Source organism: Bacillus sp. AFS041924, from assembly GCF_002577195.1.
Taxonomy (GTDB): Bacteria; Bacillota; Bacilli; order Bacillales; family Bacillaceae_G; genus Gottfriedia.
This window is the reverse complement of record NZ_NULG01000032.1, coordinates 1-57,671: the sequence shown is the minus strand read 5'-3', so window position 1 is coordinate 57,671 and position 57,671 is coordinate 1. Positions and strand designations below refer to the sequence as shown.

46 protein-coding genes and 2 pseudogenes are annotated in these 57,671 nt (G+C 34.0%); 7 read left to right on the top strand and 41 right to left on the bottom strand.

All coding sequences use genetic code 11. From position 1 onward, the window contains the following. Nucleotides 1–97 precede the first annotated feature (97 nt). Nucleotides 98–733 (top strand): FusB/FusC family EF-G-binding protein, encoded by a 636-nt coding sequence (locus tag COC46_RS11375; RefSeq protein WP_098809830.1) that lies wholly within the window; start codon nucleotides 98–100, stop codon nucleotides 731–733. Nucleotides 734–804: 71 nt separating this feature from the next. Here COC46_RS11375 and COC46_RS11370 read toward each other — a convergent pair whose 3' ends face one another. Then, nucleotides 805–1,551 carry a TerC family protein gene (locus COC46_RS11370; protein ID WP_098809829.1) on the bottom strand — a complete coding sequence of 249 codons (747 nt, stop codon included), beginning with the start codon at nucleotides 1,549–1,551 and terminating at the stop codon, nucleotides 805–807. 197 nt (nucleotides 1,552–1,748) lie between these two features. Between COC46_RS11370 and COC46_RS11365 the strand changes: the two genes are divergently transcribed. Beyond that, nucleotides 1,749–2,669 carry a bifunctional helix-turn-helix transcriptional regulator/GNAT family N-acetyltransferase gene (locus COC46_RS11365; RefSeq protein WP_098809828.1) on the top strand — a complete coding sequence of 307 codons (921 nt, stop codon included), beginning with the start codon at nucleotides 1,749–1,751 and terminating at the stop codon, nucleotides 2,667–2,669. A 162-nt stretch (nucleotides 2,670–2,831) separates the two neighbouring features. Here COC46_RS11365 and COC46_RS11360 read toward each other — a convergent pair. Then, nucleotides 2,832–3,578, bottom strand: a pseudogene (locus COC46_RS11360) (class I SAM-dependent methyltransferase). 35 nt (nucleotides 3,579–3,613) lie between these two features. Continuing rightward, nucleotides 3,614–5,326, bottom strand: coding sequence for an ABC transporter ATP-binding protein (locus COC46_RS11355; protein ID WP_098809827.1), 1,713 nt, complete (start codon nucleotides 5,324–5,326; stop codon nucleotides 3,614–3,616). A 353-nt stretch (nucleotides 5,327–5,679) separates the two neighbouring features. Here COC46_RS11355 and COC46_RS11350 point away from each other — a divergent pair, with 353 nt between their 5' ends. Further along, on the top strand, nucleotides 5,680–8,706 hold the full coding sequence (locus tag COC46_RS11350) for an efflux RND transporter permease subunit (protein WP_098809826.1): 3,027 nt from the start codon (nucleotides 5,680–5,682) through the stop codon (nucleotides 8,704–8,706). Nucleotides 8,707–8,783: 77 nt separating this feature from the next. Here the strand turns inward: COC46_RS11350 and COC46_RS11345 are convergent, their stop codons facing one another. The 12 genes from COC46_RS11345 to COC46_RS11290 form a co-directional block, all read right to left on the bottom strand. Beyond that, nucleotides 8,784–10,058: a helix-turn-helix transcriptional regulator gene (locus COC46_RS11345; RefSeq protein ID WP_098809825.1), complete on the bottom strand. Its 1,275-nt coding sequence runs from the start codon at nucleotides 10,056–10,058 to the stop codon at nucleotides 8,784–8,786. 189 nt (nucleotides 10,059–10,247) lie between these two features. Further along, entirely contained in the window at nucleotides 10,248–10,955 is a 708-nt protein-coding gene (gene chbG / locus COC46_RS11340; RefSeq protein ID WP_098809824.1) for a chitin disaccharide deacetylase, read from the bottom strand. Further along, nucleotides 10,952–12,283: a 6-phospho-beta-glucosidase gene (locus COC46_RS11335; protein WP_098809823.1), complete on the bottom strand. Its 1,332-nt coding sequence runs from the start codon at nucleotides 12,281–12,283 to the stop codon at nucleotides 10,952–10,954. Before COC46_RS11335 ends, chbG begins: the two co-directional genes overlap by 4 nt. A gap of 17 nt (nucleotides 12,284–12,300) precedes the next feature. Further along, on the bottom strand, nucleotides 12,301–12,621 hold the full coding sequence (locus tag COC46_RS11330) for a PTS sugar transporter subunit IIA (RefSeq protein WP_098809822.1): 321 nt from the start codon (nucleotides 12,619–12,621) through the stop codon (nucleotides 12,301–12,303). 159 nt (nucleotides 12,622–12,780) lie between these two features. Further along, complete coding sequence (celB, locus tag COC46_RS11325; protein WP_369700047.1) at nucleotides 12,781–14,097, bottom strand: PTS cellobiose transporter subunit IIC; 1,317 nt, start codon at nucleotides 14,095–14,097, stop codon at nucleotides 12,781–12,783. Nucleotides 14,098–14,118: 21 nt separating this feature from the next. Then, nucleotides 14,119–14,424 carry a PTS sugar transporter subunit IIB gene (locus COC46_RS11320; protein ID WP_069035316.1) on the bottom strand — a complete coding sequence of 102 codons (306 nt, stop codon included), beginning with the start codon at nucleotides 14,422–14,424 and terminating at the stop codon, nucleotides 14,119–14,121. Between the two features lie 676 nt (nucleotides 14,425–15,100). Continuing rightward, the gene (ypeB, locus tag COC46_RS11315) at nucleotides 15,101–16,441 is read right to left on the bottom strand and encodes a germination protein YpeB (protein ID WP_098809821.1); all 1,341 of its coding nucleotides are present in this window, start codon (nucleotides 16,439–16,441) and stop codon (nucleotides 15,101–15,103) included. 15 nt (nucleotides 16,442–16,456) lie between these two features. Then, nucleotides 16,457–17,173 (bottom strand): spore cortex-lytic enzyme, encoded by a 717-nt coding sequence (gene sleB / locus COC46_RS11310; protein WP_098809820.1) that lies wholly within the window; start codon nucleotides 17,171–17,173, stop codon nucleotides 16,457–16,459. Between the two features lie 227 nt (nucleotides 17,174–17,400). Next, nucleotides 17,401–19,008: an LTA synthase family protein gene (locus COC46_RS11305; RefSeq protein ID WP_176545130.1), complete on the bottom strand. Its 1,608-nt coding sequence runs from the start codon at nucleotides 19,006–19,008 to the stop codon at nucleotides 17,401–17,403. 440 nt (nucleotides 19,009–19,448) lie between these two features. After that, nucleotides 19,449–20,378 (bottom strand): DMT family transporter, encoded by a 930-nt coding sequence (locus tag COC46_RS11300; RefSeq protein ID WP_369700046.1) that lies wholly within the window; start codon nucleotides 20,376–20,378, stop codon nucleotides 19,449–19,451. A 237-nt stretch (nucleotides 20,379–20,615) separates the two neighbouring features. Further along, a complete protein-coding gene (locus COC46_RS11295; RefSeq protein ID WP_098809817.1) occupies nucleotides 20,616–22,082 on the bottom strand; it encodes a protein adenylyltransferase SelO in 1,467 nt (488 codons plus the stop codon). A 212-nt stretch (nucleotides 22,083–22,294) separates the two neighbouring features. After that, complete coding sequence (locus COC46_RS11290) at nucleotides 22,295–24,820, bottom strand: vitamin B12-dependent ribonucleotide reductase (RefSeq protein ID WP_098809816.1); 2,526 nt, start codon at nucleotides 24,818–24,820, stop codon at nucleotides 22,295–22,297. A gap of 365 nt (nucleotides 24,821–25,185) precedes the next feature. On the opposite strand from COC46_RS11290, the gene COC46_RS11285 reads away from it, so the two are divergent. Then, on the top strand, nucleotides 25,186–25,680 hold the full coding sequence (locus tag COC46_RS11285) for an acyl-CoA thioesterase (protein WP_098809815.1): 495 nt from the start codon (nucleotides 25,186–25,188) through the stop codon (nucleotides 25,678–25,680). 93 nt (nucleotides 25,681–25,773) lie between these two features. Here COC46_RS11285 and COC46_RS11280 read toward each other — a convergent pair whose 3' ends face one another. The 4 genes from COC46_RS11280 to COC46_RS11265 all read right to left on the bottom strand — a co-directional run bounded on the left by COC46_RS11280 (nucleotide 25,774) and on the right by COC46_RS11265 (nucleotide 30,475). Further along, nucleotides 25,774–26,481, bottom strand: coding sequence for a M48 family metallopeptidase (locus tag COC46_RS11280; RefSeq protein WP_098809814.1), 708 nt, complete (start codon nucleotides 26,479–26,481; stop codon nucleotides 25,774–25,776). A 248-nt stretch (nucleotides 26,482–26,729) separates the two neighbouring features. Further along, a complete protein-coding gene (locus tag COC46_RS11275) occupies nucleotides 26,730–27,545 on the bottom strand; it encodes a DUF5995 family protein (RefSeq protein WP_098809813.1) in 816 nt (271 codons plus the stop codon). 628 nt (nucleotides 27,546–28,173) lie between these two features. Then, the gene (locus tag COC46_RS11270) at nucleotides 28,174–29,901 is read right to left on the bottom strand and encodes an AAA family ATPase (RefSeq protein WP_098809812.1); all 1,728 of its coding nucleotides are present in this window, start codon (nucleotides 29,899–29,901) and stop codon (nucleotides 28,174–28,176) included. Between the two features lie 277 nt (nucleotides 29,902–30,178). Then, nucleotides 30,179–30,475 carry a hypothetical protein gene (locus COC46_RS11265; RefSeq protein ID WP_098809811.1) on the bottom strand — a complete coding sequence of 99 codons (297 nt, stop codon included), beginning with the start codon at nucleotides 30,473–30,475 and terminating at the stop codon, nucleotides 30,179–30,181. Between the two features lie 366 nt (nucleotides 30,476–30,841). Between COC46_RS11265 and COC46_RS11260 the strand changes: the two genes are divergently transcribed. Next, the gene (locus COC46_RS11260; protein ID WP_098809810.1) at nucleotides 30,842–31,579 is read left to right on the top strand and encodes a hypothetical protein; all 738 of its coding nucleotides are present in this window, start codon (nucleotides 30,842–30,844) and stop codon (nucleotides 31,577–31,579) included. A 93-nt stretch (nucleotides 31,580–31,672) separates the two neighbouring features. On the opposite strand, the gene COC46_RS11255 is transcribed toward COC46_RS11260, so the two are convergent. The 16 genes from COC46_RS11255 to COC46_RS11175 all read right to left on the bottom strand — a co-directional run bounded on the left by COC46_RS11255 (nucleotide 31,673) and on the right by COC46_RS11175 (nucleotide 51,386). Continuing rightward, entirely contained in the window at nucleotides 31,673–32,344 is a 672-nt protein-coding gene (locus COC46_RS11255) for a GNAT family acetyltransferase (protein WP_098809809.1), read from the bottom strand. 15 nt (nucleotides 32,345–32,359) lie between these two features. Further along, a complete protein-coding gene (locus tag COC46_RS11250) occupies nucleotides 32,360–33,031 on the bottom strand; it encodes a GNAT family N-acetyltransferase (protein ID WP_098809808.1) in 672 nt (223 codons plus the stop codon). A gap of 42 nt (nucleotides 33,032–33,073) precedes the next feature. After that, a complete protein-coding gene (locus tag COC46_RS11245) occupies nucleotides 33,074–33,928 on the bottom strand; it encodes a carbon-nitrogen hydrolase family protein (protein ID WP_098809807.1) in 855 nt (284 codons plus the stop codon). A gap of 114 nt (nucleotides 33,929–34,042) precedes the next feature. Beyond that, the gene (gene rpiA / locus COC46_RS11240) at nucleotides 34,043–34,711 is read right to left on the bottom strand and encodes a ribose-5-phosphate isomerase RpiA (protein WP_098809806.1); all 669 of its coding nucleotides are present in this window, start codon (nucleotides 34,709–34,711) and stop codon (nucleotides 34,043–34,045) included. Nucleotides 34,712–35,138: 427 nt separating this feature from the next. Next, nucleotides 35,139–36,488: an FAD-binding oxidoreductase gene (locus COC46_RS11230; protein ID WP_098809804.1), complete on the bottom strand. Its 1,350-nt coding sequence runs from the start codon at nucleotides 36,486–36,488 to the stop codon at nucleotides 35,139–35,141. A 110-nt stretch (nucleotides 36,489–36,598) separates the two neighbouring features. Beyond that, nucleotides 36,599–37,930 (bottom strand): cytochrome P450, encoded by a 1,332-nt coding sequence (locus COC46_RS11225; RefSeq protein ID WP_098809803.1) that lies wholly within the window; start codon nucleotides 37,928–37,930, stop codon nucleotides 36,599–36,601. Between the two features lie 195 nt (nucleotides 37,931–38,125). Then, entirely contained in the window at nucleotides 38,126–38,650 is a 525-nt protein-coding gene (locus COC46_RS11220) for a hypothetical protein (protein ID WP_098809802.1), read from the bottom strand. A 139-nt stretch (nucleotides 38,651–38,789) separates the two neighbouring features. Beyond that, nucleotides 38,790–39,962 carry a sugar ABC transporter permease gene (locus COC46_RS11215; RefSeq protein ID WP_098809801.1) on the bottom strand — a complete coding sequence of 391 codons (1,173 nt, stop codon included), beginning with the start codon at nucleotides 39,960–39,962 and terminating at the stop codon, nucleotides 38,790–38,792. Nucleotides 39,963–39,977: 15 nt separating this feature from the next. Further along, nucleotides 39,978–41,492, bottom strand: a complete 1,515-nt coding sequence (locus COC46_RS11210; protein WP_098809800.1) for an ATP-binding cassette domain-containing protein — start codon at nucleotides 41,490–41,492, stop codon at nucleotides 39,978–39,980. Between the two features lie 113 nt (nucleotides 41,493–41,605). After that, nucleotides 41,606–42,754 (bottom strand): sugar ABC transporter substrate-binding protein, encoded by a 1,149-nt coding sequence (locus COC46_RS11205; protein ID WP_255294875.1) that lies wholly within the window; start codon nucleotides 42,752–42,754, stop codon nucleotides 41,606–41,608. 396 nt (nucleotides 42,755–43,150) lie between these two features. Further along, complete coding sequence (locus tag COC46_RS11200) at nucleotides 43,151–44,683, bottom strand: response regulator (RefSeq protein ID WP_098809799.1); 1,533 nt, start codon at nucleotides 44,681–44,683, stop codon at nucleotides 43,151–43,153. Nucleotides 44,684–44,706: 23 nt separating this feature from the next. Continuing rightward, on the bottom strand, nucleotides 44,707–46,122 hold the full coding sequence (locus COC46_RS11195; RefSeq protein ID WP_098809798.1) for a sensor histidine kinase: 1,416 nt from the start codon (nucleotides 46,120–46,122) through the stop codon (nucleotides 44,707–44,709). Further along, nucleotides 46,112–47,104 carry a sugar-binding protein gene (locus tag COC46_RS11190; RefSeq protein ID WP_098809797.1) on the bottom strand — a complete coding sequence of 331 codons (993 nt, stop codon included), beginning with the start codon at nucleotides 47,102–47,104 and terminating at the stop codon, nucleotides 46,112–46,114. Before COC46_RS11190 ends, COC46_RS11195 begins: the two co-directional genes overlap by 11 nt. A 632-nt stretch (nucleotides 47,105–47,736) precedes the next feature. Continuing rightward, complete coding sequence (locus tag COC46_RS11185) at nucleotides 47,737–48,855, bottom strand: Ger(x)C family spore germination protein (protein ID WP_098809796.1); 1,119 nt, start codon at nucleotides 48,853–48,855, stop codon at nucleotides 47,737–47,739. Beyond that, on the bottom strand, nucleotides 48,852–49,949 hold the full coding sequence (locus COC46_RS11180) for a GerAB/ArcD/ProY family transporter (protein WP_098809795.1): 1,098 nt from the start codon (nucleotides 49,947–49,949) through the stop codon (nucleotides 48,852–48,854). Before COC46_RS11180 ends, COC46_RS11185 begins: the two co-directional genes overlap by 4 nt. 6 nt (nucleotides 49,950–49,955) lie before the next feature. Further along, entirely contained in the window at nucleotides 49,956–51,386 is a 1,431-nt protein-coding gene (locus tag COC46_RS11175) for a spore germination protein (RefSeq protein WP_098809794.1), read from the bottom strand. A gap of 263 nt (nucleotides 51,387–51,649) precedes the next feature. On the opposite strand from COC46_RS11175, the gene COC46_RS11170 reads away from it, so the two are divergent. Next, complete coding sequence (locus COC46_RS11170) at nucleotides 51,650–52,090, top strand: hypothetical protein (protein ID WP_098809793.1); 441 nt, start codon at nucleotides 51,650–51,652, stop codon at nucleotides 52,088–52,090. Nucleotides 52,091–52,236: 146 nt separating this feature from the next. Here the strand turns inward: COC46_RS11170 and COC46_RS11165 are convergent, their stop codons facing one another. Next, nucleotides 52,237–52,848, bottom strand: a complete 612-nt coding sequence (locus COC46_RS11165; RefSeq protein ID WP_098809792.1) for a flavin reductase family protein — start codon at nucleotides 52,846–52,848, stop codon at nucleotides 52,237–52,239. Nucleotides 52,849–52,943: 95 nt separating this feature from the next. On the opposite strand from COC46_RS11165, the gene COC46_RS11160 reads away from it, so the two are divergent. Next, nucleotides 52,944–53,630: an ArsR/SmtB family transcription factor gene (locus tag COC46_RS11160; RefSeq protein ID WP_098809791.1), complete on the top strand. Its 687-nt coding sequence runs from the start codon at nucleotides 52,944–52,946 to the stop codon at nucleotides 53,628–53,630. A gap of 104 nt (nucleotides 53,631–53,734) precedes the next feature. Here the strand turns inward: COC46_RS11160 and COC46_RS11155 are convergent, their stop codons facing one another. The 5 genes and pseudogenes from COC46_RS11155 to COC46_RS22185 all read right to left on the bottom strand — a co-directional run. Continuing rightward, nucleotides 53,735–54,469 carry a YwaF family protein gene (locus COC46_RS11155; protein ID WP_098809790.1) on the bottom strand — a complete coding sequence of 245 codons (735 nt, stop codon included), beginning with the start codon at nucleotides 54,467–54,469 and terminating at the stop codon, nucleotides 53,735–53,737. 404 nt (nucleotides 54,470–54,873) lie between these two features. Then, entirely contained in the window at nucleotides 54,874–55,347 is a 474-nt protein-coding gene (locus COC46_RS11145; RefSeq protein WP_255294876.1) for an ABC transporter permease, read from the bottom strand. A 179-nt stretch (nucleotides 55,348–55,526) separates the two neighbouring features. After that, nucleotides 55,527–56,414 (bottom strand): phosphate ABC transporter permease PstA, encoded by an 888-nt coding sequence (gene pstA, locus COC46_RS11140; RefSeq protein ID WP_098809787.1) that lies wholly within the window; start codon nucleotides 56,412–56,414, stop codon nucleotides 55,527–55,529. After that, the gene (gene pstC / locus COC46_RS11135; protein ID WP_098809786.1) at nucleotides 56,411–57,307 is read right to left on the bottom strand and encodes a phosphate ABC transporter permease subunit PstC; all 897 of its coding nucleotides are present in this window, start codon (nucleotides 57,305–57,307) and stop codon (nucleotides 56,411–56,413) included. The genes pstA and pstC overlap by 4 nt, the downstream gene beginning before the upstream one ends. A 115-nt stretch (nucleotides 57,308–57,422) precedes the next feature. Further along, nucleotides 57,423–57,671, bottom strand: a pseudogene (locus COC46_RS22185) (phosphate-binding protein); the annotation flags it as partial.

Sequence of the window (57,671 nt, the reverse complement as noted above, 5' to 3'; positions counted from 1 at the left end):
CTTAACTAAACTCAACATATATAAAACCATTTTTTTGACGTAAGCTAGAGATGTTAAGTATTATTCGAACTTTCCTGTCAAATTAGGAGTGATATAAATGAAACCTTTTATTAGAACGGAACAATATAACTTTATTAAGCACCAGCTTCATGTCTTAACGAATGGTCATGCTACAGTAAACGATAAAACTGTTTTAAATGCTTTGCATTCACTAGTAAACGATAAAATATTAGGCTTATTTCCTGACATCATAGAAGAACAACAGCTGCTCTTCAATCAAATCAGTACAATTAAAAATTCAGAACAAGCAGACTTTTTTCTGAGCCAACTAAAACCATATATAATTCCATTTAAAGAAGTCTCAGAGCAAACCATCAAAAAGCTATTTCCTAAAGCTAAAAAACTAAAGCTTCCATTATTAAAAAATATTGATTTATTTGAGACAACATATATAGGTTGGGATGATTTAGGATCTAATTCGAAGTTAATTGTCACTTATTTAAATGAAAAATTAGTTGGTCTACAAGGTACTTTTAATCCTATAAATAAAAAAGGGAATTGTACTTTATGTAATAAATTTGGTGAATTAGGGTTATTTATGACAAAAACAAAAGGAAAAATTGAAGGTACTTTTACACAAAGAGGAAATTATATTTGTAAGAATAGTCAAGAATGCAATCAAAATATCATGTCGTTGGATAAACTACATGATTTTATTACACTCATTAAGTAGAGTAGAAAGATGTCTTTTTACTCAATAAAAATCGCTTGGAAATTTAGCTTCTCCAAGCGATTTTTTTATATTTACTCTGCATTAACATCCGTAGCTTTCTTTTTTGAAAGAAACCAACCGCCTAATGCAATTAAAATCATTCCTGACCAGAAGATTGTATTCCAGATTGGTCCTTCCACGAAATGATGTGAAATAATGTGTAGTGAAGGATGTGCTAGCGTGTGCATTAATAGTTTAACCCCTACCCAACCAACTAATAGCATAGCTGCTGTTTCTAAACTTGGACGTGTTGTCAGCAACTTAACAAAGATACCTGCCGCAAATCGAATGACGATTAAACCAGCTATTGCACCAATAATGATGACAATAAATTTTGCGCCATCCATGCCACCTATATTACCCATTTTAGTATTAGGTAGATCAATTACTAACGCTACTGCTGCTAAAATAGAATCAATCGCAAATGCAATGTCTGCTAATGATATTTGAGCAACCGTCATACCAAAGCTTTTTCCTTTTTTCCCTTTATCATCACCGTGCTTTTTAAATAAATGCTTTAATGCAATGAAAATTAAATAAGCAGCACCAATCGCTTGTACCTGCCACACGTTAAATAGAAATGAAATAATAAATATGGCACCGATTCGAAATATAAACGCTAAAAGTAAACCAATATTTATTGCTTTCTTTTGCTGTTCCTCTGGTAGATGCTTTGCCATTACAGCTAGAACTAGTGCATTATCAGCGGATAATAACCCCTCTAATAAAATTAGAATAACTAATACCCATCCATACTCTAATAATAAGGATAGCTCCATGTTTTCCCCCTAATATTAATTTACTTATAACCTCTTCTTAATTATATTCTCATTTACACAACTTCCTTATCCATGTTTTTGAATATTCTAGTACAATTATCGTTTTTTTATGACACCAATTTAATAGTTGACTCAGTCAACTATATTGATTATATTATTAGTAGTCTAAAATTTCAGAATATTAAAGGTGATAGTATATGAATTATGTTGAAAAAATACGCAAATTTAACAGACATTATGCAAATGTATTAGGAAAAATTGATCAAGAAATCTATAATCATCCTTTTCCATTAACCGAAGCTAGAATCATGACAGAAATCAATGAAAATAATGGATGTACAGCCACCTATATTATCGAAAAGCTCGGTATTGATCGTGGTTATTTAAGTCGAATTATTCAACGATTCGATGAAGAAAGCATAATCGTAAAAGTCCAATCACCTGAAGATAAACGTCAATATTCACTTCATTTAACGAATAAAGGAAAGGAAATTTACAATAAATTGGTTAATGACGCGAACATCGGTGTAGAAAAAATGATTAAAAACCTCTCTAACACTGAAGTACAAGTGTTAGTAAAGTCAATGCAGTCAATTGAATCAATTTTCTCATTAAATCAGACACCTAATGTTGACGTTTCAATCCGACCATTTATCCCTGGCGATGTAGGGTATGTCGCATATATTCATGGAAAGATTTATAGTACAACATACCAATTTGGTCGCATATTTGAATTCTATGTAATGAAAGGTTTAAGCGAATTTTTAATGAATCCTGAAGGTGGAGAACTTTGGGTCGCAGAAGTAAACGGAGAAATCGTTGGATCAATTGCTATTACGAAGGCAAATGAATCAGTGGCACAGTTACGATGGTTTGTGTTAGATGAAAAATATCAGGGATTAGGAATCGGTAAAAAACTAATTGAAACGGCACTTAACTTCTGCAGAGAAAACCATTACAATTATGTATTTTTATGGACTGTAAGCACATTAGAGACCGCACGCTATCTTTATAAAAAATATAATTTTACTTTGACTGAAGAGAAGCCTAATTTTGAATGGACTGGATCAAAGTTGATTGAGGAAAGATGGGATTTAGTTCTTACAAAGAATGAATAGTACGATCAAAAAAATGAATGGATCACCAATAAAAATATACAAGTGAATTATATGAAGTCCACTAAAGACGTATAAAATGGATAAACAAGTTGATGGGACAAAAATTATATATAATGGGGAGTAAACCTCCCAAAAAAGAGCATCGAAATCGATGCTCTTTTTTTAAACATAACCTAAATAACTCTTAGTAATATAAGGATAAACGATTTTACTATTTAAACTATATTTCTGAAATAAATTGGGAGTGCAGTTCGATATGCCTCATATTCTTTTTCCCCGCGTAATGGAGAAAAGGAAGATGACAAGTTTCTACCTAAAAATCCTTCTAAATCCATTTCAAAATCATTGCTAAAAATCTTTATATCATATTTACCCTCTTTATAAAATCGATCATAAACATCTGGAGTATCCTCTATTCCTCCACTAAAACCTTTAAACTTAGGACAGGTCTCTTTGCAAATCTCATGTAATTCACTGATTAATGGGCTTAATAAATCTTTACTATTCCAAACTAGAGATACTTTCGAATTCTCTTTTAAGATACGCTTGCACTCTAATCGAAAACGTTCCTTATCAAACCAGTGAAATGCTTGTGCTACTGTTATTAAATCAACACTATTATTTTTTAATGAAGTATTTTCAGCTGTTTCTTTAATTGATTTATATTGATCATATACCTTCAGTGTCATCTTTGCGACCCCGCGCATATCATCATTCGGTTCAATTGCGATAACATTTAACTTTTTCTCTAGTAAAAGTTTAGTTAATAGGCCCGTACCTGAGCCGATATCACAAATAGTACTCCCCTCACTTACATAATTTAGAGAGTAAATAATTGATATATTCATTCGGATAACTTGGTCGATACTTTGAGTATAAATCTGCTTTACCAGTAAAATTTTCAATCAATACAAAACACCTTCTTATAAAAAATGTTTTTTGTGTTAAATTTGATGAGCATGCAGCTTAGCAAAAATTCCATCTTCCTGTGATAGTAATTCCTTGTGAGTACCATCTTCAGCAATACCTTCTTCAGTGATTACTAATATTCGATCTGCTTTTTTAATTGTGCCTAATCGATGAGCGATTACTAGTGTAGTTCGATCTTTTGATAAATCATTTAATGCTTCTTGAATAATTGCTTCTGTTTGGGTATCTAATGCCGAAGTTGCCTCATCTAAGATTAGGATTGGTGGATTTTTCAAAAACATTCTAGCAATTGCTAATCGTTGTTTTTGTCCTCCTGAAAGCTTTAATCCTCTTTCACCAATTTGAGTTTCATACCCGTCTGGCAATGAGGCAATTAAATCGGTTAAGTGAGCTTTTCTTGCTGCTTCCTCAATTTCTTCCCCGGTAGCATTTAACTTTCCATAAGCAATATTTTCTTTTAAAGTACCAGTAAATAAAAAGACATCTTGCTGAACAATTCCTATATTTTTTCGTAATGATTCTTTCGTCATATTTCGAATATCGATTCCATCAATTGTGATAGCACCATTTAAAACATCATAAAATCTTGGAATTAATGAACAAATTGTTGTTTTTCCAGCACCTGAAGGTCCTACAAAGGCGATTGTATGACCGGCCTCAATTGAGAAGGATAGATCCTTTAAAATTGGACGTTTGTTTTCATAACCAAAAGTAACATTTTTAAATTTAATATCCCCTCTTAAATTAACTACTTCAATTGCATCTGGTGTATTTACAATGTCTGGCTCATTATCAATTAACTCCGTAAAACGTTTAAAGCCCGCCATACCTTTTGGATATAGTTCAAGTAAAGCACTAATCTTATCAATTGGTTTAAATAAAACGTTTAAATATAAAATAAACGCTACTAATTCTCCATACGATAAAATTTTCGTAAAACTTAACCAAGCTCCAAAAACTAAAATAATAAGAGTCATTAATCGAGTAGATACATAGATTCCTAGTAAATTCACACTCATTACTTTATAAGCTTTTAGCTTCGTTTTGCGGAAGTATTGGTTATTTTTATTAAATCGTTTCATTTCGTATTGTTCATTTGTAAATGATTGAACTACTCTTACGCCTGAAACACTATCTTCAACTTGCGAGTTTACATTCGCAATATTCCCATACATTTTACTCCATGATTTATTCATTTTCATGTTTGAGTATGAAATTAACCAAACTAAAAATGGCACGATAATAATGGCCACTAATGCCAGTTTGACGTTAATCGTTAACATGATCCAAAAAGCACCAATGAAAGTCATAATCGCAATAAATAAATCCTCTGGACCATGGTGCGCTAATTCACCGATATCCATTAAATCATTTGTGATACGGCTCATGATATGGCCAGTTTTCGTATTGTCAAAGAATCGAAAAGATTGACGTTGGACATGATTAAATAACTCACGACGCATGTCTGTCTCAATATTAATACCAAGCTTATGTCCCCAGTAATTGACAACAAATTGCATACCAGAGCTTACTAAATAAAGTAGTAAAAGTCCGATACTTACTGAGATGATTTTACTCCAATTCCCTTCTGGAAGTAGCTGGTCAATAAACCAAGACACTGCTAAAGGAAATCCAAGCTCCATAACCCCTACTAATAGTGCACAGAAAAAGTCTATATAAAATAGCTTTTTGTGCGGGCGATAATAACTAAAAAAACGTTTAATCATAAAAATACAGCACCTCAATTCTATTGAATATCCTAGTTCGTTAGATGTTAATACCTTACCATATGTCCTATAAGTGTGCTATCATTTCAGAATTTTCTAAACATATAAGATCTATTAAACTTAATTTTAAAATTAACTATCTAAATCATTAAACAAGTATAAAAGACAAATTGTCTCATATTTTAGTTAAGTATGTACTTGTTCATTTACCTCTTCGATCGAATCGATTGTCGAATTCTGCTTTTAAATATTTTGTAAATTCTAAATAAAATGTATTTTGTTTTTATGATTAGTATGTTACGATTCCAATTGTGCATTACTGGATATATTTACCATAAAGGGGGATTCGTTTAATGTCTTGGTTTACAAAATGGGCCTTTAATAATAAAGCCGCCATTACCTTTTTATCCGTTCTCATTTTATTAATTGGAGTACTGAGCTATCAGAAGCTTCCAATGGAATTTCTACCGGCTGCAGACAACCCAATCGTCTCAGTCATTGTTATGGGCCAAGGTACTGATTCAAAAACAATGGAGGATCAGGTAACGACTCCTATAGAAAATGCTGTTTCTGGTGTAAAAGGTAAAAGTCATATTTATTCAAGTACAAGTAATGGTTTTTCAAAAATTGATGTTTATTATGAATCTGGAACAAATATGAAAGACGCTAAGCAAGAAGTTCAAGAATCTTTAAGTACGATCACATTACCTCAAAATGTTAGTAAACCTACAATTGTTCAATTAAACACTTCAATGATCCCTATCGCAGACGTCGCAATCACTTTCGAGGACGGTTTAACTCCGAATAATATTGAATTTGCAAACAAACAAGTAATTCCATATTTTAAAGATATTAAAGGTGTAGCAGATGTTCAAACTTACGGTACAGAAAAGTCCTTTGTCTCTGTAAAAGTTGATAATGTAAAGCTTGCACAAAATAAAGTATCACTAGAAACGATCATGAGTATCATCCGTGGCCAAAACTCTGCCGTTCCAGTTGGCGAAGGAATCATAAATGATAAAACTAGTAATATAAAAGTTGTTGGGAAATTAGATAATATAGATAAAGTAAAAAATCTTATGGTCTCAGAAAATGTTAAATTAGCTGATATCGCAACAGTTGAAGTAAAAAAACCATCAAACAATATAACGAGAATCAACGGAAAAGATGGATTATTATTAATCGTAACGAAGGATAGCAATTCAAATGCCGTTAGTATTACAAAGGATGTCAGAGAAGCTACTAAACAGTTAAATAAAAAATATAAAAATATGAATTCAGACGTCATGGTCGCAACTTCCGATATGGTTAAGACTTCTGTACATGCAATGATTAAAGAAGTTTTACTTGGCGCATTGTTTGCTACGATTGTCATCATGTTATTCTTAAGAAATGTACGCTCGACACTAATTACAATTGTTTCGATTCCTTTATCGTTATGTTTAACATTATTTTTACTTGCCCAATCTGGCATTACACTAAATGTTTTAACACTTGGTGGGGTAGCTGTAGCAGTTGGACGTTTAGTTGATGATAGTATCGTAGTCATTGAGAATATCTTTCGAAAAACTCAGTCCGAAAAGTTTTCAGTTCAAATGATTATTGATGCAACCAAAGAAGTCGGTAGTGCAATTACCGCCTCTACTTTAACAACTGTTGCAGTATTTTTGCCAATTGGAATTATTAGCACCGGGCTTAAGGATTTCATGCTTCCATTTGCCTTAACAATAACTTACTCTTTATTGGCTTCGTTATTTGTAGCATTGACTGTTGTTCCTTTATTAAGTGCATTCTTCCTTAAAAAGGCTAAATTAAAAGCACATAATCCATCAGTTCGTTACAAAAAAGTACTTACTTGGTCATTAAATCATAAATGGGTCATTGTACTCGCTTCATTTTTATTATTCGTCGGCTCAATTGGTACTTACTTCGCAATGCCAAAAGGCGCGACAGATAATTCATCTTCAGACTTTGTACAAACAACTTTAACCTATCCAAGTGATACTCCAATTGAAAAAGTAAAAGAAAATACGCTTAAACTGGAAAATTATATTCTAGAACAAAAAGGTATAAAAGGCGTCTACACTCAACTAGGTAGTACAGCCGATGCCGTAAAATATGGAGATGTACGTTCTTCTACTCAAGCAATCTTTTTAATTACGCTTGATGATAAAAAGCTTACAGATCAGGTCGTTAAACAAATCAATACTCAAAAATCTAACTATGCCGATGCAGAATTAACAACCATGGCATCTAGCTTATTTGGTGGATCAAAAACTCAAATCACAATCGATATCGTCGGCAATAATTTAAATGACTTAGAAACTACCGCTAGTGATATGAAAGATAAGATAAAAGATATTGATGGGATTAAGAAAGTAACAACAAATGAGGAAGATAAAAAGACTGTATATTCTTTAGAGGTTGACCCTTCAAAAGGCAACGCTGAACAGTTATCCCAGCAATTATTTGTTATGCTGAATCGAACTCCACTTGGAACAGTGACAATTGATCAACAACCAACCGATGTTTATCTTGAACCAATCCTAGCACCTAAGACCCCTGAGGATATTAAGTCTGTACCAATTATGACGAAATCAGGAATGATTCCAGTATCTTCAATTGCCACATTAAAAGTAGATGAAAAGCCTACTACTTTATATCATAAAGATGGCGACACGTATTTAAGCATCTCAGCCGAAGTAAAACCTGATAAACTTTCAAAAATTAATGCAGATTTAAATAAAGTTATTTTTGGAGATAAAAAATCAAAAGGCATGAAAATTGCCGATGGTGTAAATGTATACATCGGTGGTGCTCTCGCACAACAAACACAAGATTTCTCAGATTTATATATGATCATGCTTGTTTCAATTGGGTTAGTATTCCTGATTATGATTATTACATTTAAAACATTCCGTGCACCAATCGCTATCCTATGTTCTTTACCTTTAGCTGCAATTGGAGCTGTGTTAGGATTAATCATCAGTCGCATATCAGTTGAACCGACTGCACTATTAGGGGCACTGATGCTAATTGGAATTGTTGTGACAAACGCAATCGTATTACTAGACCGAGTAAAACAAAAAGAGAAACAAATGATACTTCGTGAAGCAATAATTGATGCTGCAGTCACTCGAATTCGACCTATTCTAATGACTGCCGTTGCCACGATTTGCGCAATGCTACCACTATTATTCAAAAAAGCTGAAACCGGTAGCCTTGTATCCCAAAGTCTTGCAGTTGTAGTAATTGGCGGGCTAGCCGTTTCAACATTATTAACATTAATCGTAATCCCAGTTATTTATGAATTACTTTATTTTAGAAAATCAAAAAAACAGCGTATTCAAAAGGATACTGGTAAGCCAGTTAGTTTATAAATAAAAAATGGGATGTCTCAGAATTTTTGAGTCATCCCATTTTTTATTGGTTGGAGCACTTTGTGAACTTGGCTTAATTAGTTGTGAATTTTTGAACCGTTAACGCCAGTACTATGTGTCTTCTTCATTTGTTGTAGGCTGATTTGCAAATATTTATTTGCTAAATGTGAGTCGCCCTGTTGTTGATAATACTCAGCAATTCGTTCGCTGTATTCATATACTTTCATCCAGTTATCATATTTCTCCATAAGAGGTATACCTTCTTCCATCAAGTAATGGATTAGTGCCTCCTCATCTTTTTTTGCTTCAAAATATAGTACTTGTAACTTGATATATTCTATTTTTGTTGTATCTTCGAATAACGCTAACTCATGTTCTAAAATTTCCACTACTTCTTCACTTTTTTGTAGTTTTAGTAAGTGAATTGCTATGTTACTTAGTGTAAGATAGTATCCTTCAGTATACTTCTCAATTAACTCTAGCGATTTATAATAGCTTTCTAGCGCTTTTTCAGACTTGTTTTGAGTACCATACAAAAAACCCAAATTATGCCATGCCATTTCGATAAGTGCGGTATTATTAATTAATTCTGCATCGTCTAATATTTCTTTTAAGATATCCTCTGCTCTTTCGTATTCACCCATTTCAGTTAAATGGATTGATAAAATTGTTTTCACATCTAACGTTCTAATGATATTATTCCTTTGTTTAAAAACTTCTAGAGCCTTATTACCAAAATAGATCGCTAATGTAGATTGTCCTAATCTACAATGCATTAAAGATTTTAAATAGTAATATTCTGTCACTTCATCACGGTACTTCTTCCTCAAATCCTTTACTCCATCTAGTAAATCTAAAGATTTAAGAAAGTTACTTCTTTTATGATTAAAAATTGCATTTATTACATTCCAAACAAATAATTCAAATTCAGAAAACATCCTTGTATTTTGTTCTATTTTTTCAATCACTTGCTCTGCTAAATCGACTTTGTTTAAAAACAAAATGTATCTTAGCATATATAGTTCGTATAGATAGAGCAACTCTGTATATTGGACAAACTCTTTATATTGGGAAAGTTCCGTATACAGTGTTTCTGCTTTTTTATGATGCAATCGTTCAATCGCATCATAGAATATTTGTAATTTTATTTGAATATCATTTACTTTATTTTTTTCATCTTCAACTGAAATACCTAACTTTAAACATAGTAAGTTTAAAGTCGCAATATTAACCTCTTTTGAGTTATTCTCAATTTTACTTAAATGCGAAATTGAACAAATTCCATCACATAATTGCTCTTGTGTCATCTGTTGTTTTTTTCGATGGTAATTAATAATTTTCCCAATTTTCATAGTATTTTCCTTATTACTATTTTAATGTTATTACCATTAATTATAATGTAAAAATACTCTTATTTCATCTTACATTTTTTTCAGAAATGAAAAGCTCTAATTATATTTTATGTCGATATAACGAAGAAAAGCATAGAGTACCATCAAATGATGATCCCTATGCTAATCATTTAAACTATTAACTGAACTCTATAATAAAACAATTTCCTTTGGAAGTTTAACAGCTGATAAAATTAACGTCTCTTTTACTCGATCCTTCGCGTAGGATGAGTTATTAATTATCGCGTGATCAAGATAACCTGGATGACACATGACTTCGACTGATTGACCATCCTGAACTCGAGTTAAAATCTTATCAAAATAGTCGTCAGTCACACCTGCTCCATAGAAATCATGCAGAAAAACATCTGTAAAAGGAGCGATCCCGTGTAAAGCATCTTCAGAAATTCGTCTAGCACTTAACTTATATTTTTGTGCTAAATTCTGTACGACTGGTAAAAACTCAGGAACTGTATGAACATGATGATGGCTATCAAAATGTGTTGGTTTTAGTCCTGATTCTAAGAATTTTTCTATTTGTGCAGTCCATTCTCTTTCTAATTCATTTAGTGAGATATTTTTATCCTCAAAAAATTCATGCCTACTTTTAAAGTGACCATTTTCATTAACGAGAGTTGGAACATCCTTTAAAAGTGGCTTACCACAAGTTAGAACAAGATGGATGCCAACTTGAAGGCTTGGATTTTCTTTTGCTAACTCAACAGCGTGACTAACACCAGGCATATTCATCATCATCGTAGCTGAGTTAACAACTCCATTTTTATGAGCATCAATTATTCCATAATTAATTCCCCTTGAATAACCAAAATCATCTGCATTAACGATTAATTTTATCATTTAATCTTCACCTCTTTAAAAAATTGAGGTAAGTATTTCTTGTGTGCTTCTAGCATTTCATCAACAATTTGCTTAGCAACTTTATCAGATGCAACTAACGGATTAATCGTTAATGCTAAAATTGCCAAGTCATAATCACCTTTTACCGCTGCCTCACAAGCTACTCTCTCGAATGATTTAATTTGTTGAACAAGACCTCTTACAGAAATAGGTAGATCTCCCATTACGATTGGTTTTGGTCCATCCTTCGTAATGACACAACTGACCTCTACTGCTGAGTCGTTAGGTATACTAGCAATAGAACCATTATTCATCGTATTAACCGGTTGAATATCACCTTTATCATTAAAAATAGAAGAAATTAAACGCACGGCCGCATCACTGTAATATGCTCCCCCACGTTTTTCAAGTTGCGGTGGTTTAATTGATAGATTAGGATCTTTATATAGTTCAAAAAGATCATCCTCTAATTTTTTAACAACCTCTGCACGAGTACCTACAGTTTCAGCATTTTTAATATCTTTCTCAACCATTTCACGAGTTTTATAGTAATAGTTATGATATGGACAAGGTAGAGCGTTTAATGCTCGAAGGAACTCTGGCTCCCAGCCATATCCTTGAATATTTTTAACAAAACTAGAGTTTTCTGGATTTGTTAATAATTCTATCACTTGATCTTTTACACTTTCACCATCAACAAAGACATCTAATCCATAAACCATATGATTTAATCCAGCAAAATCAATTCGTACACGTGAATGCTCGACATTTAATAGTTTAGCAATCCCCATTTCCATTCCGATTGGAACATTGCATAAGCCAACTACTTTTCGATGGTCGGTGTAACGAAGCACCGCTTCAGTAACCATACCAGCAGGATTTGTAAAATTAACTAACCACGCGTTCGGACAAAGCTCCTGCATATCCTTTACAATACTTAAAATGACTGGAATTGTCCGTAAACCTTTGAATAAACCACCTGGGCCGTTTGTTTCTTGACCAAGTACTCCATATTTTAAAGGTATTCTTTCATCCTTTGCCCTTGCATCTAACAAACCAACACGAAACTGTGTTGTAACAAAATCGGCATCCTTAAGCGCCTCACGTCGATCAAGTGTCAAGTGAACTTCTACAGGAAGACCTGCCTTTTGAAACATACGTTTAGCTAATTGACCAACAATCTCTAATTTTTCTTTTCCTTCTTCAACATCTACAAGCCATAGTTCACGTAATGGAAGCTCATCGTACCGTTTAATAAACCCTTCTACTAACTCTGGAGTATAACTTGACCCTCCACCAATTGTCGCAATTTTAATAGATTTACTCATCCTATGTAAACCTCCCTTTATTTGTTGCTTACTTCTTGCCGTAGTTCAATAATCTCCCTAGCTAAATCCTTAAGCGTCATTGCTGTCATTAAATGATCTTGAGCATGAATTAATAAAATTGGTGTATCAAAATCTTGACCACTAGCTTCTGCTTGAATCAATTGAGTTTGAAAACGATGCGCTTGACTAAATTCGCCTTCTGCCTCCGAAAGTTTTTCAAAAGCTAGTTCAAAATTTTTTTCCTTTGCCACATAAATAGCTTCCATTGCAAGGCTTCTAGCATTTCCGCTATGCAAGATTAGCTGGAAGGAAAGGTTGTACAATTCTTCTTTTGTCAATAGAATCACGCCCTTTACTAGAATTTAAGAAAACAATACCAAGAGCCTGCCCATAGGCAAGCTTCCAGTTTGTTTACAAAGATGAAATAACATGATACCCAGACTGAATGAAAACGATCGTTTGCCATCAGTCTGGGGCAGGCTCCTTTAAACCTTTTTTTAGTTTGATGAACCCTTTTCAGTTTGTAAATTTTGTTTATCCCACATTCTGAAAAACGGGTAGTATATTAGGAATGCTACAACAAGGTTAATCACTTGCATTGCTGAGCCTCTCCAGTTACCTCCAGTTGCTAGCCAACCGCCAATAATTGGTGGAGTCGTCCAAGGAATAGCAATACCATGAGTTTTTGGAGCAAAACCTGTTTTCATTCCGATATATGTGGTCACAACAAGAACTAATGGCGTTAAAATAAATGGAATTAAAAGTAATGGGTTCATTACTACTGGCGCACCGAAAGTAATGGGTTCATTAATATTAAAGATACCAGGTCCAATCGATAGCCTTCCTAATTGTTTGGCATGCTGACTCTTTGCAAACAATAACATCATAATGGCAAAACAGATTGTTGCACCTGAACCACCCATATAGATGAAAATATCAAAGAATTGTTGTGTAACAACATTTGGCATATCATGGCCAGCCTGTAATGCTAGACGGTTTGCATCAGTAGCCGCTAACCAAACTGGTCCCATTACTCCTCCAACAATTGCTGCACCATGTAAACCAACTGACCATAATAACTGAATTAATAATACGGCAATTAACGCACCGACTAAGGAACCACCAAGCTTACTTAGTGGATCTTGTAATAATTCTCCAACAATATTATGCAACGTTTCATAATGAGTATTTTCCATTATTAAGCGGACTACCCATATAACAGTAATAACTAGAAATGCTGGGAATAGTGCAACAAATGATTTACTTACACTTGGTGGTACACCATCAGGCATTTTAATAACGAAATTTCTTTGAATGACCCATCTATAAAGTTCCGTTGAAACTAATGCAATTATGATAGCAACAAACAATCCCTTACTTCCTAGGAACGCCATAGGTAGAACACCGCCAACTTTTAACGCAGCAGTTGCTCCCTCAGGTGTAAACAATGTGAAATATGGGGTCGATAAAATAAATGATGCGATCGATATTGCTCCAGCATTAAGTGGATCTACTTTGTAATGCTCAGCAAGTCGATAAGCTATACCAAACCCAGCAATAAGAGCCATAATATCAAAAGTAGCATTTACGGGATAAAGTATCTTCGTTAACCAATCCGCTCCGAATGTATCAGCCATAAATTGTGGGTAACTATCGATCGGAATAAAGCCTAAAATTAAGAATAAGGAACCAACAATGATTAAAGGCATCGTTAAAATTAGTCCATCACGCAATGCTTGCAAATGTTTTTGACCTGCTATTTTACCAGCAATAGGCATTACTTTCTCTTCTAACATTTGAGTAAAGTTGGCCACACTAATCACCCCTATATGAAATTATGAACCTATTAAATCGATCGCAAATTTCAGGACCTCTGCACCTTTACACATCCCATAATGGACGGGATTAATAGCATCTACTGGGATTCCTTTTTGTAAACCTTCTTTTTTTAACTGTGGGAGTAGGTACCTTACCTGTGGACCTACAAGTAATACATCTGCTTGATCAAGATGATTTTTAACATCATTAGCACTCACTGCCCAGATCCTTGCGTCAATCCCTTCGGATTTCGCAGCAGCTTCCATTTTTGTAACTAATAAACTTGTAGACATTCCGGCAGCGCAACATAATAATATGTTCATTTAATCCCCCTTTCTCTCTATAGGAAAACGCTTACAAATCAATTAAATTTCTACTAACAACAAGCAGAATCTACCCTTATATACCTCTCTCCCTCTAGAATTTTAATCTCAAGAAATATATATTCATCATTTTGGACATTAGGACAAATTTAAAATATTTTTTTACTAATTAAACTCTATAAACTTTTTAATATTTTCCCCTCTTAAATTGCTTAAAATAAAGCTTTGTTCAAGCCTTAGGTAGATTGACTTACTAAACTCAACTGACAAGATGATGATCATAAGATATCAAAACTAAAGTCTCATATACGTGATAAAAATAAACGGTTTTTTGAACTAGAAAAGCTAAAGATGTTCTTTTGCTACCTTTATAAAAAAGAAATGGTTAGATTACTAAACCATTTCTATTGGCTGTTTTATTTCAATTACGGCCTTTTATGAGTACGTTTTTTTCCTATTTTTGCTGTTTTCCTTACTCATGAACCCTCTATGAGTTACTATATTTCTTATTTTTGCTATTTTCCTTACTCATGAACTCGCTATGTGTTACTATTTTTCATCTTCTCGCTTTTTTACTTACTCAAGATACCCTTTTATTTTTGCTTTTTCTATTTCATGAACCCTTAAATTAAATAAAGCCTTAAGTCATTTACTTAAGGCTCCAAAAATTATTTCTTCAGTCATAGTTTTCGACTAAGACATTTAATTTTTTTATCTGTTCTTCGATTCCAGTATTCGCATTAATAAATACTTGATATGTGTCATTTCCTCTTGTTCCTACAAATTCATAACAAAGAACTTCTTGATTTAGTTTATTTAGTATAATCGCTTGACGCTCTTCCATTATTTTTAAGTTTGAATTAATTCCCTTACGTGCTTCTTCAATCGAGATTTTTGGTTTTTGAATTGTTCTATTTTTAAGCGCTGCTAAGTAATTTCTTGATGAAAATCCAACAATGCTTCCATCATCAAGTGCAATCTTCATCGTAACTGATTGAGGATAAATTCTCACATCGTCTTGCTTCGTTACATAAGTAAATACACCGACTGTATCGTATTGCGAGCTTTCAGTAAGTTCCATATTTGAGAATTTATTGCGCTCTAAAAATTTTAGTCCGTTAATTGAAGCTTGATTTAAATCAATTTTCTGTGGTTTTATATCTCGACTATCAATTACCCAAACAGGATATCCTCCCTTTTCCGTAATATCCATATAAATTTCACTGTTTGTTTTAGGCTCCTTAATTTCTAAACTATAATAACGATCTTTAAGTTTTTTACCTGTAAGCTCAGCTTTAATTTGAGCTGTATTATTTATTGCTAGAAACTTTTTAGCAATATCCTTTGCTTGTTCTTCTGTTATTTTTTCACCTTTTACATTCGCAAGATTTGGGCGATTTACTTTATAATTAGTCAGAGAAGGATCTGCATTTGCATCAGAATATGTCATTACATTTTTTTCTACTGTTTTAAATCCATCAATTATTACGTTATTTTTAGGATTTTGATCCTTTGCATAGGCTAGCTCTACATCCATCCAACGCAATTTATTTTCAAATACCATATGCTGTACTTTTCTTATTTCCCCTTGAATTTCAGCAGAGTTCTCATATAATTTTTCCAACGTAGCATATTCATTTTCAGTCAATGGTTCCTTATCCAAATCTCTTACCGCAGTTCGATAACTAAAGTTTCCAATATCTGTTAGAAACTCCTCTGTCTTATTAATTGGTAATAGTCTTAAGGGGAGCTGGCCAACATTGGAGTGCGCTTGAGAAGTAAGACCCCATACTTCAACTAATGCTGGTGAAATAGATGCTTTCGATTTCATTGCCAACGTGTCCCCGATTTTATCGTGTAATAGATCTAGTTCATAAGTTAATTCATGAAATGCACGTTGGTAGTTATTTTCTGCTTGTATATTAATTTCGTTTTTAGCCTTATGCTCTGTATAACCCCAATATGATGTTCCTATAATTCCAACTGCCAAAACGCCAATTGCAGCTTCCTTAATCACACAAACACTCCTTTCTTAACGACAAAATATATGCCTACCAATTTTCTTAATTTGTGGTCGACTCCAAATCCAAGCACTTGTTGCTGTGTCAGGATTAAAATAATAAATTGCATTTTCAGTTGGATCCCAACCATTTATTGCGTCCAAAACAGCTTTTTTTGCCGTTTCATTTGGCGTTAAATAAATTTGTCCATCTGCCACTGCAGTAAATGCACGTGGCTCAAAAATAACGCCTGACACTGTATTTGGGAATGAAGGATTACTTACACGATTCAAAATGACTGCCGCAACTGCCACTTGTCCAATATATGGCTCACCACGCGATTCACCATAAACTGCATTCGCCATTAACTGAATGTCGTTTTGCGAATAACCATTCGGCACATTCGATCCAGAACTTCCTGTGCTTCCGCTCTTCACATATTTAGTAGCTTTGACAATCATTGCTTTTGTCTTTGCACCTACAACTCCATCAACTGGCATTCCAAAATTATTTTGGAAATTCCTAACCGCCCAATAGGTGTTATATCCAAACACACCATCCACTTTACTTGTGTAATAGCCGTTATATTTTAATCGAGACTGTAATTCAATAACATCTTCTCCTGTTGCACCCATTTGAAGTACTTGGCTTGTAAAAGCATTTACATTTTTAAGCTGAACAGTAGAAAAGAAACTAAAAAATGCGATCAAAAATATTAAAGGACCTTTTAAGAAAAATACTTTCCTCATTTCAAACCTCCTGATTTATAAATTTCCCTATTTGTATTTTTTTCAAGAACTCCCAATTTATGTAAAAATTTTCAAATTAGGATATGGGATTTTTGAATTTTGCACTCTTATATAATTCATTTATCACATAAGAGTACTAGCAATTCTTTGGAAAAAGTCTTAAATATGGTAGTTATTTACTCCATAAAAAAAAGGCCGTTATGGCCAAATGTTAATTAAAGATTTTTCTATTTAATGGAATAACCTTCTCCATATACCCGATCATAAATTACCCAATCCCAAATATCATTTGAATGATTTTGAAGTACCCATTCATACCATGAATGATCAATCTGATCGTTTGTTAGGATTTTCATTAGCAGGGGAGCAATTTCATAAGACTCGACTGTAAGGGTACCTTTCACAAAAAATGGCTTCGAATATTTTCGAATCTTGTCCAATGTATTTTTGTCATTACTCCAAATCCACATCGGAGTTTCATTATACCAATCTTCACCATCCATCTTTTCTACTGGTGCTCCCCACGACTCGTAAGTTGCTTTTTTATCGCCAAATGTTGGACGATGGTCACCATAAAAAAGAACGATAGTAGGATCCTTACGTTTTTTTATTTCCTGCCATACTGATACAAGAGAATTTCCGCTTTTATAAATACCACTTGCATAACTCTCTACTTTCCCTTTTAAATCTTCATGCATTGGCACTCCACTAACTTTAATGTTTTCTTCAGGAAAATGGCCTTTATGCCAATCAAAATGATTTTGCATTGTCACGAAAAATACAAATTGACTTCCTTCTTTATTAATTAATGATAATGCTTTTTTCGAACTACAATCGTCTGATAAATAAGAACCAAATTTTTTACAAGAAGTTAAATCCGTTTCTGAAAGGAATTGATTAAATCCTAAGTTAGGATAAACTTCTTTTCGTTTAAAAAATGATGTTTTAAATGGGTGAAGCGCAATTGTATCCATACCAAATTGTCTAACATCTTGAATTAAACTAGGTGATCGTCTATTCCCCATTTTTCCTTCTTGGTATGGTGTCCGATCTTCGAATTTACGTTTTAATTTTAGACTAGTCAATACTTCAAACTCTTCATTAGCTGTCCGGCCTCCAAATGTATTACTTATTAAAGTACCATGAATACCTTCTTTTATAGAGTGAAGAGGTGTATTTGGGTCAGTGTTCCATTTTAATTTCATTCCATCTAAGATACTGTATGCCTCGCTTTGAATCACTAAAATATCCGGTAATTGTTTAGGTTTGGAAAGCGGCTTCAGAGAATTTATCCCTTTAATGACCCCATTTTTTTCTTTTTTAGGTATTTTAGGTTCTTCATGTTTGCTATTTACATAACTCACTAAAAATGCTGGATAAATACCATATCTCTCAACACTAGTTTCGTAATTCCAAGGAATATATTCTACATTGGCGTTTTTTATAAAATAAGCATAACCTTCTTTTGTACCAAATGAAAAAAATACCCCAATTAATACGATTAGACAGATACGCAGATTATTTTTCCTTGCTGAAGCATTTCTCCATTTTTTATAGGCAAAAAAAGTACCTAAAAAAAGAAATGATATAATTCCAAATACCCCTCCCCATTTAAGTAGAAATGGAAGTTTTGAAAATTGTAAAAAAACGACTGGATCACGCAAGAATAATAAATCACTTGGATGAAACGGCTCCCCAGTATATTTTATTTTTTCTGATAGTGCATACGAGAAAATTCCAATAGACCCTACAATCGTAATTGAAATCCACCAAACGTTATAGCCTAGAACAAGTAGTCCAATTATTAGTATTGAAACTATAACTGCCACAATCATGAAATTCCACTTTAAATAACCCATGTTTATAAAATGCTGATACAGATTTACCTTGCTCTTCCACAAAAAATGATGAGACCAAATCACAAGTAAATAGCTACAGACCAATCCGATCAGAATTAGTCCTAGAAAATAAAAACTCTTTTTAATCATGAAGTAACCAACTTAGTAATTTTATTTCTATTTCATTCTCAATTGTTTCTGTATTTAATGAGTGAGTTCTAGGATCGATTTTTGTCATCGTGAAGAAGTCCTTCCTAATTATTTAAATACTTTATAATATGCCCAAAATAGCTAGTTTTTTTCATGAAATAATAGTTAGAAATCATTTTCTTAAGTAACATAAAAAAAGACAATCACCTTGTCGGTATATTGCCTTAAGTAAATTGACCATATCATATTTTAACTAAACAATATAAAATAAGCCGCTTCCGTTTCTATTAGACTTGCATCTGGTTATTCCGTTTATATTTACGAGATAAATCTTCATATACTCCTGATCCGAACAGTACTCCTATTAAAATTAAAATAAATCCAACTACTTGAGTTAAAACGATTTTTTCTCCTAAAAATAGGATCGCCCCAATTAGTGAAAAGAACGGATTTAGATTTAAGAATATCGCAGCCTCTGTTGTACCAACCTTTCCAAGAGAAAAATTGTATAGCATATGCCCAATAGCTGTAGCAACAACCGCTGATGCAAAAAATACGGCCCAAATTCCTGCTGAATGATGTACCATGCTAGCCATTCCATTTGGCTCAAGGATTTGACTAATTCCAAATAAAATAATCGAACCCATGACAAGCATATATCCAGTCATTAATCTTGGGTCTAAAGTTTTAGACGCTTTTTTAATTAAAACGAAGCTTGATGCTTGAGCTAAGATTGCTAAAAACACATAAAAATCTCCATGTGACACTCCATGAAATCCACCACCACTTTGGAAGACAATAAAAGCGACACCTGCAAATCCAAATAAAACGCCTAAAACTCTAACAAATGTCAGTACACTACCTAAAAAGAAAACAGACAATAAGGCTGTTAGAAGAGGCCCCATTCCTAGAATAAGTCCCCCGTTTGATGCTGAAGTTTGAGAAAGCCCAATCGATAAAAAATAATGATGCGCCACTACATTTAATAGCATCGCAGGAAAAACATAACCAAACTCCCTCTTAGTAAGCAACCGAACTTTTTTGATTAAAAATAAAATAATAAAAACACTTACCCCCGCAGTAAAAACACGAATCGCTGTCATCGTAACAGGCATAAAATCTTCTACTAAAATTTTTGTAGCAATAACATTAAATCCCCATATCACCATAATACAAAATAAAATGATGTAAATTTGTTGCTTCTTCAACTTCTCCACTTCTTTCTGTTTAGCCTATCTTTTAAAATAAAAAGAGGGAAAGCTTTGAAATAAAGTTCTTCCCTCTTATATTATGAATCTGAAAATTTTTTAATTTACTTTTTCTAATATAGTAAATTTTGTTGATTAATACAATGTGTATGCTCAAATTCTCTTAAATTAGGAATCTTCATTCTTTTCTCTTTTTCAATAGACCTGTAAAAAAATACTACCTTCAAAGGTAGCATTTTTTTATAATCAAGTACCACAATAAGTCTGATAAGGACGATCTGGATCAGGAGGAAGTGAACAATAACTAACTTGTTCCTTAGACTCAACAAATGGATTAGAAAGCACCTTAACCAACTTCTCCATTACACTATAATCTCCATTTTCGACCGCTGCTTCTAATGCTTCTTCTACGCGATGATTTCTTGGAATAACAGTCGGATTATTGTCTCTCATCAATTGAAGTGAGGCTTGTTTTGATTCTGATTGTCTGCTTAATCTCTCCTGCCACTGCTTTTCCCACTGTTTATATTCAGGGGATTTGAACAATGATTCATTTTGCTGACCATATGATAATGCTCGGAACGTATTCGTGTAGTCTGCTTTATTCTTTTCCATTATTTCAAGTAACTCATCAATTAAAGACTTATCTTGTTCTTCTTCATTAAATATTCCTAATTTTTTTTTCATTCCAGCTACCCAATTATCAACATACGCAATAGGATATTCAGAAATTGCATTTTGTGCTATTTCAAGAGCCTTCTCTTGATCATCATGTAAAAGTGGTAATAGTGTTTCAGCAAATCGAGCAAGATTCCAACCAGCCATTTTTGGTTGGTTTCCATAAGCATAACGACCACGTAGATCAATTGAACTAAAAACGGTTGCAGGATCATAAGTATCCATGAATGCGCATGGACCATAGTCAATTGTTTCTCCACTAATTGTCATATTGTCAGTGTTCATTACCCCATGAATAAAACCAACCAATTGCCACTTAATAATAAGTGAGGCTTGGCGTTTTATTACTTCTTGAAGGAATAATAGATATCGATTCGGATCATGTTTTTCAATTTCTGGGTAATGTCTTTGAATTGTATAATCTGCAAGTTCTTGAAGCTCCTTAACACTGCCCCATCTTGAAACATATTGAAACGTACCAACACGAATATGGCTAGCAGCAATTCGGGTCATAACAGCTCCAGGTAATCGAGTGTCACGCTGAATTTGTTCACCGGTAGTTACAACTGCAAGACTTCTTGTAGTCGGAATCCTTAGTGCATGCATTGCTTCACTAATAATGTATTCACGTAGCATTGGGCCAAGTGCTGCACGACCGTCTCCACCTCTTGAATAAGGCGTTCTACCTGAACCTTTAAGTTGAACATCAAATCGCTCGTTATTTGGGGTAATCTGTTCACCTAGTAATAAAGCTCTTCCATCCCCTAACATATTAAAATGAGCAAACTGATGACCTGCATATGCTTGAGCAAGTGGTAATCCACCTTCTGGGACTTGATTCCCAGCAAAAACGTTAACACTTTCTTCATTTTGAAGTGCTTGCGCATCTAAACCAAGAGATGCTGCTAATGGCTTATTTAGCACAACTAATTTTGGTGAACTTACTGGATTTAAGTCTTGAATAGCAAAAAAGAATTCTGGTAACCTCGAATAACTATTATCAAAATTCCATCCCGCACCATTTCCGTGAGTCATCTAATCCCCCTTTTCCACTTTTTTCTATTTACTTTTTATTCTCTCTACATATAACAAAAAAACAAATGATTTTCTATGATTTTGCTTCACAATCCATCTCTCGATTTAGTGTCTACCATCCAATTCAATCTATTCACCTAGATAAGGAGCATGAAAAAAAGAAGCCTCAATCGGCTTCTTTCTAAAAACATATAAGTGAAATTCAGATCATCCTAGATTCCACACTTCAGCTGTACTTGACAGTTATCACATGTATTGCAACCACCATGTTCAACTACAGTACCAACCAAGCAGATTGGACAAGTATCTCCGTTTTCTACTCCTACATTACCAGTTTTAATTGGTGAAATTTGATCTTGATTATTTTGCGTTTCAATATTTTCAACTGCTTCAAGTTCTACAGTTGTAAAATCATTTTCTTCATTTGTTAGTGATAAGACTTGAGCGTCACGAGAACCATCTACATAAACAGTTCCGCCCTTCGCACCACCTTTGTGTAATCTTTCATACACTTTCGCTACTTGCTTGACAGTATACCCTCTAGGAGCATTCACTGTTTTACTGATTGAAGAATCGATCCATCTTTGGATAATACATTGAACATCAGCATGAGCCTCTGGAGAAAGGTCCATCGTTCCAACAAATTGTTCTGGCAGATGCTCGATCATCTCATAAACATTTTCTTCAGTTACTTCATAACCATTAGCTTCTAACCACTCTAAAGCGATATCCGCTACAACTGGTATGAATTTACCTAAACGTCCTGAACGGAAGTACACAAAGTTGAAATATGGTTCAAGTCCAGTACTGACATTCATCATTGTACCAGTGCTTCCAGTAGGAGCAATTGTTAATAAGTGTGAGTTACGAATACCGTTTTCTAATACAGCTTCACGTATTTCTTCCGGCATTTTTTTCATATATCCCGAGTTAATAAAACGTTCACGTCCATCTTCAAATGTTGATAAGAATGGGAATTCTCCCTTTTCTTCAGCTAATTCAATTGAAGATTTATAAGCAGTAGTAGCAATTACTTCAAAAATCTGATCGACTAACTTGTTTCCAGCTTCTGAACCATACACTAGACCACAACGGATTAGTAAATCATGTAATCCCATTACCCCTAATCCGATACGTCGTTCTCCTTTTGCTTGCTTCGTATTCTCTTCTAAGAAATACGGGGTTGCATCGATTACGTTATCCTGCATTCTTGTCCCGATTTGTACAGTTCGTTTTAACTTTTCCCAGTTAACTTGACCATTTTCCGTCATTTCTGCTAAGTTAACAGCTGCTAAATTACAAACTGAGAATGGAGCAAGTGGTTGCTCGCCACAAGGGTTAGTTGCAACTACTTTTTGACCATACGATACAGCATTTGTCATTTTGTTTGCATTGTCTAAGAAGAAGATACCAGGCTCTGCAGAATAAGTAGCACACACATTAATTAAATCCCAAAGCTCTTTTGCCTTTATTTTGTGATACGTTCTTACACCATAACCACGAGCAGCCCATTCACGTACATCTCCACATTCCTGCCATTCTTGATCATAGATTAGACGCATCTCATCGTCATAGTTTTCTAAATCTGGGAATTGAAGCTTGTATTCTCCGTCATTTTCTACAGCTTCCATAAAATCATCAGTTAAACAAACAGATATATTTGCACCTGTTAAAAACTCAGGGTTATGAACTGAATATTTACCACCATCTTTAAGAAGTTCTTTTGCTTGTTCTATTTCAGGCGTATCTAATTTTCCTTCAAGCGTTGCTAAATGGATTAATGCTTCATAAGCAGCTTTTTCAGCTGTACTAATTGGCTCGAACTTTAATTTGCGCTCTACTTCTTCACGAATTAATTTCGATTTTGTTGTTTGCGCGATAAAACGTAAAACCTTTGGATTTTGATTCTTCGATACGATGAATTCTACGATATCAGGATGATTTACATTCATCATAATCATTTGGGCACCACGTCTTGATCCACCTTGAATGACTAAGTTCGTTAATTCTGATAAATCGTGCAACCAAGAAACTGAACCACTTGATCGTCCGTTCACACTATATACGATTGCATCTCTAGGACGTAAAGTTGATCCGTTCGTCCCTACGCCACCACCACGTGACATAATTTCCATTACCTTCTTACGGTGTTCACCAATCCCATCACGAGAATCGTGAATATGAGGCATTACATAACAGTTAAAGAATGTAGTTGAAGCACCAGTTCCTGCACCAGCCAACACACGTCCCGCTGGTACAAATGTTTTGTTAGCTAAAATTTCATAAAACATATCTTTTACTTCGGAGAATTTTTCTGGAGTTTCTGCAGATGCAAGTCCTCGTGCTACACGGTCTGCAATTTGTTCATAGAAGATTTCAAGTGGCTTATCAACTTTATTAAATGCAACTGTAATGATTGCTCCATCTTCAAATTGAGCATCTAATTGAACAGTTACTTCTTCATTAGTATAGTCAATGGCAATCACTTCACCATATCCACGACGAGGAAACTTCGGATCATCCTTATATGTTAAAACGACTAGGTCACCTACTCCTAAAGTTTTAAGCTTAATATCTTTAAATGCGTATCGATCTAACATAACCGTTCTAGATACACCTTTAAATGTAGTTTTATGCATTTTGGGATTAATAGGTGTAATCATTGGAAAATGCATTATGTCTTTGTTTAATTTCTGTATATTCGCAGGTAATTCAGCATCAATTATTGTATTTATCATCACCTGTTCCTCCTCGTATAGATTATATCGATTTTACCATATATCGATATATAGGTGTTCACTTTCTTCACAACACCCATATGTAGTATTTGTCCCGTCTCAACAAGATATAAATATACCGACTTAAGAAGTAAAAGTCAATGTAAACGACCCAAATAAACTTATTTAAATTTGCACATTTTCCTACAAATTTCATTGACAAATTTACTTTTAACTATGTGATATTAAATAACAACTTTGAGAATTGAGGATTAATGACCATCCTCTAGTAGAACGATCATAATTGTATTTTTTTAAATAAAGTTTGATAAATTCTTCAATAAATAGTGTACAATTTATAGAAATTAAAGAATGGAGAAAAACATATGGTAACTTGTAAAGAAACAAGAGTCATTCGAACAAATTTGGTTTTACCAAATGATGTAAATAGTCATAATACTTTGTTTGGCGGAAAACTTATGAATGACTTAGATATTATCGGAAGTATTTCCGCAATGAAATTTTGTAGATCTTCAATTGTAACTGCTTCTACTGATTCTGTAGATTTTCTTCATCCGATCACGATGAAAGATTCGGTGGCATTCGAAAGTTATGTAACTTGGACTGGTACCTCATCTTTTGAAGTATTCGTTAAAGTAACTGCAGAAAACTTAAAAACTGGTGAAGAGAAAATCGCAGCAACTGCCTTTTTAACGTTTGTTGCCTTGGATCAAGATGGAAATTTAGTTAAAGTACCACAAATTATTCCGGAAACTGAAGAAGAAAAATTCTTATATGAGGGCGGAGAAGAACGCGCTAAAATCCGTAAAAACAGAAGACTAAAAAGTAAGGAATTAGCAGACTTTTTATATAAAAAATGAAGAAATGTCATCGGTATCATTTAGTCTTTCTTAAAGAATAAAAAATGGGACGACAAAAGTCGTCCCCATTTCAACTAAGAATTTGGAATGCTACTATACAGTCATTTTCCAACTAGATAATGCTAACCAATTTTCTCTTTCCTTATAATCAGGTATTATTTTTCCTACTAGTCGCCAAAAAGAACGATCATGATTCATATGAACAAGATGACACATTTCATGAACAACTACATAGTCAATCACCTTTTGAGGAGCCATTGCCAATTTCCAATTAAATGTCAGTTGCCTGTTTGAATCACAAGTACCCCAGTTCGTTTTACTATCATTAATACGAATCGAAGAAGGTTTTACTTTAAAATTACTTTGATACTTTTGAATACTCTTTTGAACGATCGCTTTACACTGCTGATAATAAAACCTTTTTAGTGCCTGTTGTATTCGTTCATCCTCTAGTTGTTTTACAATAATATTTAGCCTATCTTTTTCAAAAACCACTTGATCTTGCAAAATACGATCATCATGTGAAATCTGAATTGGATAAGAACTTCCCAAATAAAGAAATGTCTCACCGAATTCATAAGTCCTTTCCTTTGGACCACGAAGTCGCTCCTTCATTTCATTTGATTTTTGAAGAATCAACTCCCAATTAACCTCTAAAACTTCGATGACACTTTTGTCTGGTGTATCCTTAGGAGCCTGAACCTCAACGTTTCCGTAAGAGTCTATATAAATACCGATTGATTTTCGCTTTTTGTACTTAATATTAAAATTGATTGTTTCGCCTAAATATGTATGTATCATTTTATCACCTATTCGTTAACCTTCTAATCCTGCATCTTTACAATCATATTTTACAGAAGAAGCTTTATTTTTTAAATAGTAAAGACAACACTCTAGTCAACGAGTGTTGTCTTCAACTTTTTATCCTATACTAACTTGTAACTCTTTATACCCATATGCAGATGTACTCGGTATGAAAACGATTCATGCTATGGACGGGAGAACAGTCTACATTTCTCCTATAAAGGACTAAAAAGGACAAATTCTTCTTACAATTGTATCCCATCTGTTATTGCAGTCTCAAACCTATTATGATTTAAAAGATCTAAATTTCTTTCAATATTTTTTGATTCACCTAAACGAATTGCCCACAAACCAGTCTTTAGCATCCAACTAGTTGGATTTGCTACCATTTTGCCAATCGATGCAACTTCATGATCATGTAATTTAATGAGCCCCTCCCACTCTGCCTCTTTGGCTCCTGCAAGCTTTTTTGCAAAATTCCAAGCATAATTCCGTGATTTCTCTAGGCTAAAGTTTATGATCGCCTTAGATGCCTTTGGATCGATATGGTCTAAAAAACCAATCCATGGCGATATACGATCCATGTCATCCCTTACCTCGTCCACTAAAGATGCCAATATACGATTTATATTCATAAAGTCATTGTAGAGCGATTGAATATCAGCGTTTTTGCATACCATTGCAGCTGCTACTCCTAAATCCAAATTGATATGTGCGTTAATTCCGAGCAATAAATTCTGCAGCAAAATAGATTTACCGCTTTGAGCATGACGAAACGCTAATTGCCAGCTGAGGCTAGAAGGTTCACCATTTAAATAACTTTTAAGTGCTTTTAAATAAAAATTTGCAAAGTTTACATCAAGACTTTCCATTCTTGCACCGTCTTCAAATTGATTATTTAAAATCCCTTCCTTCACTTTAATGGTGACCATCCGGTATAAAGAAGCAAAATATCCTAGTTTATTTTTTGTTTTATTACTCATTGAAATAATTTCATCTAATTGATGAATTACATCATCGATTGTATTAGCATTTCCTAGATTGTTTGAAAGACGATTCATTCTTCACTCTCCCATCATTGTGACTTGTACTGTTTTAGATTTGTTAATCAATATGCTTGTAGGATTGAAAAGATACTTTTAATTGTGGTGGCTTTATTTTGATTCAGTTTATCTATAGAGAATTCCTTCCGTTTTGGCGAACTTTGAACTGTTAAATGCGGTTAAAGTAGAGTTGAATTACGGAACGCGGCAAGCCAGATATCCGAACTATAAGTGTACATTATTGATAGTTGTGACCTTTGTGTATAAAGTGTCGCGTTTCGTCCAGTACTTTTGTGCATAAAACGCTTGAACTCATTTTGCGTGTTAAAATACAGCAGGGAGTTAATTTTTCGAAATACGAACGCTATGTGAACATTGTTGATAAAGTTGTGAACTTCGTTGATATATTGATGAAACCCGTTGATATATACCTATAATCCGTTGATATATTGCCAAAACCTGTTGATATATGCCTAAAACTCGCTGATACTTTGCCACAACCTGTTGATATCGTACTTAGAACCGTAGCATTCTTCCTTGTAATCAGAGAAAAAACACAAAAAATCCACAAGGAAAATCAATTCCCCTGTGGATTATCTTAATTTATAAAGTCATTCCAATGACATCAAGTACGATTAGATTAATCTCAATTCTGCTCGCCTTCAGATAACTTATCAAAATCCTTAAATAAACCTTGGATATTCTTCTCATATACATCCCCTACTTTTACAATAGGAGGTTCAGGGCGTGTGCGTGAATATAAGCTTTCGTAAATATCTTCTATTTCCTCACCTGTTAAATCCCCTCTGTTTAACAGCTCCTGCGCAATTGAATGTACGAAATCAGCGTGATCGGTTACAAGTTTTTTTACTTGGCTCATTTGATCCTTTAGAAGAAGGTTAATTTTTGGTCGAAGTGCTCTTAGGCCTTCTGCTTGAGAGCCTAATGCATTCCAGCTAAATAGCTCATCGCCCATTCCGACTAAACCTAGATATGCACCACCAAGCAGTGTAGCTTGTTGTAAATCAGAAGTAACTCCGTTTAATTTCTTGTGAAGAAACTCTTCTTCTACAGCTCTAGCCGCTAAACAAACTTGGATTGCTGCTAGAATCTCGCTGTCGCTTCGGTTATATCTTTCTGTTGTTGGCTTAGTTGCAGCAAGACCTAATGCGTCACCTCTTCGTATAATTGTTACTTTCCATACTCGATCATGTGGCTTTAGCAAATATTGAGCTACGGCGTGACCTGCTTCATGATACGCAACATTACTCTTCTCATCTTCGCTCATGGATCTGAGTGGCTGCTTAAGTCCCCACTCATACGTTTCCATTGCATCTCGGAAGTCAGTATAGTTTGCTACCTCAGCACCTCGTTGATGAGCAATAACGACTGTTTCGTTCACAATATGTTTAATTTGAGCGGGGCTATAACCGATTGTATCAAGAGCAGCTCTTTCTGAAGTTAAAGATTCGTCGATTTTCACCTTTTTTAAATAATATTGGAAAACATCGATTCTTCCATCGTAATCAGGAGAATCTACCCAAAGTTTCCGGTCGAAACGACCTGGTCGAAGTAATGCCTGATCAAGTACGTCAGGTAAATTTGTAGCTGCAATCGTCAGAACTGCCGGACGTTCAGCTTTCTTTTTTCGTAATCCAAGTGAGCGAAGAAATTTTGCGATTTTAGAACTATCAATGTTTGGAGGGTCCATTTGTAATAAAAGCTCATTCAATAACCCGGAGCCCATTCCCATACCGAACATTCCACCGCCACCTGCGCCTCCCCCTTGACGAGACATACCAATTGCGTCAACTTCATCGATAAAAATGATACACGCGCCGTAAATATTAGCTAACTTTCTTGCCTTTTTGTAAATCCCCATTACCTTCAAATTCCCTACACCAAAGAACATGTTTTGAAAACTAGGAGCTGAGGCATAAGCAAAAGGTACCTGAGCCTCATTCGCAATAACTTGTGCAAGATAAGATTTCCCTGTACCCGGGGGACCGCAAAGTAGCAACCCTCGGATCGCTTCTCCACCCATCTCCTTAAACTCTTTAACGCCTTTTAGTAATGTTACGATTCTTTTTGCATTTTCAACAATCTCAGGGTTTCCACGATAATCATCCCACGTTGAACCAGTCTCACCTGGTAAAATCCAATAGGTACGTCCTCTAGCTAAAAACCAGAAAAGCGCTACAAACTGTATAATCATAAATAACATTGCAAAGACCAACTGGAATAATAGACTAACAATCGAAAATGCTACACTCCAATAAGTTGGTCCTCCTTGTATAAGCACAATACCAATAATTACAATAAATGCTAACCAAATAAAAAATCTTCGCCATTTTACCCATTGATATTTCTTCATAAACATTACTTCCTTCTAGGGAATTTTTTGAATATTCTATGAAAAAAACAGCCCATTGGTGCCTAGAAATATATGTATGCTAAAACTAAATAAATTCGTTCATTTAAATGAAATAATAAAGCCCTCCAAAAGAGGGCTTCTCAGACTGCCCGCCAAACGCTCGCTTTCTTCGTTGCNNCGCGCCTCGAAAGACAAGCGCTTGCAATCAGTCTGATAATCAAATTTTTGGGACTTTATCTTCACACTGTAAAGCCCTCCAAAGGAGGGCTTCTAATACTTATTGAAATTTACTGAAAATGTCTTTCAAATATTTTATAACGACAGCGATTCCACCGATGAAATAAAATACAATTAGAATCCATCCAGTAGGATCAAGTGCAAACATTGAAATTAAAAACTTCAATGGAAAAATGAAGTATAGAATATCCTTTAAATATCCTAGTATAAAAGATGTGTCGAATGAACCTTTCCAAAATGAACGGATAAATGCTATTACAAAATCAAGAATCATTAATCCAGTAACAGCCCATAAAGTATAAAGCATCCAATCCGCAAGTCCGAAACCTAAATCCATGATTTATCACCACCTTACATCATACTATTCAAAGAAAATAGGCTGGTGATACAAATTGACTTAATTTTCAGATAACAATTCCCGAACTTTATTAAGTCCTTCATTTAGGTCTTTATCCTTGTATTTGACATATTAATTTAATATGAGATTAATTGCGAAAATGACTCTAGTTCCCACTTCATATTTACTGATCAATACTCTTTTACTAAAATTTATCCTTTGGAAAAGGCAGACCGTTACACAGTTCAAATTTCCTAAACGATTGTTTTTCTAGATAACGAAAGCCCAACTAACCATACACAAGTTCCCCTATCTGTCCTTGAACATAAAATATTAGTAAAAACATATAGAAAGGGAGAAATAGTAGTGGGATTATTTATTAATAAGAATGAACACCCTGATGTTTTTAAAAATAATGAAAAACTCCAAACACCAAATCAAGGGCTTGCTCGTCATAATTACTTAGCTGAGCTAATGCATGAACAACAAAAAAACAACATGAGCATAGAAAAATCAATCTCTGAATTAAAACCACGATACGAGCAATTAGAAGCACTTCAAACAAACCAGTGGAATCATGTTAAGAATCAAGTAAATAGTCTCATAGTTAGTAACCGTGAGCGTGAACAATTTGAACGAATGATGATTCAACGGTTAAATACTTTAGACGCAAATGAAAGCCTAGAAAAACAGACGCTAGTTGACCAAATGATTAGTTTAAATAAAGCATTTACAGAAATGACAAACCGTTTGGAAAAAAGTGAATCTGATAACCGCTCTCTCTCCTTACAACTAAATAAACTAATTGAAAAACAAAATGAAGTAGCTCATGGCTTGCTGCAGCAAGAGGAATTTCAACATGGCGTTTTAGATCGCCTTGATACGCAAGAAGCATTGATCGAAAGAATCTCTCACCAGCTCAACAATATCCGCTCAATTATTTTTGAGCGAGCAAGCTACATTACTACTAAACTTGAGGATAGTTATAAACTAACAACTGACTATATTTATAAACTATTTAATAGTTCTGAGAAGTCCAAAACCTATACAACTTCGGTTAGCAATAAAAAAGAGGAAAAGGAAAAACAAAAACAATCAGACTAACTCGAGGGATTGTTCGAAAATCAATATATCGTATATAGAAAAAGCTTCTCGACATGTCTGCTCCTAGACTTAATCGACAAGCTTTTTTAGTGTTTAGAAATAAACTAATGCGACTTTTTCTTTCTCTTCTAGGTTTTCAATCATTGAATACCAAGCTGCTGGTTTATTCGATAAAACTGTGTAATAACGCTTTAGAAACTTCACGATCAAATCTGATTGAAGCTCGTTTTTTTCTCCGTCCATCGGAAGGAAACAAAGATCAAGACCTGTTACCGCTTCACCATCGTTGTTCCATGATGGATGAATATATTCAAAATCTAGACGTTTATAGCCTAAATGTGCTAATACTTCTCGACGAACAAATGGATCCATTGGTTTAACACCACCAAATTCGTAGTGTTCCACTCGATATGGATCATATATTTCAGCAAACATACCTGATAACTTTTTATTATTTTCAGTTGCTAACGCTTGTAAATCTACTAATCTTTTATGTGCCAAATACGGGCCGATTCCTAAACCAGCTTGGCCAATTATTGTAAAGTCAGTCATAGCAACATTAAAATCATCATAATAACGATACTCTGTTGCGCCTACTACTTTACCTTCATGGACAGCAACAAATACACGAATTCCTGGATCCTCCAAAGGTTCTTTCCAAAGATCAAATTCTAATACTTCTTCTTTTGGAAATACATCTTGCATTAACTGATGCATTTGTTTGAATAATGGGTCATTAATATTGGTAATTCTCCTATATTCCATTTTCTTTCTCTCCCTTTAAATAGAATGTTTAAATGGATTTTTCCATTCCATGAGCGTTCCAAAATTGCATGATTCTTCGTCCTCTAAATAATTAGCTACTACCTTCACAGGAGTACGACCACATCGCAGTAAAAAGCTAATAACTGGATCTTTTAGTTCTCCTTTTACTACAGCGTTTAAGTATTGCTCAGGTGACAAATTTCTCGCCTCTTTATGATAGCCCGGCATCCTGCCACCCCCAAGCAATCTTTCTAAGCCCAAATGAACGACAACATCATACATTGAAAACATTAACCACTTGCCTAAACCTAATTTTCGGTATAAAGGTCTGACGCCAATATCAACAACATAAAGTGTATTCCCATTTGAATTGTGGTTACGAATATAACCGTTGTCAGTAACATCTTCCCATGAATGGTCTGGATGGCTAGGATCAAAATCAACAAGCAAACCAGTCATAGAACCAGCCACTTGACCATTAACTTCAATACAGATTGCTCCTTCAGGAAAAAGAGTTATATGATTTTTAAGCTGTTCTTCATTCCACCATAGTTCTGATGGGAATGGCGGAGGAAAGCTTTCCTGTTGAATACGGATTAAATCGGTAAAATCATTTTCATCATACTGACGGATTACCACTGGGACAGGTTTGTCCTTTTCGAAAACAAAAAATTCCTTTCGATACATGGGCTAAATCCTCTCTTCTATTTATGAATAAGTTAATCCTGATTACCAATCCGGATATAAATCTGTGCGTCGGTCACGCCATGTTGTAACAGAACCCTTTTCACGGACTTTATATAATAAATCTAAATTAAGATCAGCTGTCACAATCATATCCTGATTTAATTCGCCTTCTACAGAAATCCCTTTCGGAGGAAATGGAATGTCATTAGGAGTGATAACTACTGCTTGACCAAAATTTGCACGCATAAAATCAACGGTTGGAAGTGAACCGACCGTACCTGTATTGACAACATATACTTGATTTTCAATTGCTCTTGCATGACATGTATAACGAACTCGATGGAAACCGTGGCGATCATCTGTGCATGATGGACAGAAAATGACATCTGCTCCTTTTGCTTTTGCCATTCGAACGATCTCTGGGAATTCAATGTCATAACAAGTTAACATCGCAACTGTTCCTTTATTTGTCTCGAAAACCTCTAATCCGTCACCAGTGCTCATATTCCACTCATTGACCTCTGTCGGCGTAATATGAAGCTTCGCTTGCTCGCCAATACGCCCATCTGGATAGAACAAATGAGCAACATTATATAAGCGATCACCTTTTTTAATCACATGTGTTCCACCAATAATATGCATATTGTATTGTTTTGCCAACTTTAAAAATAAAGAACGATATTGTTCAGTAAAATTAGGTAAATCTTGAATCGTTAAGGCTTCACCTTTTTCATTGCCAATTGACATAAGCTGAGTTGTGAAAAATTCTGGAAAAATGATAAATTCCGCTTCAAATTCCTCTGCAGTTTTAATATAATGCTCTACTTGATTTTCAAACTCTTCAAAAGAGTTAATTGAGTGAAGATGATATTGAACGGCTGAAACTCTTAATTGCACAAAATCCCCCTCTTCCTATTTATTCTTTCTCTATTAATATTATTATTGAATAAATAGATAGAAGGAGCAAGTATATACTTTTTCATTTCATTGAATACAAAAATTTACTATGTACTATTTACTTAATAGTATTACATTATTTTCTTTGTCCAACGTAATAACAAGATCAGTCATACCAACAAATAATCCATTTTCTACCACACCAGGTATTAAATTAAGCTTTCTTTCTATTATTTCAGATTGAACGTTATTAGGTATACCGCAGTCAAAAATATAGTTTCCATTATCCGTAATAAACGGTATCGTTCCATTTAATCGAATTTCAGGGCATAAACCAATTGCATTAATCTGTTTCATCGTCATTTCCATTCCAAATGGAATTACTTCTACCGGAAGTCGGAACTTACCTAATCTCTCTACCATCTTATTTGGATCGGCAACTACTAAAAATGTCTTAGCTGCCTTCGCAATGATTTTCTCTCTTAAAAGTGCGCCTCCTCCTCCTTTAATTAAATCCAAGTCTGGATTAATTTCATCTGCACCATCTATCGCAATATCAATTTGCTCAATTTCACTAAAACTTGTCAGTTGGATTCCAACTTCTTTAGCAAGCTTTTCTGTCTGCACAGAAGTTGCAATACCCTTTATATTTAGTCCGTCTTTTACGAATTGCCCTAGCTTTTTTATCGTATAAAAAACGGTGGATCCCGTACCTAATCCAACGATCATACCATCTTTTACATACTCTACTGCCTTTTCTCCTACAATTTGTTTATCATTCATTTTGACACCTTCTCTTTAATCGTTTTACTTCTTAAAATAGTATAAGTCATATAAGAGAATTTCATTTTTGTATAAAAAAGAATAACAAATTATAAATAAGAAAAAACTAAAATAAAAAATACTTATATAAGGTGAATAACAGATGGATCTACCCAATTTTGTTCTGAAGTTTTGCGTCGTTTTAATGGTTTTCCCTGTAACTTTGGTTTGTTGTTATTTTGGTTATTTAGATAAAAACTACCAAATTGTGATTTTCGGTTTTGTACTGCTATTATTTTCAGCTTTTGGTAATTACATTATTTATACTAAGGGAAATAAAAGCAGTAACAGCGGTCAATAAGACCCTGTCTTTTTTAACTGCATTAATATTAAAACCGACCAAATTAACAATTCAATCTGGTCGGTTTTTCACAATTATTTTTTCACTTTAAAACCAATTATTAATTGGTGGAATGCTTTGAGGAAATTTAAATAGATTGTATCGATCATATTCTCGTTTCACAACTCTAAGACGATTTAAATTTGCACCATAATATGCTGTTGGCCAGTTTCTAATGAATCGATCAGGCCAATTCACATAGTCACCGGTAGTGTATCTTGATAAAGCATTTCTTAACTCTTCAACCCATCGAATATGACTTCTTTCTTCGTCAGGTGTGTTCCAATTGGAAAGATACTCTTGAGCAATAATGGCATCTCTGTAATAGTACGCCGTTTCATTTGGTCTAATCCGTTTGACTGCTCCCCCAAGAGATTGATGCCAAATGCTAGACGTTTCATTTGATGTATTTTCAAGAAAACTTTTCATGATTAAAATTGCTCTCTGTGGAAAAGTTCTATTAAGAAAAGATCCTGATCTCTTTTTGTAAGCTGGTATATTACCACTTGGCTCGTCAAAGAAGTGAACAGCTTCAATATAAGGAACTTCCCTTATATCTACTTTTATAGGTGAACCGGTTTCTGTTAGTGGTCGGAGCAGTTCTCTTAATTTCGATACCGGACCTACAAACTCACCTTGAGCAATTATTTTATTTACTTCTTTTGATTTAAGTTCAATTTCTGAAGTTAACTTGTTGTCCGTACTAATTGCCCAATTTTGCCACGCGTCAAAAGCAGCTTCAAAATCTTTCCACTCCCATATAATTGAAAAGATTGATACGTTTGAAATTGGATGCACTTTAAATTTTAGTGACGTTACGATGCCAAAATTCCCTCCACCACCGCCACGACAGGCCCAAAATAGATCACTATGTTGTTTCTTATTTGCCTTTATAATTTTAGCTTTTTCCTTGCCATTCGATACAGCTATTTCTACTTCAAGCAAATTATCACATGTAAGTCCATACAATCGTGACAGCATTCCAATGCCCCCACCAAGTGTAAGACCAACAAGACCAACACTACTTTCTGTTCCTGCTGGAATTGTCGTACCGTTTTCCCAAAGAATATTATAAACTTTACCTAAATCAGCGCCGGCTAGTATTTTAGCTGTCATTTTTTTGCAATCAACAGTAACCGTATTCATTTGGCTAACATCTATTACAAGCCCACCATTTACGAGTGAAAAATTTTCATAGCTATGTCTGCCGCTTCTGACTCTAAATGGCATATTATTTTCCTTCACCCAATTCAAAGCATTTAATACATCCCGATTATGCTGACAAAATACGATTATTTTAGGAAATTTTGGATTGTTTAAAGTATTGTTTGTTCTGGCCTGTTCATAATCCGCATCATCTGGTGTAACAATTCGGCCAGTAAGTCTTGTCTTTTCCAAGAAATATAACCCCTTCCATAAATACTGTAAAGAGAATGCTATATTCTATGAAAAAATCTGGGAAAAGACACTTCCCTAAGTGAATGCATTAATATGTGTACTAATTCTACTCATTTTCTCTTTTTTACAATCATTCGAAGTCCATTTTTTGGACGAAGTGTGATAAGCGGTTCTGCCTCAACCTGATGATGATTTGGTGCAAGTTCAATAACATAATTCTGAACGATAGTTGCTAAAACTAAGGTAGCTTCCATCATAGCGAAATGGTTTCCGATACAAACACGCGGCCCACCACCAAAAGGAAAATAAGCATGTTCAGGTACACCTTCTACCTTTCCATTCTTAAACCGCTCTGGAATGAATTCACCTGCATTTGAAAAATACTGTTCAGATCTTTGCAAGATATAAGAACTCATCATGACTGTTTCTCCTTTATGAATTCTGTAATCCCCAATCCTAACATCCTCTATTGCTTTTCTGCTAATAAGCCATGCAGGAGGAAATAGGCGAATACTTTCCAAAATAATTTGCTGGGTATAGATTAAATCTTTCATCGAATGAAAATCTGCTCGTCTGCTTCCAAGAACACGATCTACTTCTTCATATAATAATTTAGCTTTATCAGGATGTTGGGATAAAAGATACAAAGTCCATGATAATGCATTTGCTGTCGTTTCATGACCAGCAAGGAAAATCGTCATTGCTTCATCTCTTAATTGTTGATTAGTCATACCTTGTTTTGACTCTTCGTCCCTTGCTCGCATTAGTAGTCCAAGTAAATCATCCTTAGTATCCGAGTGATTTCTTTTTTCAATGATTTCAAATAGTACCTTATCAATCGCTTTAATAGCCCCGGTTAAGGATTTATTTTTTGGTGTGTTCAACGTAAGCGGCGCTTTTAATACAGATCGAATTCTCTTAGTTGCAAGATCCATAATAATATCGAAGTGCTTGCCTACCCGCTCATGCCCTTGTTTCATATCCATACTAAACATCGTTTTAGCAATAATTGCTAATGTAAGCTCCATCATATCTCTACTTATGAGACGTTCTTCCCCGTCCTTCCAGGGACGAATGAATTCTTCCGTGGTGTTGACCATATCCTCTGCATAAGATTGTATATGCAGCTTTGTAAACGATGGCTGAATTAAACGTCGCTGCCTCATATGTACTTCATCTTCACTTGTTAACAATCCCTCACCAAGCAAAGTTTTCATCTCTTGAAATGGCTTTGATTTATGAAAGGAATTCTGCTTCGTTACTAATACTTCTTTGATTAAATCCGGCTCTAACAGTAAATTTATTTTACGATGTGCAAACCGAAAAGAGACAATCGTATCATAATTTTTAGAAAGATCACTTAAAAAAAGCAGAGGATTTTTCCGAAACTCATTCAAGTGCCCTAAAGGTGAATAAGAACTTAGTCCTTTTACTTCAAGCATAACATTCACTCCATTCAAGATAGATTAGACATAGGATATTCTTATTATATTAAGAGGAGACGAATTCTCATACTTTATATATTTAAATATTCATATAATTAAAATTTTAAATTAAATCAATGTTTTGAAACAAAAAAAGAATGCCTTATAAGACATTCTCTTCAGAAATAATTATATAGTAGTATTTTGATCATTTTAATTTACGATGTAAATTTTTTTCACTAACTCTTTTGTAATGGTTAAAGCCTCATTTTTGCTATTCGCTGGTCCTGTAATCATCCAACCGTTTTCACTTGTCCAACCTTTATTCCCATTTTTGTCTTCTCTAAATTCTTCAATCGTCACTTTACTAAAATCTTTGTTAGCAAAAAGATTCCCGTAACTATCAATAATTGCTTTTCCATTTTTATAGTAAGCATATACCATTGTTCCCGTACCATATTGATCAAAAACTATCTCCAATTTACGATTTTTATTTTGATTGGAATAATTAGCACCGTTTACATCAATTAATCCTTTAAACGTTCTTTTTCCAAATAAAGATTGGTGAAGTCTACCCTTTATTTTTATCGTCACGGAATTTACCTGATCATGACCTGAACCCAATTGATATTCAACACCGTTTATTGATTCATTTACTTTCTTTGGAATAAAATGATAAACACCAAAGCCAATAGTAATTAGAAAGACAAGAACAAAGATTAGGACCTTTTTCAACATAATTACCTCCGAATCAAATCAGAACCGAATGGATATACCATATTTTACCATATTTTTCATGGTAATTAATAAAAAATTTACTGGCAATAAAAAAAACAGAAACAAGCCTATAAAAATCGACTGTTTCTGCTTTTCATCATTATTTCCCTTTATTACGTGTCATTACGTCAAATACAACCGCAAGAACAAGAACTGCTCCTCGAATGATGTATTGGTATGAAATATCAATACCCATTAAGTTCATTCCACTTGTTAATGAAGCCATTACGAATGCACCAATGATTGTACCTGTTACTTTACCTACACCACCTGCAGCAGAAACGCCACCTACATAAGCTGCAGCAATCGCGTCTAACTCAAACATTGTACCTGCCTGGGGAGAAGCTGATGCAAGTCGAGCTGTAAATAATACGCCTGATAATGCCGCAAGCATACTCATTGAACCAAATACGATGTAAGTGATTTTCTTTACGCTAATACCACTTAGCTGTGCAGCTTCAGGGTTCCCACCAACTGCATAGATGTGACGTCCTAATGGAGTTCTAGTTGAAATAAAGTGATAAACTGCTACAACAATAATCATGATGACAGCAGTCCAAGAAATACCTTGATAGCCTGCAAGAATATAGCAAATGTAACCAATGATACCAGAAATAAACAATAATTTTATGATTTGCATTGGCATTGAAAGAACTTCAAAACCATACTTTATGTTTACGCTTCTCTTTTTAAAGTCACTCCAGATAAAAAGAATGATAGAGATTGAACCAATTAATAGTGTTGATATGTGTAAGCCATTCAAATTTCCTAAACTAGGAATATAGCCATTTCCAATCGCCTTAAAGCTTTCGTTAGCAACAATGATCGTTCCAGTTTTAACAAGAGACATTAGTAGTAATCCCTTGAATATTAACATTCCTGCTAGTGAAACTACGAATGATGGAATTCCTAAATTAGCAACAAAGAATCCATTAATTAGACCAATAATAGCGCCAAATACTAGAACTGCAATGATTGAAATCCAGACTGGCAATCCGTGTGTTAGAAATAGAGCAACTACTGCTCCTAGAAAACCTGCAACAAACCCAACTGAAAGGTCAATATGTCGGATGACAATTACTAGTGTCATCCCTACGGCAAGAACTGCTACATAACCGGTCATATTGATTAAATCACTTAAGTTACGAGATGACATAAATAGTCCATCTGTATTTAACGTAAATACTAACATGATTACTGCAAGAGCAATATACATTCCATATTCACGTATGTTTTTCCTTAATAACATGCCTGCTTCTTGAAAAAAGTTCATTTTATTCAACCTCTCTTAAACGGTAGCTAGAGCCATAACGCTCTCTTGCGTTGCTTCTTCTCTTGATAATTCCCCGGTTATTTTACCTTCTGCCATAACATAAATTCGGTCGCTCATACCAAGGACTTCTGGTAGTTCAGAGGAAATCATGATAATGCTCATGCCTTGTTCAACCAGTAGATTCATAAAACTATAGATTTCAAATTTTGCACCTACGTCTATTCCACGTGTTGGTTCATCTAGTATCAGTACATTCGGATTCGTAAATAACCATTTACTCAATGATACTTTTTGCTGATTACCACCACTTAATTTTCCAACGATCGAAGTAATTGATGGGGCCTTAATGTTTAACTTATTTAAATAATTATTTGCAACGACAATTTCTTCATGTTGATTAATCACATTTGTTTTGGATATTTCGAATAAGTTCGTAATTGAAATATTGTTTTTAATATCTTGTTCGAGGATTAGACCATCACCTTTACGATCCTCCGTTACATAAGCTATACCAGCTTTTATCGCATCTTTTGGATGCTTAAAGCGCTTTGTTTCACCTTGTACGAATACGGAACCATCAAGTTTAAAATTTGTAGGATTACCAAAAATACTTTTCGCTAATTCTGTACGGCCAGATCCCATTAAACCAGCAATCCCGATAATTTCTCCTTTTCGAACATTTAAATTAATTTGATGTAAAATCTTACGACCTAATCTTGGATCATACACATTCCAGTCTTTTAATTCTAATGAAACATCACCAAACTTTTGGTTTGGACGCTTCGGATAAATATCGTCAATTTCACGACCTACCATATGTTTGATAATTGTGTTTTCGGTGATTTCTTCCTTATTTAAAGAACAAATTGTTTTTCCGTCGCGAAGTACAGTAACAGTATCTGCAACAGCAATTACTTCTTTAAGTTTATGCGAAATCATAATACAAGAAATTCCTTGATTCTTTAGCTCTTCCATCAAGAAAAGTAGGTTTTCACTATCATCTTCATTTAAAGCAGCCGTAGGCTCATCGAGAATAAGCAATTTAACATCTTTACTAAGTGCTTTTGCTATCTCAACCAGTTGCTGCTTACCAACGCCCAACTCTTTAATTTGTACTTCTGGATTTACATCTAGTTTTACTTTTTTTAGCATTTCGATTGCTTTTACAATCGTTTCATTGAAATCAACCGTCATTCCCTTTTTAATTTCATGTCCGATAAAAATATTTTCGTAAACGGACAGTTCAGGAAAAAGAGATAATTCCTGATAAATGATTCCAATCCCCTTTTTTTCACTATCACTTATTTTTGAAAACTTTTGAACTTCGTCTCCAAAAACAATATCACCTGTATATGTTCCAAATGGATAAATACCACTTAATACTTTCATTAAAGTCGATTTTCCAGCACCATTTTCACCAACTAAGCAATGGATTTCACCTTTTCTAACCTTGAAGTTAACATCGCTTAATGCCTTAACACCTGGAAACTCTTTTGAGATATTTCTCATCTCTAAAATAAATTCACTCATATGATCCGTCTCCCGAATTTGCCATCTACTTGAGTCATTGATTAAATTGAATAATTAACAAAATAGTGACGGATAAACCATCACTATTTTGCAAATTCATTTCTTCTATATAATTACTTCAATCCAGTGAAGTCAGAAGCGCTATAGTATCCAGAATCAACTAAGTCTTTCTTCACTGTGCTTTGATCAACAACAATAATGTCTGTTTGTTTTGTTTTGATATCAGCTTTACCGTTGTTTGTAACGCCTATAGCATCAGGTGTTTCATTTTTTAAGATTGAAGTTGCAGTAGAGATTGCATCTTTAACTAATGTACGGACATCTTTGAAAACAGTCATAGATTGTTTTCCATCAATAATGTACTGAACTGAAGCTTTTTCAGCATCCTGACCAGAAATAACATATGAAGTTACATCTTTGTCTGCTTTAAATGTATCAGCGATTGAACGAGCAGTTCCATCATTTGGAGCAAGAACTAATACATCACCTTTGTCAGCTTTAGAAGCTTTTGTTAAGTTAGATGAAGTTAAGTTTTTAGCTACGTTGAAATCCCAGTTAGTTGTAACTTGACCGATAATTTTCGCTTGCTCATCACGAGTTAAATCAACTTTAGCTTTTAAGCTATTTGCAGCTTGTGAATTTTCAACTTTAAAAGTACCATCAGCAATTTTTGGTTGTAGAACTTTCCAAGCACCTTCAAAGAATAAGAATGCATTGTTATCAGATGCAGCACCAGCGTATAGGTATAAAGGTTGACCTGATTTACCTGAAGCATGGTCTACAAGATATTGTGCTTGCGCAGCACCTACAGCAACACTATCAAATGATACATAGTAATCTACTGCGTCAGTACCTGTAATTAAACGATCGTAAGAAATAACTTTAACACCAGCAGCTTTTGCAGCATCAGCTGAAGCTGCAGCAGCAGCGCCGTCTTGAGGACAAATAATTAAAACTTTGATGCCTTTTGCGATTAAAGAATCAACGTTTGCTTTTTCTTTAGCAGAGTCACCTTGTGAGAATAAAATTTCAACAGAGTAATCTGTGTCTTTTAAAGCGTTTTTAAAACGAGTTTCATCTTGCGTCCAACGTGGCTCATCTTTTGTAGGTAAAACGATACCGATATCCACTTTACCATCTTTACTTTTCTTACCAACAGAAGTGCTTTCACTTGATGTAGATGAAGATCCACATCCAGCTGCAAGAAGAGTCATTACTAAAATTACTGAAATAATTGCAAAAATTCTTGATAACTTTTTCAAAATGTTTCCCCCTTTTTTTCTGGTTACGTTTACATTAATAAGGTTATCACGGTTCCAATTGGAAACGCTTACCCATTTCCTTCACTCTTTTGTCTATTACCTGCACTAATTTACCTCACGAAAGAAAACGGTTACATTCAGAATATTAAAACTAGCATTTTTTTAACTTTGGGACATATTAATGCAGTTAATTTCTTTTTCAAACTAAAAAAGAGTCAAACTGAAAACTTAATAAATGTATAAACAAATTAAAAATTAATTCGTAAATACGATTATTAAGTATGTCGTTAGACCCTTTCATCATTAACTATTCAATTAAAGTAAGTGAACTTTTTAATCCCAAAGCTAGTAAAAAATCGATTATTTCAAATTCTAGCATTCAATAAATCTTCTATATTAAATAGTCATTAAAACTTTCTTCCTATATTCCTTAGGAGACTCATTTGTACATTTTTTAAACACTCGACTAAAATAGTTCGGATCATTATAGCCAACTTGGTAACAAATTTCTTTTAAATTCAATTCTCTATTTTCCATTAATTGTTTTGCTTTTTTAATTCTCAAATTCATTAAATAATCACTGAAAGTCTCACCTGTTTGCTTTTTAAATAATTTACTAAAATAAACAGGATTTAACTTTAAATAGTTAGCCACTTGCTCAAGTGAGATGTCCTCTATGAAGTGATGAGCAATGTATTCCCTAGCTAACACCATCATGTGATTCATTTTAATTTCTTTTTCTCGATCAATTTTTGTAATTAAATTAATGATTTGTTGCTCTACAATCTTCTTCAATTGATTGAGGTCATCTATGTCTGGAATATGGAATTTTTCAACTTCAATCGATGAGTTACGGAGAGATTGAAAAATTTGATTTAATAGTGCATTTAATTCCGTTCTAACTTGTGTAACATGATAATTAGTGAACCTTTCATATAGATGATTGAACTGGTTCATAACTTCTTCCAAATCAGCTTTTCTAAAAGAATCGATTAGAATTTGTTTTTCTTCATCTGAAATACTCAATGAAAAATTAGCTGAGAAAAGTTTAACGCGTGTCAATTCATCACATTCCAAGCCTGCTTGCATTGCCTCATTATATGATTGTCTTAAACCTTCAAATTCTTGCTTTAAAGATCCAATACCTATCACCGTTTTATAACCAGTTTGATTTTCAATATATTCAATGGTTTTTAAAGCCTCTTGATATATTTCAAGATCGTCTTCTCGGTTAGGCTGTACTGGAATAAAAATGACTAATTGGCCATCTACTACAGGGCTAATTAAACAATCTCTTGAAGATTTTATAAAATGCCTAACACATTCATAAATTCTTCTTTGTTCCTTGTCATTTTGAATAATTTCTTTCGGTAATTTGATGACACTGGCATACCCTAACTTAATCTCAAAACCAAGAATGCCAGACAATTGAGTCATGTTTAGTTCTTGTACAGTATTAAACATTAGCATTAATGTGTATTCATTTTCAGTTAGAGGTCGAATTAGTGATAAATTTTCAATAGCCTCTAATTCTTGTGATCTCTTTTTATGATCATCCTCAATTTCATCAATCATTTTTTGTAGTAAAGAAATGATATGATCCTTTTTAGCAGGCTTTAAAATATAATCCTTTACACCTAATGAGATCGCCTCTTGTGCATATGTAAAGTAATCGTATGCAGTAACAATGAATATCTTTGTATCAGGTAGTTTTTGCTTTATAACAGAAACGGCTTCTAGCCCTTGAATACCTGGCATTTTTATATCCATAAAGATAATATGAGGCTGGTATTCTATTGATTTTTCAATAGCAATTCGTCCATTTTCAGCTTGTTCAAATTGAAATTGATTAGGCATTGATCGATTAATCATCAATTCAAGACCCTCACGCTCTAATGGTTCATCATCCACAATTAATAAACGGTACATAATAACCTCCTTCAATTATAAAATTATGATAAGACAGGTAGTTTCAATATAATGGTTGTCCCTTTAGCTATTTCACTTTTAATATCAACAATATCTTCTTCTCCATAATAAATGCGCCAACGTTTAAAGACATTTGTTGTACCTAATCCAGTAGAGCTTTTTTGAGAGATAATCGGCGTAGACGATGTTAAAAGAGCCTCTCTCGTCTCTTCTTTCATACCAGCACCATTGTCATAAATTTCAATGTAAATATACTTTTCACTGTTCTTTATCGTAATCCCTATGACAGCACCTTGCTCCATCCCCTCAATCCCATGTATAAATGCGTTTTCAAGAAGTGGCTGCAATGTTAAGCAAGGAACTTTATGCCCTAAACAAGATTCTTCTATATTTAATTCAAAGCGTACACGATCTCTAAACCTTGCTTTTTGAATTGAAAAATATTCTTCAGCATTTCTTACTTCTTCCAAAAGACTTACAGGCTCGTCTAATTTTCGTAAATTATAGCGCAACAAATTCGAGGTCGATACAGTCAGATCACTCGTTTGTTCAGCTCCTTCAATGTATGCTAACTTAGAAATAACATTTAAAGTGTTGAATAAGAAATGCGGGTTTATCTGACTTTGTAAAGCTTTTAGTTCAAGCTCCTTCACAAGTCGATCCTTCTCTACGATTTCTATATTTTTAGTCATTAGATTACTTAAATTCTTAGACATTTCATTTAGGATTTTACCAAGAATACCGATTTCATTATTCCGATACAATGTAGGTGGATCTACATTAAAATTCCCTTTACCAATTTGCTTCGCCATATAAACTAATCGATTGATTGGAATGACGATGCTTCTTGATAACCAAATTGCAAAAACAATACTAATGATTGTCGTAATAACAAATAATTGCACACCTAATTGGTTCATTGACTGAGTATTGGCAATAATCTTTCGAAAAATAGGCTGATAGTTACTAAGCTCTAAATCAACTAGATTCTGACTATCCTCTCTAATAAATCCTGATATTTTCTCTATATCACGATATTCCTCTGTATAACTTGAAAAATTCTGAGAAACGAGATTATCTGTAATTGATGTTTCTAACTCGATAAAAGAGTCAATCATATGGGTAAAATTTTCTAACACAAGTTGATTATTTTTAGTGGCATTATGTGTTAACAATTCCTTTTTTAATTTTTGCAGATTGCTCTTATGCTGTATAATTGATCGATAGTTTTTTGGCTGAGGATTGATAATGTAACTACTAACCAAACTTAAATTCTCTTGGGTTTCAAAAGAGATTTGTTTATATAAAAATATTTTATTTATCATTAAATTATAACTTTCTTGAACTTTCTTTCCATTTTCAAAAATAAAAAATGAAACTAGATTCAATAAAATAACTAGAATAGGAATAAAAATAAATAACTTTGTCCTAATTTTCAACGTTTCTCCTCCTGATCAACGTTTCTTTCGTCACCACCTCGGTTGGTGTAAAATTTTCTTTCTTGATGGCTTTACCGTGTAACCAATCAATTAATAGGCCGACAGATTGATAGCCCATTTCATATGGCTTCTGAATAACAGTCGCTGTAATCGCATCGTCTTCAACTGCTTGAAGAGTACCTTCAATATTATCAAATCCAAATATCTCAACATGATTTAGCTTTAAATTTTTTGATGCATTCAAGATTCCAATAGCATCTAAAGCACTTGTACCAACCATAACTGAAATATCTTTATTATTACGTAACATACTCTCAGTTTGGAGTTTCGCTTGAATAATTGAAATGTTAGAGGACTCAATATCCTTTACAACTAATTTTGGATGCTCTTTAACAACACTTAAAAAGCCATTTAATCTAGCCTGCTGACTTTCTGATTTTTCACTTCCAATAATTACTCCAATTTTCCCTACACCATTCGTTTCCTCTACAACTACTCTGCCTAATTGCTCTCCTGCGTTAAAATTATTTGTCCCAACATAAGCAATACGCTTACTTTTTGACGCATCTGTATCAATCGTAATAACAGGAATATGCTGTGAAACCGCTTTATTTATTACAGGCGAAAAAGAATTCTCATCTAGACTTTGTACGATAATCCCATCTACCTGAGAAGCAATTGCCTTTTCTAATAACTTAATTTGCTCTTCTGGACTTGTACGTAAAGGACCAATATATTCAACATTTACCCCATATTTTTCTGCAGCAACATCTGCACCTTCTTGTACTTTCCTCCAATAAGGATTATCAAACTCTTGTGAAATAAGAACAAAATGAAGTTTTTTCTCAGGTTCTACTTCTCGATTCTGTAATTTTTGAACTGAATTTTCAATATTTCTAGCATTTATTTCAAAATGAATAAGTACATAAACAAACAATAAAAAAAGTAAACTTAAAATAATCGACCATTTCTTCTCTTCCATGTCGTCCCCCAGTCCTATATTAAAATAGTACATTTTGATTATACAGTTTACAAGACTAATAGACTTTACAATTTTTTCCCATACATTATCGATCGATTGATGAATGGTTTTCACATTAACTATATGTTAATTTGTCACTCCAAGCCACTTCTATTTAGCTTAATCGTTATATTAAGATTTTTTTTAAGAAAACACGCCGATTGACGAAGAGGTGTAGGTTTTGTTCATAAAGCACTGAATTTCGTACATAAAATGTCTGAGGCTGTCCCAAAAGCCCTATTTGATTAAAAAATCATCAAATTAAAAAAGTAAGAATGCTGTTAAATCAACATTCTTACTTTTTGTTTTTCAAATTTCAAGGCTGAAGTCTTCCTTTTGGGACAGCCTCTTTGTTAGAATATTAATGGTTGTTACACTAATATGAGCTACTTTCACTGCTAATTAATCCACTTTCGTTGATAATTAAGCCACTTTAAGTGTTATTTAAGCCACTTTCACAGTTTTTTATGCGGTGTTCACAAATCGTTCGTGTTTTATCAATTTTCAATATCAAAAATAACAAAATGCAAAGAATTTTTGTGAGGTTTTACATGCTTTGTTTATAATCCAGATTATCAAAAGATAGGTGAAATTTACATTCGATCAACATTTAAAATGTGTACCTTTAGATGTGGCTTAATATTCATTTTAGGATAGTCATCTTCCCAATTTAAATTTTTCCAAATTTTTGGGTGAAACGCCTTAATCTTTTCGCCTACTCCAACCAAATCACAATTTGCTTTTTGCATGGTTTGAATGGTTTCTAATGCTTTTTTGTCTAATTGATCCCCTAGTACTTTTTCGATTTTATTCACATATTTTGCATCAAGTTGGTGATATGCTTTACCTAAATCGAATGCGTAAATGTCGATGTTAACATTGATTTTCACCTTTGGTGGTTTTTTTGACTGTGGGATCACACGAATACTTGAAGTGCCTTTTTTTACTGAAAAGCTATAACTACGATAAGCGTTCTTTTCATCGCTAACTTTCTCTAATTTACCACTATATCGTTGTCTTCCTCCTTCATTACCATTTAGTAACATCACCATTCGTAATTGTTCTTTATTGAGTTCTACATCTATATTTTTCCCGTGGCTAAATAATAGCGCTCCATCTAATTTTGTCCCTTTCTCATTTTGTTTCACAACAGGAATCGCAAAGTTTGCTAATTCGTCTTCTTTTGATTGTAAGAATTGCATCATCGTCACGCTAGGAATGATGCTATTCTTATCTAATGCCATATTAAAGGAATAAAAATTTTCAGTGAACTTTCCATTTTGTTTTGGAGCCGTCTTTAAAAATGTTCCTAGGTCCCCCTTGAATACCACAACCGGTGTGTTAATCGACGAATACGGTGCATGTAGTAAAAAATTAAGTTGCGAAATTGGATCGTGTTTCATAAACGATTCACTCATTAAATAAATTCCTGTGCTGATTCCTAAAAAAGGCGCTTGATCGATATATTCTCCTTGACTAATGGCATCAACAACATTGCGTCCTTTTAATTCAACCGTCTCAGAAACTGGTTCACCTGAACCTGGACCCGTACTTTTTAGGTTCGTGATGACATAATCTAATTCGGCTTCACGATTCATTTCATTCCAATCGAGTCCTGCGATGTCGACAAATTGTAATTTTCTTAACGGTAAGCGATCCCAACAACCAGTTAGAAGTGGCAACAACAACAGTAAAATGGCAACTTTTCTCATCCTTTTGCCACCTTTCCACGAAGAATCGAACCAAGCAAAAGAGCTGTTGGTAGCACAACGATCATGATGAAAGAAATAACATTATGAACATCAGTATAACGAATAATTCGTTGTCTATCAGCGCAAAAGCAAGCAATGACAAAAGCAAAAACGGCAATCAACCAAACCAATAATGAATGACGATTGATTTCATTTTTTCGCATACTTGCGACATACCGTGCAGACAAAAATAAGTACAAATAGACGGTTGCCGTTGTGACAGATAACCAAATCGTTATGAAGACGATATCTAAACTTTGCACGACAGGCCATCTGAATTTACGTAAAATGAACACCATTGGTTCTGTAATGGTATCCAATTGTGTTTCGCTAAAATTATAAGTGACGATGATGGTTACCAATACATAAAAGAATGTCGTAATTCCGTTTGCTAAAGACATTGCAAATAATATCTCAATCTTTTTTTTACACTGTACAAATGGAAAAACGTATAGAAGTAATTCGAATCCAGTATACGCCCAAAATGTTGGAATCGAGTCCTTTAAGACCGCTCCGATTCCATGTGTGCCAATCGGTAACAAATGAAGCCAACTCCCTTTACCCATGCCACTTATGATGATAATTACCGCACAAATAACAAACAATGTGAGAACGGATTGTGAGACGGTCGAAATACTTCTTAAAGAAGATGATGCGGTATAGGCTGCCATCAGAAACGAAAAACCGACAAGTACAATCCAAGGTGTTTCATACAGCACCCACCGATGAAGGATATCTGCATAAGAAATCACAACAATGATACAATTCTGTGCGCAAAAAAGGGCAAGCAAAAAGTTTAACACGACACCAATTGGTCTTCCAACAATCTGATAGAGATACTGCTGAAATGTTAATGTAGGATAACGCTTACCAAGTCGATAAATCACTAGTATAACTAATTGCGAGAACGCACCTCCAACCAAAACAGACATCCACGCATCATGACCTGTATGGCGAGATTCGGCGTACGGTATAGACAAGACATGTGCACCAATTTGTGTTGTAATCACAAGGCATATAAGTTGGTTAAGTGAAATCTTTTTCAGATGAATCATCGTCAACTACCCCTTTGGATTATGTAGTCTCGTCAAATCTTTTGCGACACTTTCGATTGAACGTTTTTTTAGACGTTTAATCGGTGCTCGAAATAGGGTATCTTTTATCGCATCTTTGGTAAACCATGCATAAAAATAAGGAATACCAATCGTGTGAATCCGGGCTAAATGTGTTAATAACATAAAGAAGCTAATTTCTAACCCAACCAATCCAAACATAGACGCCATCACTAAGAAGGGATAAGTGATGATTCGTGCGACATTACTCATTTCGTATGAAGGAATAATAAAGGAAGATACACCCGTGAGCGCAGTTACAACGACCATCATATTTGAAATCAGATTCGTTTGAACAACGACTGTACCAATGACAATTCCACCAACTACGCCAATCGTTTGACCAATTGGACTTGGTAATCGAATGGCTGATTCGCGTAAGACTTCGAGCGTAACAAGCATGATTAACGCTTCTAAAATCGGAGGTAAAGCAACCAATTGCATTGAATTTTTAAGTGTCAAGGCAATTTCAAATGGAATAATTCGTGGATCAAATGTTACGAGCGCTACATACAATCCTGGTAATGAAATGGCAAAGATGAAACAAGCAATTCGAAGGAAACGAAACATACTACCTACAATCCAGCCGACTTGATAGTCATCAGGTGTTTGGAAAAAGGACCAAAACGAGACCGGAAGTATAACACATTCCGGTGACCCATCTGTTAAAATGGCAATTTTCCCATCCATTAGATAAGATCGGATTCGGTCAGTACGTTCAGAGATTAGAAATTTTGGGAAAAGAGAAAATTTATCATCCGTTATTAATTCCTCAACAAAACCAGGTGACTCGACATAATCGATATCGATACTTGCGATTTTTTTCTCCAATTCCATTAAGACGACTTCGTTCGCTAATGAATGCAGGTATAAAACGGCCACTTTTGAATTTGAACGACGCCCTATTGCGTAACTCTTTACGATAAGATCTGGTGTTTCCACTAGTTTTCGTAACATGTTTAGATTTGTGTCGAGATTTTCATTTAGTGCTTTATGAGAACCACGTAAAACACGTTCATTTAGTGGAATTGAAACAGTACGATCAGTTGTTTGTTCAGTATCTAATAGATAACAGGTGGTTTCTCCATTTTTTTGAACAACTGTTTTTCCTGCGACCAGTGCTTTTGATACTTCTGATAACCATTCAGTTTCTTGATAATCTAGAATGGTAACCGCTTCACGAATACTCGTGTAATGGTTTTGAAGCAACGGGCGGATGATGTGATCTTGCACTAGGGTCTTATCAATCATTGAATTCAAATAATAGAGACGGTACCATTGTTCACCAACTCGAACATCACTCGTTTTAAAATCGGAGGTATGACATAAAATCTCTCTGATTTTTTTTTCGTTTAAATCAAGAAACGATTCAGTTTTCATGAAGAACCTCCTACTCAAAAGTTATGTTTATTTTTCCAATTCTTTTGTTTTCCTTACTTAGTAATTAATGTTAATTTTGGATAAAAATACCACAACTACTTCGATTAGTATTGGATGTTTAAAAGGAAAAAGAATAATTTCACTAAGTTATATCATTTCAGATCTAATTAATTGGTATACTGTTAGAGAATTAATACAATTTGATATAGGAGTTCAATCTAACCAAAATGAATTTACCGTATGGAGTATCAGGGGGATATTACATGCCTGGAGAAGATCCAGATCCACCCTCAATTGATAAATCAAAATTTTATGCTAAATGTAAAGAAATCGCTTCATTAAAACAGATAAAATATGAGATATTAAGTGATTTAGAAACAGATTATAAAAATTTTTATGCAGTAAAATTTTTCTTTCTACCAAAACCTGTTTATGCAGTAATAAATAGTGCACATCCATTTGTTGCTTTTTGTCTTGCTGATGAATACGGTGAATTTGGAAACTCTTTTCCATTGGAATTTATCGACTTTGAAGAACTGGAAATAGAGTTTACTGGTTATACAATAATGAAAGTAAGTGACTTAAACAAACAATTTTTTCTTGAAGATCATGAGGAATTACGAAATATACGAACAATTAAAAAACAAGTTGAATACTGGAACCCAATCACAATTGGGGATGTAATATTTAATTATTGGGATTAAGAATTAAATATTTTAGTACAAAGATAAATAAAATATGAAAACTCTTATTAAACTAAAGAATTAAAGTCAGATTCCTTTCCAGTTGGAATCTGACTTTATTATTTGAAGCACTATATATTACTGAAACTGGCTAAATAGAATTATATTTATATTTCCGAACGAAAAGTTTTACCTAATTTATTTCCGAGACCGAAATAATGACGGAAATTGTATATGAGTGGACTCCATTTATTTGGATCAACATGATTTTCTTCAATGATGATTTCATTATGAGCGTGTACATGTAAAACCTGTGTCTCAACAATTGCAAAATCAGGTGAATGTTCAGGTATACGGATGTGTTTTACCATTGCCTCAATTTGAATTGGGCATTCCCTAATTCGTGTAGGTTTTACGGTTAGTGACTCTGTAGCGGTTAATTTACTGATATTGTATTTTTCTTTTCCATATGTAAATCCAATATTTTTCTTAGAATCCGGAACGGGATTTTTTCCTGTATAAGGGGCTAAAAATTCAACATTCTCCCATAATAAAGGGCTCGGTATATTGATTACACATTCAGGGTGGCGCTGTAAATTTTCAATAGCTTTCCCGCCAAGTCCAATTCCTAAAATTATGCAATCTCCTAAAGCCCATGATGAAGACATAGGGCTAATGTTAACTGTCCCATCCTCATTCAATGTATTTAGTAAAATCACTGGTGTTCCGTAATATAGAATTTTAGGTTTAATCAACTTAGTATTTGTAGAATGACTCATTTTTTCCTCCTCTTATGTGTTTCTATATGTATTGTAGAATATAAATATTTCAATTATCATCGAAATATGGATTACATAATGGGAGGGGAATGAGAATGAATGCAAATCCTAATGTAGCAGTGGTTGCTACGCTTGTAAGTGAAGCTTCACGTGCAGCAATCTTAACTGTCCTTTTAGATGGTAGATTCCATCCCGCTAGTGAACTAGCATATATGGCTGGAATAAAACCTCAAACGGCTAGTTTCCATTTAGCAAAAATGGTCGATGCAAAATTAGTTAGCGTAGAAAAACAAGGTAGACATCGTTACTACGGTATTTTAAATCAGGAAGTTGCTCAAATAATGGAGACATTATTATCAATAGCTCCTCCAATTAAAATTAAGTCTTTAAAACAAGCTTCAGAAAATACAGCAATACGTTTTGCTAGAACATGTTATGATCATCCTGCTGGTAAGTTTGGGGTACTATTAACTGATTCTTTAATTAATTTGGGAGTTATAAACGAAGAAAAGCAAGGATTTATTGTTACGGAAAAAGGAGAGAAATTCTTTACTGATTTTCAAATTGATCTTGAAAATCTTAAGAAAAAGCGTCGATCATTTTCACACAAATGTTTAGATTGGAGTGAAAGACGTTACCACATTGGTGGCGCATTAGGAAATGCCCTTCTAGAAAGATTTTTAGCATTAAATTGGATTCAACGTATGCCAAAGACAAGAGCTATAAAAATAACTTTGGAAGGGAAAAAAGGATTTAAAGAAATATTTTCTTTTGATATTTAATATAACTACTTAAAAATTAACAGAACCTTTAATGTAAAAAGGCACGGACTTTGAGGGTCAGTGCCTTTCTTCAAAACTAGTTTAACTACGTTCTAAAATAAAATCTACATACCAATCTCTGTCCCTTTTAATACTTTCTTACTCTTCTCACGTAATCCTAGCCATAATAATAGACTCAGTACTAATAATACTCCTTCTAAGGAAACGATATAATAAGGATAATCTCCTAAATAATTTAAAACACTTTTTGTTTCAGGTTTTCCTCCTAAAAACATATAATTCCCATCAGTCTTTTTATTAATAAATATAATAAATGGCATTAGTATATTTAAAAATATAAATACCTTTCCAATTGAAGACAGTGTCGGTCTATACCCTCTTACCCATGTAAAATAGAAAGGTACTAATATAATTAAGCTATGAGTGCTAAAGAAATGTATAAATCTAAAATGAGGAAATCCAAAAAATAAATAGGGTGTTAAAATTGCTTGCATCGCCCCTAAAATACCAGTAAACAGCACAATCTCATACACTAGCTTTTTTCTTGTTAACAACAATATAATCACTAAATATAAGCTTATACTACATAACTGTAATGGTAATGAGTCACTAACCCTCCATATATCATTTTTTACCATCCATATGTTATACAAAACATCGGCACAAACCAAAAATCCAGCAATCACAAACTCTGCTTTTCTTAAATTTAATTCTTTTAATTTATTTCTCACTAAAAAGAGACCTATTATACAGATAACTAATATGCCTATTACGATTAAATGACTTATACCAAACGCCTCAAAACGGATCCCTTTGCTACTCCCACCAAAAAAATTCATAATATCCCCCCTACTTCTGTTTATTTTTTATTCTAATAACTTTCAATCCTATACCAGATATACATTTCATTTCTATATTATTATTTATTTGTTCTCCAATAAATACTTCCTTCCTTTTTTCTTTTAACATTGTTAATCCTGCTCTCGAAAAATGCACCAGTTTTTATGTCACCGCACCGTCTAATTTTGTAAGAGTTCGTATAAAACCAAAACAAAAAGGTTCACTCTCATAGAGGAACCTTCAGTGTGTAGACAAAGTCCAAAAAATTTGATTTTCAGACTNNAGTTACCCAAAACGGTAATGAGCACCGCTTTAGCAGGCGAAGCAACGAAGAAAGCGAGCGTTTGGCGGGCAGTCTGAAGGTTCACTCTCATAGAGGAACCTTCAAAATTATTATCCAGTATTATGTTGGAGATGGAAATCTAGCAGCTTCAAAATGAGTACTAGCTTGGCCATCTGTATTTACTGCAATAAAGCCAGCAGCGCTACTTTGGGCAAAAACCTCAACTTTATCCAAAGCTCTAAGTTTCAGGATCGTTGAAACATTTACAACATTACCAAAGTTTATTGGACCAAAGAAATCGTTATCGATCGCGACGGCAGGTCTTCCATTCACACGAATTTCGATTCGAGCTCTATAACTAACATTATCATTAGGAGAAAAAGAAATCGTTGCAGAAATCAAATAGACGCCATTCTTATTTGGTCTAAATGTTGAAAGTAAAGGATTATATTCGTTTGCTAAATCAAATTGTTTAAGGTGATAATTTACTTTTACAAAAGTGTTTACAGGAACAGTTTGATTTGCATTATTGACAGCTCTAAAGGCTGAAGCGATATTGATATTCTCTTTATTCTCTTCATTTGAATCGTTCATTTTTTGGGGTTTTGGTGGCAAATTTTTTCACTTCACTCTCTTATAAACTTCTATATTATATAGAGACAAGCTTTAAGTGATTGTATGCATGTCCACAAATGAAATTATTTATGTAAAATTCTCGTCAATTCAAAAAGACCTCTACGGAATCTTCCATAGAGATCTTAAAAAACATTTAGTTATCTTTTTGCCCCAGTAAAACGTCTATTTAAAAACTTTGCAAATAGTCTAGCAAATAAATTAAATAGAAGAATCATGACGATTAGAACTGCAGCAGATTTTGTTGCGATCGCTTGTGCATCTGGAACAATACCTTCTGAATTTAGCTTCCAAATATGAACTGTTAAGGTTTCTGCTGGTCTAAAAATATTAAATGGATTCATTGGTGTATCTAATGGAGCAGCATTATTTAAAATAGGCGTTGTTAGCCCAGCTGTATAGATTAATGCCGCTGCCTCACCAAAAATTCTTCCAGCTGCTAAAATGATTCCCGTAATTAATTGTGGAAAAGCAGATGGAATACTAATTTTAGTAATTGTTTGCCATTTTGTAGCACCTAATCCAAGACTACCTTCTTTGCTAGTTTTAGGAACATTTAATAATGCTGTTTCACATACCCGTGTTAAACCTGGTAAATTTAAGATTGAAATCGCAAGTGCACCACCAATTAAAGTGTATCCCCATCCAGTCATTGTTACAAATACTAATAAACCGAATAAACCTACTACAATTGAAGGTAATGAAGCTAATGTTTCAATACATAATCTTAGGAAGTTTAAGAAACGACCTGGTTTTGCATATTCTGCCATATAGATCCCTGCGCCTACACCAATTGGAACTGAAATAATTAATGTTAAAACTAAGATATAAAAGGAGTTAAAAAGTTGTGGCCCGATTCCTCCACCTGCTTGAGTATTGCTAGGCTTTCCGAACAAGAAATTAAAGTCCCAGAATCCCCAACCTTTAAAAAGAATTTCACCTAGTAAAAATAATAATAATAGTACGACTAAACCTGCTATTAGACAAAGAATTCCTGTCCAAACCTTATCCATTTTTCTTGCAATCATGCTTTTGCTCCTCCTTTTCTTCCTATTAAACGAATGATCAGAATAAAGAGGAATGAAATTAGAAGTAAGATCATTGCTAACGTCCATAACGTGTTGTTCCAGGCTGTACCATTTAATGTATTTGCCATATCCATTGTTAAAATCCCTGTTAATGTTGCTGTTGGGTCAAAAATACCATTAGGGAACTTAACTGTATTTCCGATTACCATTTGTACTGCTAATGCTTCACCAAAAGCACGTGCTAGACCTAAAACAATTGCTGTTAATATATTCGTTTTTGCAGCAGGTATAATCGCTAACTTAATCGCCTGCCATCTTGTAGAACCAAGTCCGTATGATGCTTCTAAATATGTTCTCGGAACAGCTCGAACAGCATCAGACGCTATACTTGATATTGTAGGTAAAATCATAACGCTAAGCACAATAATACCAGCAATTAAACTAAAACCTACTCCGCCAAATGTATTTCGAATAAGAGGAACTAATATTGTAACACCTAGAAATCCATAAACGACTGATGGAATACCAACTAGAATTTCTAAAACTGGAATTAATACTTTTTCACCAAACTTAGGTGAAATAAAATTCATGAAAATTGCTAGTGCAATTGCAATTGGCGCAGCAATCATAACAGCACCAACAGACACAAGAATTGATCCAACGATAAAAATTAAAGCGCCATATGTTGGATTAGATGCATTATTTGGACTCCAATTTTTTGAAAATAACATTTCACTTAACGATATATGATTTACTGTAAATGATTGTATTCCTTTACTAACAATAAATCCTATTATTGAAATTGTAATAGCAATCATCAAGAAACCACATAAAGTGACAAGACTTCTTCCAAGGTATTCAATTAGAAAAAAGTTTCTTTTTTTGAAATTCATGATAAACCCCTATCATCCATTAATAAAGTAGTTTAAGAGTTGGTATAAAACCAACTCTCAGTGTATAAACAAAGTCCCAAAAATTTGANNTTTGATTTTCAGACTGATTATTTTTTTATTCTAGTCCTGCCATTTTTGAAGCTGGGATATAGCCCATTTCAACTAATTTATTAGCAAACTCGTCTCCACTAATGAACTCGATATATTCTTTTACAGGAGATTTTGCGTCACCTTTTGTAATCATGTACTCATATGAATAGAATGGGTATGCACCTGCAACGATATTGTCTGTTGAAGATTCTTTTCCGTCAATTTTAACTGTTTTTAATGCATCCTTTTTATCGCCAATTAAATAGGAGTTAGC

Coding starts and splice junctions, on each gene's coding strand:
- COC46_RS11375 (WP_098809830.1), top strand. CDS start 98: ATGAAACCTTTTATTAGAACGGAACAATATAACTTTATTAAGCACCAG.
- COC46_RS11370 (WP_098809829.1), bottom strand. CDS start 1,551: ATGGAGCTATCCTTATTATTAGAGTATGGATGGGTATTAGTTATTCTA.
- COC46_RS11365 (WP_098809828.1), top strand. CDS start 1,749: ATGAATTATGTTGAAAAAATACGCAAATTTAACAGACATTATGCAAAT.
- COC46_RS11355 (WP_098809827.1), bottom strand. CDS start 5,326: ATGATTAAACGTTTTTTTAGTTATTATCGCCCGCACAAAAAGCTATTT.
- COC46_RS11350 (WP_098809826.1), top strand. CDS start 5,680: ATGTCTTGGTTTACAAAATGGGCCTTTAATAATAAAGCCGCCATTACC.
- COC46_RS11345 (WP_098809825.1), bottom strand. CDS start 10,058: ATGAAAATTGGGAAAATTATTAATTACCATCGAAAAAAACAACAGATG.
- chbG (WP_098809824.1), bottom strand. CDS start 10,955: ATGATAAAATTAATCGTTAATGCAGATGATTTTGGTTATTCAAGGGGA.
- COC46_RS11335 (WP_098809823.1), bottom strand. CDS start 12,283: ATGAGTAAATCTATTAAAATTGCGACAATTGGTGGAGGGTCAAGTTAT.
- COC46_RS11320 (WP_069035316.1), bottom strand. CDS start 14,424: ATGAACATATTATTATGTTGCGCTGCCGGAATGTCTACAAGTTTATTA.
- sleB (WP_098809820.1), bottom strand. CDS start 17,173: ATGAGGAAAGTATTTTTCTTAAAAGGTCCTTTAATATTTTTGATCGCA.
- COC46_RS11305 (WP_176545130.1), bottom strand. CDS start 19,008: ATGATTGTGGCAGTTATAGTTTCAATACTAATAATTGGACTACTTGTT.
- COC46_RS11295 (WP_098809817.1), bottom strand. CDS start 22,082: ATGACTCACGGAAATGGTGCGGGATGGAATTTTGATAATAGTTATTCG.
- COC46_RS11290 (WP_098809816.1), bottom strand. CDS start 24,820: ATGATAAATACAATAATTGATGCTGAATTACCTGCGAATATACAGAAA.
- COC46_RS11285 (WP_098809815.1), top strand. CDS start 25,186: ATGGTAACTTGTAAAGAAACAAGAGTCATTCGAACAAATTTGGTTTTA.
- COC46_RS11280 (WP_098809814.1), bottom strand. CDS start 26,481: ATGATACATACATATTTAGGCGAAACAATCAATTTTAATATTAAGTAC.
- COC46_RS11275 (WP_098809813.1), bottom strand. CDS start 27,545: ATGAATCGTCTTTCAAACAATCTAGGAAATGCTAATACAATCGATGAT.
- COC46_RS11270 (WP_098809812.1), bottom strand. CDS start 29,901: ATGAAGAAATATCAATGGGTAAAATGGCGAAGATTTTTTATTTGGTTA.
- COC46_RS11265 (WP_098809811.1), bottom strand. CDS start 30,475: ATGGATTTAGGTTTCGGACTTGCGGATTGGATGCTTTATACTTTATGG.
- COC46_RS11255 (WP_098809809.1), bottom strand. CDS start 32,344: ATGGAATATAGGAGAATTACCAATATTAATGACCCATTATTCAAACAA.
- COC46_RS11250 (WP_098809808.1), bottom strand. CDS start 33,031: ATGTATCGAAAGGAATTTTTTGTTTTCGAAAAGGACAAACCTGTCCCA.
- rpiA (WP_098809806.1), bottom strand. CDS start 34,711: ATGAATGATAAACAAATTGTAGGAGAAAAGGCAGTAGAGTATGTAAAA.
- COC46_RS11225 (WP_098809803.1), bottom strand. CDS start 37,930: ATGCTTGAAGTAAAAGGACTAAGTTCTTATTCACCTTTAGGGCACTTG.
- COC46_RS11220 (WP_098809802.1), bottom strand. CDS start 38,650: ATGTTGAAAAAGGTCCTAATCTTTGTTCTTGTCTTTCTAATTACTATT.
- COC46_RS11215 (WP_098809801.1), bottom strand. CDS start 39,962: ATGAACTTTTTTCAAGAAGCAGGCATGTTATTAAGGAAAAACATACGT.
- COC46_RS11210 (WP_098809800.1), bottom strand. CDS start 41,492: ATGAGTGAATTTATTTTAGAGATGAGAAATATCTCAAAAGAGTTTCCA.
- COC46_RS11200 (WP_098809799.1), bottom strand. CDS start 44,683: ATGTACCGTTTATTAATTGTGGATGATGAACCATTAGAGCGTGAGGGT.
- COC46_RS11190 (WP_098809797.1), bottom strand. CDS start 47,104: ATGGAAGAGAAGAAATGGTCGATTATTTTAAGTTTACTTTTTTTATTG.
- COC46_RS11185 (WP_098809796.1), bottom strand. CDS start 48,855: ATGAGAAAAGTTGCCATTTTACTGTTGTTGTTGCCACTTCTAACTGGT.
- COC46_RS11180 (WP_098809795.1), bottom strand. CDS start 49,949: ATGATTCATCTGAAAAAGATTTCACTTAACCAACTTATATGCCTTGTG.
- COC46_RS11175 (WP_098809794.1), bottom strand. CDS start 51,386: ATGAAAACTGAATCGTTTCTTGATTTAAACGAAAAAAAAATCAGAGAG.
- COC46_RS11170 (WP_098809793.1), top strand. CDS start 51,650: ATGCCTGGAGAAGATCCAGATCCACCCTCAATTGATAAATCAAAATTT.
- COC46_RS11165 (WP_098809792.1), bottom strand. CDS start 52,848: ATGAGTCATTCTACAAATACTAAGTTGATTAAACCTAAAATTCTATAT.
- COC46_RS11160 (WP_098809791.1), top strand. CDS start 52,944: ATGAATGCAAATCCTAATGTAGCAGTGGTTGCTACGCTTGTAAGTGAA.
- COC46_RS11155 (WP_098809790.1), bottom strand. CDS start 54,469: ATGAATTTTTTTGGTGGGAGTAGCAAAGGGATCCGTTTTGAGGCGTTT.
- COC46_RS11145 (WP_255294876.1), bottom strand. CDS start 55,347: ATGAACGATTCAAATGAAGAGAATAAAGAGAATATCAATATCGCTTCA.
- pstA (WP_098809787.1), bottom strand. CDS start 56,414: ATGATTGCAAGAAAAATGGATAAGGTTTGGACAGGAATTCTTTGTCTA.
- pstC (WP_098809786.1), bottom strand. CDS start 57,307: ATGAATTTCAAAAAAAGAAACTTTTTTCTAATTGAATACCTTGGAAGA.